Below are 57,671 nucleotides of genomic sequence, written 5' to 3' on the forward strand. Positions count from 1 at the left end.
TTCTCCATAGCACCATCTACTGAGCTTTCCATCCTGAAAAAATCATTCTCATCAATGATTCTGGATCCTTTTTCTCTCATGGTATCCATGTAGAGATATTCTAGCGTTCGGTGAAGTACATTGCCAAAGTGGCGTGCGTTCAGATCATCACTCATTTCATCACCTGAAAAGAGTCTCAGTACATACCTAAAATAAAATTTCAATCGACAGTCCAGATATATATTTAAGGCCGAAGCAGATAGCCTGCGTTGATCCATTTCGGGGACTGTATCTGTATAAATCGATAGCTTTTCTAAAACCTCCTGACTTGTCTCTATGGTAATAGGCCTGATTTCAGAAACCTGAATTGAGTTGCTGAGCTTCTTCCGCTTTACTGATAATCCGCTTTCTAATTCTATCTGCCTGATGAAACGGCTTACTTCACCGCTGAGTCCAAAGTCCGCAAACATGTTGTAGTAGAATGATAGCTTCTCTGAATTCTGAAATAGCCGATAAAATAGATAAGCATAAATAGAATCCTGAGTTTCAAAAGTTGGCAATTCAAAAGCCTTGCGAATTCGATAAGGAATGAATGATCCCGCGCGCTGAGATGCTGGAAAGATGTCTTCATTCATATTAAGCATTAATACATGCTTGAAGTCCAAATTTCTTGTCTCCAAAACCCCCATCACCTGTAGCCCTTCTACCGGCTCTCCCGTAAAAGGAATCTTAACAGAACGAGTGGCTTTTCTGTACAGGCTCTTGAAGGTCTTAATATCAATGATGGCCGTTTGCTTATCCAGGATTTCACCCAGTCGTGAGAGTAGCTGCTGAAAGTGATACAGATACTCTCGCTCCAGTCCAAAACGCTCGACTACCTGATCGCCAAGGACCGTGATGATTTCCTGCAAGTATTTAGCTAAGCTTCCTTGCTCCCCTACTTGCTTAAAGACTGTGTTTAGAACAGTAGATTGAATGCTTTGAATCTCCTGCTGAAATACTCGAATTTGATTTTTCTTCTTAATCTCACTGATAAGTTTATCCAGTGGATTTTTATCCTCTTTGTATAAATATGGATGACTTAAAATGTCTATTACTGGCTTATGATAAAATGAGAGTCCATTTTCTGGTGAGAGATTTGCATGCTCCTGTAGCTCTATTGCTGCCTCTAGTAACCCAAAAAGAGGTGTATCCTTTAGTGGATATCCCATGGTTACATTAAGCTTGTCTACTTTTTCCGGAATTGCATTCAGAATGGGAAAAAGCATGTAATCCTGTGGGAGTACGATCACAATTTCTTCATTCTTCACACCTGCTTTGATGAGCCGGTCAATCTCCTCTCCGATTAGCTTGGCTTGTCCTACTTCGAGCGAAACCCCAGTCACTTCCACTCCTTTTTCTTGAATGATCTTTTGAGGTAATGGAGTTGGAAAACTTACTCCTAAAATTGGATCTTTAGCATACTTCCGAAGAAAACCTCCAGCTTCTTGATTGGTATCATCTATGTAATAGGCATCAATATCCCAAAGAACTTCAGCATTATAACTAGAAACAAAATGCTTAATAAGCAGCTCCTCTGCTGGCGTTAGTGCGTTGAAACCTGCAAATATCAACGGTTTGCTTTCATCACGCTTTATACGTTCCAGATTATCTACCAATTCTCGATAGACATGTGAAGTGTATCCGATCCCCTGCTCTTTAATACGTTCTTTAAAAGTGGTGTATACGGGCATAAGAATCTTCCACGTCTCTACGAACTGTTCTTGAGTTTTAGTGGCTGTTGGTAAAAATTCCTGCCAGAATTTCTTAATGATCTTTTCCTGCTCCTCGTCAAGAAAGTAGAAATCTTCAGCTAACTGACGATCGTCTTTGACGTAGGTAAACAATTGTTTTGGATTTACCAGGTAGTGATCAACTTCTTCAAAGTCCCGAAGCAGCATCTCCCCCCAGAAGTAAAAAGATTCAAATCCTTCGGCTTGTCCATGATGTGATTTGAACGCTTCATACAACTCAAATATCAGCGTAAGTGGATCTGTTTTCTTCGTGGGTGAGAATGTAAAAAGAAAGTCTTCTAAACTAATCGTTGCAGGCGACCATACAGGCTTATTCAATTTCTGAGATAGCTGCTTTTTCAGAAATAGGCCAGCTCTACGGTTTGGAAAAACTACGGTGCAATCTCCTAACCGATCGGGATGATGAGTGAGTAAATGATCTGCTACTGTGGAGAGGAATGTGCTCATACTTCAACTACCTTGCTACTATTTAAATACAGTAAATATCCTTCTGTCCTATAACCCATTTCCATTAACAATCGAGCATATTCTTTGATCTGCAGATTATCTGCAGATTTAGGTCGTCCGCTTTTGAAATCGATAACTGTAGCTGTATCGCCATTAATGACTACCCGATCCATGCGTTTTACATCGCCATCTTTAGGCAGTACAACCACCTCTGTTTTGACCACTCCTTTTCCATTAAACCAAGACTTGACTTTCTCGTCTTCCCACAAATTGTTAATCAAGTTTTCGTATCGCTTACGATCTTCTTTAGTAATCTGCATTGCTCTCTCGTATCGGTCCAGTATATTTTTAGTATCATCTAAGTGAATGATCTCTGAGAGAATCTGATGCAGAAGAATTCCCTCATTTCTACTTTTCTCAACTTCATCGTCGAAGTAGGCTTTTCCGGTTTTTCGTACTTTTAGTTTAGAGCTCCATTTATTGGACGTATAGTTATTGAGCTTAACCATTTCATCGTCAGATTCGCGATGCTTTATGGGTACATTTCCATTAGTATAAGTCTTGGTTTCGTTGTTCCAACCCTCTATTGCTTGATTTTCGAAGAAACTCCAGAGCAGTTTACTCGCTGTACTATGCATCTTTTCCTTCTTGCTTGGTGGAGGATCACAATGTACATAGAGTGCAGTTTCTGCACGAGTAAAAGCCACATAGAGCACATTCAGACTTTCCAGGTGCCACTTCGCAAATTCCTTTTGATAGCTATCTACAAATCTTGTATTTTCCAATTCAGATTTATAATCTACAGGTAAGTTTTCGCCATCTTGGTAAGGTGATTTATACCAGACTGGTTTGGAACGACTATTCATATCGAAGTTGCAAAACGGAACAAATACAATTGGGTATTGTAGACCTTTTGATTTATGTGAAGTGATCACTTCAACAGCATCCAGTGCACCGGTAAGCTGCACCGAACGTTTTTTCCCGTTGTCTTCCCACCACTCCATAAATAGTCTCAAATCGGAACGATTATTTTTAGTGAATTCAAGTACTGCATCCTGAAATGCTTGTAGATAAACAAAATCAGATTCCAAGCTATTCAACTCAAACGTTCGAATCAAAACCTCTACCAACTCCAGAATAGGTAGATGAAGTAAATGTTGCTTGAATTTGGTGAAACTACCTGGCAATCCAGAGTCAGCAAGCTTGGCGAAATCAGCATGATTAGAAAAATCTCTCTGCTTCACTGTCTTCTGATACCGGTAGGTCAGGTCTGCTTTGATACTTATGTCATTTGGATTAATTAGATGATTAAATGCTGATAGTGCTAACTGAACGATTGCTGAATTTTCCAAAAGCATTCCTTCTGCTGATATTACTTCAATTTGGGTGTCATGCGTTCTACGATAATCAAGTACATGACTCACAATATCTGTGGCTTCCTTGTTGGTTCGAACCAAAATAGCCATATCATTCAATCGATGCCCTTGCGCCAATAGTGTTTCCATCGTTTCGATGGTTCGTTCCATGGAGCGCAACTTCCATTCATTCTTTTCCGATTCAAGAAATTCAAGATGCACCAATCCATCAATATCTTTGTTTTTACCTGACACTTCCTGCTCCACGCTTTCATAAGTTTTAAGAATCATTCTTCCCTCGTCAGCTGTAATTGATTCTCCCATTTCGGTCACCATGAGTTCTGGCAGCTTCGAAAAAAGCTGGTTATTGAAATTCACAATATTTCTCGCACTTCGATAGTTGGTGCTCTTTGTTGGATCCACAGATGTTTGCGGAATATCTTTTTCAACTGTATCCAACAGCAAGGTAGGGTCGCCTCCTCTCCATCCATATATCGATTGTTTGGCATCTCCTACGATGCTATTTTGATGTCCATTTGCCAGACTCTCTTCCAAAAGCGGTTTAAAATTATTCCATTGAAACTGTGATGTATCTTGAAATTCATCAATCAAAAAGTGAGAATACCATGTTCCCACCTTTTCATATATAAAAGGGGAGCCTGTATCATCTATAATTTGGGAAAGGAAATCCGGAAGATCTGATATCATAATTACCTCTTCTTCCCTTTTGTAATCCTGAAGCTTCTGCGCGAGATCGGTCATCAAACCCAGTGTATATAGATGCTTCAGAACAGCGTTGGCTGTATAGTAGTCTTGTTTATGCTTATCAATGTAATCAATTGACTCATTCATCAGTGGAATGAGTGAAGTCTCTGAAACCTGCATGATTTGATCTCTGAGCTTACTTGACTTGGATGTCCAGGCTCCTGCATCCAATCTTGCAGCTTCAACCCGTTTGGTCATCAGGCTATCGTATTCTTTTCTTCCAAGTTTTGGAAAAAAACCACCCGGCCCGGAAGCTTTGTAGTTTAGATCATCTAATGACAATCCTGCAACCTGCATTACATTGTCAAACTTTTCAGCTATATCACGGAGATGATCTTCAAATGCTCTTTTTGTTTTTATGAGTTCTAACTTCAGGTTTTTGATCTTCCCCTTTACCTGCTCATCAGTAAATTGTCCTTGAGGCAGTTTTTTAAACTCTTCTTGGAAAAGTTGCTTAGCCAACTTGCTTACCTGTCCCTTGGTCTCATAGCCTTCTCCACCGGATAGACCTTCCATTGAAAATTCTACTAACCAATCACGCAGTTGTTTATTGTTTTCAACACCCTCATAAACATTCGATGTAATAAAATCTGCTACCTTATCTACGTCCAGCTCTATGCCGAAGCTTCCCTGCAAACCAATTTCTCTTGAGAATGATCTAATAACACGGTGAAAAAAGGTGTCAATGGTAGTGATATTAAAATAACCATAGTGATGAAGCAAATGAGTAAGTGCATCGTTAGCTGCTTGAATAATTTGATCTTTAGACCTGTCAAGATCTTTTTCAAAAACATGGATTAGTTCGTGATTCCCTCTGGAAATATCAATCAAGAATTCGAGTACTCGCTCCTTCATTTCTTCCGCTGCTCGATTGGTGAAAGTTACCGCAAGAATCTTCTGATAATAGTCTTTTGAGCGGAGCGCAAGCTTTAAATATTCTTTTGCCAAGGTGTAGGTTTTGCCTGAACCTGCCGATGAGCGATAGATGATAAGAGACATGCTACGAAAATAGCCTTCAAGTCAATTTTCCGTGGGATATTCTAGAAATACTTATCCACATAAAATCAATTTGTTGGCCACCTCGATTCGTTAGGATAGTTTTTTTATCCCAACTTTATTATAATGTTTACGTTTAGCAGTTTTATATTAAATTTACATTTAGAAATTTAACTCTAAGTAAATGAAAGAATATCAGTTAGGTGAATTTGAAGAAATCGTTTTATTGACGGTTGCCATCTTGCATGACGATGCCTATGGTGTTTCTATAAAGGAGGATATTGAAACTCGGCTCAAGCGAACAGTAAGCGTAAGTGCACTCCAGACGGCCTTAAGAAGGATGGAAAAAAAGGGTTATTTAAAATCCGAATTTGGAGAAGCCACAGCTATTCGTGGCGGGAAGAGAAAACGTTACTTTAAGGTAACAAAGACTGGAAAAGCGGCACTCGATTATTCTAAGGAAACCAGAATGAAGCTTTGGTCAGCAATTCCTGATGTATCATTTGAATACTCAAAAGCATGGATAAGCAACGGCCTACTCCCCCTTCCTGGTCTACCAAATTCCTAGCATGGTTTCTCAAAGAGGACTACTATGAGGACGTGCAAGGAGATTTAGAGGAAGAATTTCAACTTAAGGCAAATGGCTCCAGTATCATTCGTGCAAAACGATGGTACGCATGGCAGATTATTCGGCTTTTTAAGCCAAGCATGATTAAAGAATTAGAAGCTCAAAACTCAATTGAAAAGGAAACGACTATGTTTAAAAATTACTTTAAAATCGGACTAAGAAACCTCTGGAAATACAAATCCAGTACGGTCATTAATGTAATAGGCTTATCTACAGGTATAGCCGCTTTTGTGCTTATTGCACTTTTTGTTCAAGATGAAATCAGTTATGATCGCCATCATGAACATGCAAGAGATATTTATCGCGTAACTGTAAAAAATTACACCACAGATGGTGATGTAAGTAGGCAATGGGCTTTTGCGTCGGCTGGGCATGCCTCAAGATTGAAGGAGGACTACTCGGAGATTACTCATGCGACGAGATTCTATGCCTGGGCATTTCCTGATCTCAATTACGGAGATCAGGAGTTTCTTAGTGAACAAGTAGTTTTTTGTGATCCGGATGCTTTAGAAATTTTCAGCTTTGAATTTATCGAAGGAAGTGCTGAAACTGCCTTCCCTGATATCTATTCATTAGTTCTAACCAGATCGAAAGCAGTGAAAATCTTCGGGACAGATTGGCAGGAAAAAGGGATTATTGGGGAAACTGTAACACTATCCAGAGATGGAAATGAAGCACCATTTAAAATCACAGGTGTCATGGAAGACATGCCTGATCAGCAGCATTTTCATTTTGACTACCTAGCTCCTATCCGGTTTGTAGAAATGATTATGGGCGAAGATGTCATCAAAAATGTTGGAGGTAATTACAATTGGCTGACTTACATCAGAACAAGTTCTGGTGCAGACATTCCTAACCTTACCAAGGATGCAAATGATGAGTTCTGGGACAAATACATTGGTCAATTTCAATCCGGTGCTGATGCAAGAGATTTTTACGACTTTGAATTTCAACCATTACTGGACATTCATCTTACTTCTAATCTTGAGGGCGAATATGAGACGAATGGCTCTATTGATCAGGTTTACATTTTCAGTGTAGTTGGTCTTCTTCTTCTTCTTGTAGCCTGTGTCAATTACATGAATATAGCCACTTCTCATTACTCAAGAAGGATGAAAGAAGTGGGTGTTAGAAAAGTAATTGGAGCGTTCAAATCTTCCCTTGTCAAACAATTCTTATCCGAGTCACTCCTAGTAGTAGTTATTTCAGTTCCACTTGCCATAATCTTAATTATTCTAGCCCTCCCATATCTCAATGATTTTGTTGGTAAACAATTGATTTTTAATCCGCTCATTCAAACTGACATCCTTATTGGCCTCATTGTATTAATGATTATGGTGAGTAGCATGGCTGGGCTTTATCCAGCGTTGTTTCTTTCAAAAATCAATCTCGTTCAGGCACTTAAAGGAGAACAGTCTATGAATTCCAGCAAGTGGAATTTTCGTTCTTTTTTAGTGACATTTCAGTATATAGTAACGATTGGACTCATTTTCGCCATAGGCGTAATTGAAAGTCAAATGAGTTTCATTAGAAATTCAGATCCTGGTTTTGATCGAGAGCGGATGGTCAGCTTGTCCTTACCGCGTGGCGATTATAGTAATGAGACCTTTAGAAGTGAGCTACTTAAACATCCGAATATTGAGAAAGCTGCCTTTTCTTCCAGAATTCCAACGGGGAGGCTAGCCGATAATTGGGGTTCAAGATTTTTTAAAGGAGATTCTGCTATTGCAACAAACTTCAGGTTGCCAGTGGTTACCGTAGACAAGCACTTCCTGGACACCTACGGCATAGATGTGTTGGCTGGAGAAAATTTCAGAGATGGTATGGAAACCAATCTGCAACAGGATACTGTAGTGGCGGGCTACTATATCATTAATAAAGCAGCTGCTCAGGCACTGGGTTTCAAGGATCCAAATGAGATAGTAGGTAAGAAGCTTGGGTATGGTCCATCTACCGGACGGATCGTTGGTGTTATGGAAGATTTCCACTTTGAATCTCTATACAGCCCCATTGTTCCTACGCTATTCTTAACGCGAGATCGCTACCGAAGAATAAGCCTTAAGCTGAGACCAGAGAACATCAGAGAGTCGTTAGATCACATCGAAAGCGTTTATGCTCAATTTGATCCAGACACTGACGCAAACTACAGATTTGTAGACGATCTCTTCAATGAACAATATCAACAAGAGGAAAGATTAGGAAGTATGATCAAAGTATTTGCAGCCATTGCCATTCTAATCGGCTGTCTCGGACTTATCGGAATGGTTGGCTTTATCATCGAAACTAAGCTCAAAGAAATAGGAGTCAGAAAAGTATTAGGTGCTTCGTCAGGAAGTATTTGGATGATTATAAGCAACAGATTTCTCATATTGATAGGTATTGCATTTGTCTTAGGCCTACCGCTTGCCTATTGGTTTATGAATGACTGGCTTGAAAATTTTGTTTATCGAACATCAGTTTCTGTTGTTTTGATATTCATGCCTGCGATTGTTGCAGCGATTCTCACCTTGCTCGCCATCGCATATCAGACACTAAAAGCAACGAAGGTCAATCCTGTTGAATGTTTGAAGGATGAATGATTAGAATCATTAGCTTAGGAAAAGCCATTAGCTATTTGCTGATGGCTTTTTTTATTTGTTTCATTCGCAATAACTTCAAACCATGATTGACAAAGTAGTAGCAAACGCGGATGAAGCAATCCGCGGAATTCAAGATAACATGACACTTATGCTTGGTGGATTTGGGCTGTGCGGAATTCCCGAAAACTCCATTGCAGCTTTAGTGAGGGCCAACATAAAAGGCCTGACATGTATTTCCAACAATGCCGGAGTTGATGATTTCGGGCTTGGCTTATTACTTCAGAAAAAACAGATAAAGAAAATGATTTCGTCCTATGTTGGAGAAAATGCCGAGTTCGAGAGGCAAATGCTTAGTGGTGAATTGGAAGTTGACCTAATTCCACAAGGATCTCTTGCGGAACGTTGCAGAGCGGGAGGTGCAGGCATTCCAGCTTTCTTTACTCCAGCAGGCTATGGCACAGAAGTGGCCGAAGGTAAAGAGATGAGAGCGTTTAACGGGAAACCTCATATCCTTGAGTTCGCGCTCACAGCAGATTTTGCGATTGTTAAAGCATGGAAGGGCGATCGTGCAGGCAACCTTGTATTTAAAGGAACGGCAAGAAACTTCAATCCGCCAATGGCTATGGCTGGTCAAATCACCATCGCCGAGGTGGAAGAACTAGTAGAGCCAGGGGAATTAGATCCCAATTTCATTCACACTCCGGGAATTTTTGTGCAGCGGATATTCCAGGGTGAGAAATACGAAAAGCGAATTGAACAGAGAACCATCAAATCATCAAATTAAAATGTTAGATAAAAACGGAATAGCTAAACGAATAGCTCAAGAACTTCGGGATAGATGGTACGTGAACCTTGGAATAGGCATTCCTACATTAGTTGCCAACTATATTCCGGAAGGAATAAGTGTGGAATTTCAATCAGAAAACGGATTACTTGGAATGGGGCCTTTTCCTAGTGAAGATGAAGTAGATGCAGATTTGATTAATGCAGGTAAACAAACAGTAACCACTTTGCCAGGAGCTTCCATCTTCGATTCCTCCACTTCCTTTGCAATGATCAGAGGACAACATGTGCAACTTACAGTACTTGGCGCAATGGAGGTTGCAGACAATGGAGATATTGCCAACTGGAAAATCCCCGGGAAAATGGTAAAAGGCATGGGAGGAGCAATGGATCTGGTCGCTTCCGCTGAGAATATTATAGTTGCAATGATGCACACAAACCGTGCAGGTGAATCTAAACTTCTTTCAGAATGCACACTTCCAATAACAGGTGTGCAATGTGTGAAAAAGGTCGTGACCAATCTGGCAGTTTTAGATATCACCTCTCAAGGATTCAAGCTGCTCGAACGAGCACCGGGTATCTCCGTAGATGAAATAAAAAATGCTACAGCAGGAAGATTGGTAGTGGATGGAGATGTACCAGAAATGAAAATTTAAATTTCACGGAGTTTCATTGACTTAATTTTGTGCACATGAACGTCGGCACATACCATACACTAGAAGTTGATAGACTCACCACTCCTGGTGCTTTCCTTACTGATGGAGAAACGGATGTTTTGCTTCCTACGAAATATATCCCAAGGGGAACCAAAGAGGGCGATCAGCTTAAAGTATTTGTCTATCGAGATTCAGAAGATCGTATCATTTGTACAACACAGACTCCATATGCGCTAGTCAATGAATTTGCCTACCTCAAGGTTAAGGATGCCAGCAATGTAGGTGCTTTTCTAGATTGGGGCATCGATAAAGATTTGCTTGTTCCATTTCGTGAACAAAATAACAAACTAAGGAAGGGACAATGGTGTTTGGTGTATCTCTTTCTTGACGAAAAAACCGATCGATTAGCAGCTACTGCCAAAGTCGTAAAATACTTTAAAAGAGACATTACTGTAGAGGAAGGCCAAGAAGTGGATTTGTTAATAGCCAATACTACAGATCTTGGTGTGAATGTAGTTATTAATAATAGCCACAGAGGATTGATCTATGAAAGTGAACTCTTTCATGACGTGCTTGAAGGAGATCGCATCAAAGGATATATTAAAGCACTGCGCGAAGATGGAAAAATTGATGTGAGTCTGAGGAAAGAGGGACTTGAAAATTTAGAGATAGGTGCTCAGCAAATAATAGACGAGCTAAACAAAAACGATGGTCATCTCCCACTCCATGACAAAAGTGATCCGGATGATATTCAGTCCATGTTGCAAATGAGCAAAAAGAACTTTAAACGCTCTGTTGGGATTCTGTACAAAAAGAAGCTTATCAAGTTGGTAGACGGAGGGATTCAATTGACTGAGAAATGAAAAAACCTACCCAATGACAGGTTTTTTCATTTCTCAATATCGTCAACGGATTTTCAATCTTCAGTCTCGTCTTCATCTAACCCTTGCTCATCCATCAGACCATCATAGATTACTTTATATCTGGCCTTTACATCCACGTCTGATTTTAAAACTTTTTTTAGTTCTTTGTACAGACCTTTACCAATTGTCTCTTTTATTTCAGCTTTTAGAACTGAAATAAAAGAAGACATAATTGAATCATGTTGCATTTTGATCCTATTATATGCGTCGAGTTCAATTAATGTAACTGCTATTTCTTGTAATTTTACTGAATCATCTTCTGCTTGTTTTATTTCTCTATATCTTATAGCATCTAATATTTCATTGTCACGAATCCATCCATTATAAATCTCGGTCATTTTCCCTTTTTCTATTCCTGCCCACACCATCACAGTTGCATATTTGGTAAGATCTTCATCAGTAAACGTGGTTTCTTCTTGCGCCATTGCCATTCCAAAACCAGCGATGAAACACACAATTAATAGTACTTTTTTCATCTTTATTTTAGGGTTATTATTCATTATAAATCGCAAGTATATATCATTGATTTTTACAAAGTCGGCACCCCAAAACATCATTTCGGAATCCATAAAAAAAGCCGACTAAAATGTCGGCTTGTTGGAATATGTAAATTTTAATTCTTGAAACTGATTAAATCAACTCAGCTATAAGTTTTAAGCTACTTGCATAAGTACTCTTGCCCAATCAGCTTGATTCTTTATTTGAAGCTTTATTCTAATATTTTTTCGATAGCCATCATATGTGTGAATACTCATGGCCATTTTATCAGCTATTTCACTCCTTGAGTATCCCGCCCTTAGCCATCTTATCAGTTGAATTTCGCGATTTGTCAATTCATCTTCGATGTTTCTTTGATTAAGATTCATAGGTTTTAGCTTTGGTGTTACCCCTAATTAAAGCCCCCTAATTCAGTATATTGAAGTTTTTGTCGTGAATGACATAATGTCCAACGTGAAATGCAGATTATTTTGCTAGTCGCTCTTCCAAATTAGACTTATAGGTTCTTGAAAGCTTTAACTCTTCACCATCTTTAAGTAGTAAGTAACTTCCATATATGGTACGTACATATTCTAAATTGACGATCGTTGATCGATGAATTTGCACAAACCGTGCAGGTAAGATTTCTAGGATTGCACTAAGGTTGTTTCTATCAACTTCAGGTCTATTCTTATCACTTAAATAAAACTCCAGGTAATGATCATCTGACTGAATGTATCGAATCTTATGTGGGTCGACTACCGCCTTACTTTTTAAAACCACATAGGGTGATTCATCTTCTAGAGACTCTTGTTTAAGTTTATGTACCAGATTTTTTAATTGAACATTTATAATAGTCAGCCTATTCCTTTCCTTAATAATATCCACTAAGATCGTCAACATAGCATAGGAAAGTACCCCGACCTCTATGAAGAAGCCAGCAAATAACGGATCTCCCGGAACCAGAGATCTCTCTATTATCCCATACTCCATTAAAATTTGGCTAAAGACGCCAAGGAAGAATACCGAATACCCAATCAAGAATATACGAGAACTAAAAGCATTGATTCTCATATAATTTTCAGCACTCATATAGGCAAATACGATTATAGAAATTACAATCACATACCTCATTGAGATAAGAACTGGTGCAGCAGAAACCATGAAGGCAGGAAAAATCAACCATACAATAGAGCTAATTACAAACAGAACCAGCAGAAAATTCATAATTTGATTGAAACGAGGCATGGTTTGCTTTGTATCGAAATAGCGTTGGATGTACATGATCAAAAAGATCATAGCTAGTTGTGTCGTGAAAGGAAAGAAGTGGGTGTTTAATTCAGGATCTTCTGAGGTGATAAACTGATAACCATAACCAAGTTTAGCAAAACACCTCAGACCAAATGTGAGGACATAAAGTGAATACCAAATAAAAATGGTCATCCTGAGTTTCAGACCCACTATAATGGATAGTAATACTACTAGCACGAGAAACCCAAAACAGAAGCCATAAAAAATGGTCTCCTGATTGTACATTTTCCAAAAGGAGCTATTTGTGTAGAGCGTTAGTGGGAAACGTGCTGCAGATTTCCGCTTGTCTACATTGAGAAGCAAGATTATACTATCGCCTCTCTCTAATTTCACTGGAAATACAAAGTTTCTGTATTGTACTGGGCGCGTATTAAATTCAAATCTATCACCAGTTTCATAGAGTAAGTAGGCAGAATTTCTTTTTACATCATATAATTGGAGATAGTCTAGCTGAGGATAATCAACTTCAAGATAAAATTCACTTTGTTGAGAGTCATTGAAAATTGGTATTTGAATCCAGTACGCCAAATTGGAAATTCCAGGATTGGTATTCTCAGCAAGCAACTCCAGCTTGCTTTTTTTAATTCCGTTCCAAGCTGATTGTCCATCTAGCGTATCTTTTGTGCTATAAACCTGGACGTGTTTGTTCAAGCGATAGATACTATTATCCTTATCCAGTTTTAATTGAGCACTGCACTGGATGATTAGTAAAAAATAAAAAGCTAGTTGACACAAAAATCTTAACACAGCAACTTCTTCATACGATGATCTAATATAGTAAATGATGTTCTCTAATTTGCTTTCTATTTTAAATCCACTCCGACTGAACTTATCATCTCACATCCATAAAAAAAGCCGACTAAATTGTCGGCTTTTTGAAATATGTAAATTTTAATTCTTGAGCTTATCAAAAAGGTATGAGAAGCCATCGCGAATTCCAGTATAGGCAGTTTCTGTTTCGGTCTTCACTTCATCCACTTTTTTTGAAGTTTCTTCTTTCACGTCATTCCATTTGCTCTCGCTTGTTTCTTTGATCTTTTCATAATGTTTCATCAAAGATTCTTTCTTTTGCCTAAGTAATTCGATTTTTTCATTGAACGTATCCTTTGCAGACTGCTCTACCTCTTCTTTCCTGTGTTTAAGAAAACTTATTTTTTCTTCCAGCTTATCCGCAAAAGCCTTGATACTTTCTTCATACTTATTCTTGTCATTAATATTCACGTTTTCTAAGATTTCTATTTCTTTCATGTTTCAAAATTTATCGTTTGACCATTTATTTAAGAAGCAGATTTTCCGGTTGAGGTCATCTGCATATTCATATCAGAGAGCTTTTCGCCTCCTTTTATTCCAAAGTCCAATGTTCTAATTGGGTATGGGATAGTAATATTATTCTCATCAAAAGTCTTTTTTATAGTCATAATCGCCTGACTTCTCGCTTCAAGAAAACCTGGCTGATCCGGGTATTCAATCCAGAAGTGTAGTACGAAGTTGATTGAGCTATCGCCAAACCCAGTGTAGAATAAATTAATGTCTCTACCCTCCAATAGAAATGGCTGTGATTTGATAGCATCAAGAGCTAGTTCTTTGGCTTTCTCCAGGTCGTCTCCATATGACACACCAACTTCCAGGTCAATTCTTCGCTCGTTGGTCTTTGTATAGTTTGTTAATGGATTTTGAAAAATTTCTTTATTAGGTATGATTATATGTAATCCCTGAAATGTCCGGATGATAGTTACTCGTAAGTTGATTTCTTGAATTACTCCCATGTAGCCCTGCGATTCTATTATGTCTCCGACTTCTATTGGCTTTCTGATTGCGATAAGTACACCGGATATGAAGTTGGCAGAGATATCCTGAAAAGCAAAACCAAGTGCCAAACCAATAATACCTGCTCCTGCCAATAGCGACGATACGGTTTTTTCCAGATGCAATACATCCAAAGCTACCATGAGGCCGAGTATCATTACCATAATATAAATCAGAGTGGTAAAGAGGTTTTGAACAGCCGGCTTGTCATAAAATCGTTGAAAAATCTTTCGTGCGATTAATTTTGCTGCCTTTGCTAAGAAGAAAAATAAGAGAATCACAAGAACTGCAACCGCAAAATTTGGCAGCATAGCGGTAAGGGACTCTAGCCATCCTTGTAGTTTATCCTTTAAAATGTTGAGTGCTTTTGGTATTCCGAAATCCATAATTCTTTAAGGGTTGTTTGATACTCCTTTAATATGGAAAAACCATTCCGCGCCAGAATTGTTAGATTTAAACTACTGACTATCAACTTTTTGTGATTTTCGAAAAAGATTAAAAATGTATTTTAATTCTTCATTTGAGAAATTAATTATCGAATTGAGAACTACCAACAGGTATTATACCTTCATTCAGAATTGCTTTGAAAAGCTAATGCTAGCGGAATACCTATCTCGATTAACTCCTTCTACGTATTCCTCATTTTGAGTTCCAGCAGATATCAGTATGACGTAACCATTCGTAATAAAGTGGCTGTATGAAAGCAGAAGTGTAGTGGAATTGATACGACTTATTTCAGCAAAATTATTGATCTGAAGCGGAGTAGCTCCTTGAGCTAAATTGACCTGAACATAGTGATATCTATTATTGAAAGTTCTTCTCACAAGCAAAGATCCTGTTGTGGAATGTGTGGCTTCAACAGTGGTTAAGTAGCCTTTGAAATTCGCATAGAATTTCTTGTAGTACCACCCAACTGCTGCGGTAGTAATTCGTATGGCTTCATCCTGGTCTCGGAAGTTCAATAACTTTGCACCAACTGAAAGCTCTATCTTTTTAGCTTCCAGTATAATCTCTCCACCAAATCTAAACTTCGGAAGGATCGCAGACGAGCTACCTCCAGCCTCAAAGAAGCCACTGATTTTATTGGACAACCTTGGGTAGAATTCTGCATTAAAACTGGTTCCTGTTTGATTGAACATATTCGCATAGGTGGTGGATATATTGAATGAGTTTTTCGAAACATATTGGTATTCAACTCTACCAGTGGTCCAAGGATCGAAGCTACTGGAAAACTGAGATCTTGAAATAGTCAATCCAATTTGCTGATGATGCACCATCTTCAGTTCTTCTCCAAGGGAAATTAAGGTAGGCGACTTATCTGCTGTGGACTCATAAATTTCTATGGCTTCCTTATATTTCTTTAGATTTTTGAGTGCAATAACCTTTTTCGTCTTGAAATCCAGATCATCCGGAAAAAATGAGAGTGATGCACTCGATGCGGCTAAAAGCTGTTCCCACTTTTCCTGCCACAAATACAGGTTATTATTCAGTTGATGAACTTCATAATTATCTGGATAGATTTCTAGTTGATTTACCAATAGAGTTTCCGTTTCTGGATATTCGCCCATCCACAAATACATTCTTGTTCTATATATTTCCAGATCAGCATCCTGGGGATACATTTCAAGTCCATTAGAAATTACTTGTAGTGCCACATCATAATTCTTCTCAGAACTCAACGTCTTAATTTCTGTCAGAAATTCTTCAATTGTTTGAGCTGAAGCATTCAACCCAAGTGATAAAATAAAGGGGATTAGTAGGTTTTTCATTGGGTATTTGGTTTTGCTATTTTCACTTTCTTAAATCCACTTCTCGTCATTTCACCCCAACTTTTCACTCCTTTCATAATGTCCAAGTTTCCTTTTACAGATGACCAAACGACTTTCGGATGGTAAACAAATGGTTCTAATAGTGCTGCAAAAAGGAGTTTTAGCTGATCTTTCACTTGCCCATATTTGTAGAAGGAGATTTCTTCTGCATATAGTGTAAAGGATGATATGAAAATTGAAAAACAGTAGAACATAACGAGGAGTGTAAGAAAATAAGTCCATGAAACAGAGCCTGTTAGAAGTAGAAAAACGAAATAAACCAGTCCGCTGAATTCAAGTAATGGTGCCATCCATTCGAAAAAAAACCAGAATGGATATCCGAACAGCCCGGTTATTTTGTATTTAGTATTTAAGAATAAATAGGTGTGCTTTTTCAATACTTCGTAGGTTCCCCTCGCCCATCGATTTCTTTGTTTGGCTAAAATCTCATTGGTCGATGGCGCCTCAGTCCAGCAAAGTGGATCAGGAATCATGGTCACTTTAAATTTTCTCTTTGCTCTGGTCATCATACTTCTCATTCTGACCACCAGTTCCATATCCTCTCCCACAGTATCAGTACTGTATCCGCCTGCCATAAGAATCAGCTTTCTATCGAACATGCCAAATGCACCCGATATCAGCAGTAGCCCATTTAGCCTGGCCCAAGCCATTCTGCTAAGCAGAAACGCTCTGAGATATTCAAGCACCTGAAACCGAGCAAGGCTATTTGTAGGTAAGTTCACTTTTAGCAGCTTACCATGTTCCACCTCACATGAATTGGCTATTCTCACAACTCCTCCAGATGCAATTACAGAAGAATCTTCCATGAAAGGCTTAACCATACGCTGCAATGCATCATTCTCGAGGATACAATCTACGTCGATGCAAGCGACAAGTCTGCTCGATGAAACATTAATACCTGCATTTAGAGCATCTGCTTTGCCTCCATTGATCTTGTTAACGATGGTTAGTTTTTTAAATGACCGATTTAATGATTTATAAACTGATACGATCTCTTTGGTATTCACTTTGGCATTGACATGAAATGGAACTTCGACCAGGTCAAAAGCTTCAATTACATTTCTTAAGGTATCGTCTTTGCTTCCATCATTTACTACGATCACATCGTAGTTGTTGTATTCCAAAGAAATCATTGATCTAATGTTTTCAACTATTGTCAAGCCTTCATTGTAAGCCGGTGCTATTAGCGATACAGAAGGAGCCATTGGCGAGCCAATCAAGTCATTGACTCTATAAAGCTTCCTACGCTTCATGTATTTTCTAATTGCTAGGAATGACACGCTGCTTAAAAACAAATAGCATATGGTCATTGAAACCGAAAAGCCGAGTATGAAAAAATCAACAATTTGGGTCAATATGGTCCAGGCATTCATGATATTAATTCGTTTTGGTGGTGTGAAATCATGCTTTGCAATTCTGCTGAGACGAATTCAAATTCGAGTCCGAGCTCCGTCGCTGCTGCGGCGGAAGCCATTCTTACTTCTACACTTTCATGCTCGAAGAATTTTTCAATTATTGGCCGACATCTTTCATCATCAATGTGCGCTAGATATCTAAGGCAGGCAATAATTGTGTTTGAATTTCTTGTATTTAAAATAAGTTTCTTAACTAATGGAAGGGCCTGAAAAGCTTCAAGTTCCGTTAGAGCGTTTATAACCACACTGCGTCGATTGCTGGTTTTCAAAAGCTCTATTAGGTCTGGAATAAGCTCAAAATAATTGAATCTGACAGTCATCTCCACACAAAATTCTACAACAGATTTTTGCTCATGATAATAATGCTTGGAGAAATCAGGAAGTTGATCTTTTTGTTTATTTCTCAATCTATTATAGATCGACATCTGTTCCCACTCGCTTAGTTCTTCTTTCAAGTGATCCAAAAAGCTCAAAGGATTTGGTGCCAATGTAGTAAGACCTAGCCTGGCTGCCATTCTTAAATCTGGGCTTCTTGAGTTAAGGAACTTGTAAAATTCAAAGAATGTGTCTCTTTGTCCCATTCGCTCAAGCTCGTGAATACCTTGAGCCACAACATTCCATTTATAGCTTTTAAGCTTTCGAAGACTGTGATTTTTAAGATCTAAATCTTTATAAACTTTAAGCATGGTTTTGCTTGCCTCTCCACTCAAATTTGCTTTTTGTTTGATGATCTCATCTAAAACCCACTGCGTTACTTTTCGTGATCTTCTTTTGATCTGCGCGAGCATTCGAAAACTTCGATTGTAATCCAATTCTGATCCTTCTTTTGTAACAGACTGAATGGCGATGTATGCAAGATTCTCTTTGATGTACGGCCAATATCTTTTCCTTAAGCGTTCATCCCTTTTCCTTCCAATCTTGCTGACAACAATCATCGAAAGCAAGAGAAATATTAATCCCAGCAATATGGCACATATGCCTATCACGAAGGATAATTTAGAATTCTGACTTTCGAAGAATTGCTGGATCAGAGACATCATGCTGCGTGAAGAAGTCTTTTTACCCGCATTGAAAGTTCACCCGGGCTAAAAGGTTTTGTTAGAAAATCAGTAACACCTAAATCGAAGGCTTCCAAAACCGTGGATTCTAATCCTTCGGCCGAAAGTATGATGAAAGAAGTGTTCTTTTTCTGAAATTCCCGAACATGCTCTAGCAATTGCATTCCTGAAATAAAAGGCATATGAATATCAGAAATGATAAGGCTAAAGTCATTTTGCTCAATAGCTTCTTTAGCATCTTTGCCATTGTTTACATTAATGATATCGCCCAGTCGATCTTTACCTAATTTGAATTTGATCATGCTGCTTAGCACTTCATCATCTTCGCATATTAAAATTTTCTTTTCCATGATTGTTGTGTTTTAGTGTTCAGCGTACATCGGCGTAGCCGCGCGCTTAATTATATTTTTAAGTAGTATAATGGTTTCGTTAACAGATTTAAGAAGAGAAGTCAAGCTTGGTTCGTACATTCCTCCCGACCTTAGATTTGTAAGAATTTTCAATATTTCTTCTTGTCCTAAGATCTCCAGAGTCGGTTTTACCATGTGCGCCAACTCGCTTAATTCATTTTTATTCCCACGCAAAAGAGTTTGGGGAAGTTGAGATTTTAGTGTCAACAGATTATCCAAAATATTCTGCGCAAACTCCAAAAGAAAGTCAGCATCTCCTTCAGTATAAGAATTCAGATTTGCTGCCACCATTTTTTCTTTAGCAGAAATGTTAGGGATCATATTTTCTTTTCTCAGCTCATTCATTTTCTTAAGGTTCATCCTATTTACTTATCAAGCGTTTGATTCGATTCTCAAATTCATCTCGAATACATTGGTAAAACTAGACGTGGCGTTATTCAGATTTTTACGTAAAAAACGTATTATGAAAAATGCGTAAATCCCCCTCCAATCCGACTAATGGCACTTTTAGTTTTGGATTATGAAAAATTTTAAAAATTATGAAAACTAAAAACACTATGAGCAAGGCATTGGCCTTTCTTGCAATCCTTGTAATGATCTCGTCCTGTAACACGGATGACATAGAAGCTTCACGAGACATTGAGATAAACAATGATCAGGAGGCATTAAGTACACGTATGATTGAAAAAAATCAGGCAGTCAACATTATTACCAGTTCAGCTGGAAAAAAATCAAAGGATCTCGAACTAACCTTAAAGGCAGAGTTAATTCCACCTTCAGTTAATGGTTCATTGCTTCAGGCAACTTCCGTAAGTTTAAGTGGAAACAGCTTCCTGGTAAGCTATAATATGGCTGGGGAAACATACCATGGTGGTATTGATCTGATCGATGGGAAGTTGAAGCTTAAATCTGAGATCCAGTTTAATGATGCGGATATCAATGATGTGACAATCATTGGATCAGATGCATACTTTGCTGGCGGAACGTCAAGTCTTGAGAGTCCTGCATTTGTTGAAAAAATATCCATTCAAAAAGGAGTTTTCACTTTGGACAATAATACACGGGTAAACATTGGTAGCTATACTGCTACAAGTATTACCAACGCAGGCTCAAGTATTTATGTAACGTCAGGAAACGATAAGGCCCTTGGTGGAGGTGTTTATCAATTCACAGAAGACTTAACGCAGCAAAACTATCGAGGTATCGAAGATGCCCGCTGGGTAGCGGAAGCAGATGGTGTTGTGTATTGCCTCAGCGGCAATCCCGCCAGTGTTAATTCCTTTGATTCCAATCTAAATGCAAAATTTGATTTCGAGCACTTGGCTCCTTCAAATGCAGAATCTAAAATGACAATGGATGTAGATGATGAACTCATATTTATTGCTGGAGGCAAAGAAGGGCTCCTCGTTTATGATTTGGATGGAAATTTTCTATCTCAATACACTTTTGAGGATAATTCGATAACCAATGCAGTCACTTCAGATGACGGAATCGTCTTTATCAGCAATGGTGAAGGAGGCGTACACGTCGCTTCGTACGAGGATGGAGAAATTTCTATGTTAGGAAAGCTCGAACTTGAAAGCAATGAATCAGTGAATCATATTCTTCTCAGAGGAAACAAATTATATGTCGCCTCTGGATTGGGAGGAATTAAATTAATCGAAGTAAAAAAATAAACTCAAAGTAAATTCCTCAAAGCAAGCTCAGTAACTGAGCTTGCTTTTTTTATGTCTTAATATCAGTTGATAGGGATGATTTAAGTAATTCACTTAAATACACAAATCAGTAAATCACCCTCAAAATACAGGTAATAGTTTTTCAACTTTATACTGTCAATAACAAAAATAAAATGAGAAAGAAACGATTCTATACTGTCCTCAGAATACTTGTACTTCTAGATAAATATTTATCTGCTAAATCAGCCAAGAAAATAAAAATCAACGATAGAATATTGGGAATCTAAATAAGGACAAAATTTAAAAAAATCATAGGTAGGTTACAGGTTTAAAGAGCTGCTCGAAAGGGTGGCTCTTTATGATTATTTGCACTACTTCATATAAAAAGTAATGGCCTGTGTCAGAGATTTATCCAACATATTATAGGTAGAAAATGAGATGCTCTATTGATAAACTACAATATCCATGTGTCTATCTAAATTCTAGCAGTTATATCAATCTTAATAGAAACGCTAGTGATTTGATTTTTATCTTTATATATCAAACTGAATTGGCTTGAAAAACCCACCAATACCATCAAATGAAAAAGAGCGGTTGATAGCTTTGGATGAGTATCAAATATTGGATACTCTTCCAGAACAATCTTATGATGATATTACCAAAATAGCATCCCAAATTTGTGATACTCCTATTGCACTTATAAGTCTAATTGATCAAGATCGGCAGTGGTTTAAGTCTCACCATGGATTAGGTGTAACAGAAACACCAAGACAATTAGCCTATTGCGCACATGCAATTAACGAGCCCGATGAGATATTAGAAGTTCCAGACGCCTTTAAAGACGATCGATTTCATGATAATCCATTGGCTACTGGTGATCCCCACGTTCGATTTTATGCGGGAGCTCCTCTAACAGATGATCAAGGGTTTACGCTAGGTACACTTTGTGTAATAGATCATGAGGAGAGAAATTTATCTACAGGACAAAAGGATGCATTATGGGCTCTTTCGAGACAGGTTGTAGCATTACTTCAGCTCAGAAAGGAAAATATAAAGCGAACCCAGATAAGTAGAGAATTCACTTCAATGATGGAAAATCTTGGAGATGGTGTGTTTGAATTAGATGAGAACGGTAAATGTACATATGCCAATAGTAGAATGCTGGAAATGCTTGGCAAAAAGCTAGAAGAGGTAATCAACACTTCCATATGGGATATGATATATTCGGAAGATGTTGGAGAAATGAAATCCTATTATGGTAAGCAATTCAAAAACAAAACTAAAAAGTGTAGGTATGAGTATCGGCTGAAACCGCAAAAAGGTGAGCCAATCTGGATTTCTCAAAACACAACAATGGAATATGAAGAAGGTAGAATGGTACGCCTTAGAAGTATTTCCAGAGATATTACAGCAACTAAAAAATTAGCGGAAGAGCTTAAAGAAAAAGAATCACTCTATAAACTGGTATCTGAAAACTCTACAGATTTAATCGCCTTGCACGAACCCGATGGTCGATATAAATACATCTCGCCTTCTGTTGAGGATCTTCTGGGCTACCAAATGGATGAGTTACTTGGTAAAAGTCCTTATGAATATATACATCCCGATGATGTATCCAGACTGCAAAGGGGTCCACACGATGAAACTCTTGACGGCAATAGCATAGAACAAATTGAATATCGTATAAAAAAAAGTGATGGTTCATACTTATGGATGGAATCGTATACCAAGCCCATTTTAAACGAGAAAGGAGAAGTGTTGACATTTCAGACTTCATCCCGAGACATTTCGGATAAAAAAGCAGAACAGCTGATTCTGAGTAAACATCTTGACGGTTTGACATTGTTGAACGAACTCGCCGGACTCCCATCTACAAATGATATCATTTTAGACATTGCACTGCAAAAGGTAGCTGAACATCTTGAACTTAACGTTGGAATCTTAAGTCAAATAGCTGATGATTCCTTGACTATCAAAAATCTCTATAATCCAGATTCACTTGAAATTGATACTCAAAAAAAATACAATCTATCTAATTCTTGTTGCGATGAGGTTTACTCAAAATCAGAAGTTTATTTAGTTTCTGCAAAAACAAACAATGGAGTAATTAATCATCCTTGCTTACCGGAAAAAACCAAAGTCTACGCAGGCGCCTTGATCATTAAAAATGGTAAAAAATATGGGACTATTGATTTTTTATCAACTAAGTCGGCCCAAAACTTCACTTATTACGACAAGGAGTTTTTACAGTTGTTTGCCAATTGGATTGGTTCAATATTAGAAGCGCAAGAAGAAAAGGAACTTTTAAAAAGTGCGAGAAAGAATGCAGAAACAGCCTCTGAGGCAAAAGATAGCTTTCTTTCAATGATGTCCCATGAAATTCGCACACCGCTCAATGGGATTATAGGCACGACACATCTATTGCTTTCAAAATCCCCAAATGAGTCCCAAATTCCATATTTGAAGATGATGGAGCAAAGCAGTAATAATCTAATGTCAATATTGAATGACATCCTTGATTTTGGTAAGATTGAAGAGGGTAAAATCAAGATGGATAAGATTTCATTTAATCTCCATGAACTTGCTTCTAGTATCCACAATAATTATAAAATTCAAGGAGATGAAAAAGGAATAAATGTATCCTTAGCCTATGACGACTCTCTTTCTGAATTCTATTTAGGAGATACAGTTCGCATCAGTCAAATATTGCATAACCTTCTCAGTAATGCCGTGAAGTTTACGCATGAAGGTCAAGTAATCTTAACACTCCATAAAGAGAATTCCCATGATAATTTTGATGAAATATTGTTTAGCATCGAGGATTCAGGCGTAGGAATTCCAGAAGAGAAGCAACATGAGATTTTTGACGTATTTACTCAAGCTGACAAAGCTACGACAAGAGAATTCGGAGGCTCCGGCCTAGGTCTAACCATCACCAAGCGCCTGCTGGAACTAATGAATAGCTCCATTCATCTTGACAGCACCGTAGATGCAGGATCCACATTCTCCTTTAAATTAATAATGTCGAGATCTTCTGAAAAATTAGGAGAACATGGAATGAGCGGAAATGCTGTTGGCTTTCAAAAGCTAGAAGCATCTATACTATTAGTTGATGATAATTTATTCAACAGGGCCATCGCTAAAGATTTCTTAGAATCCTGGGGATGTGCAGTATTGGAAGCCGGAGACGGTTCGGAAGCTTTAAATGTTCTAGAAAAAAACACTATTGATCTTGTGTTGTTAGATCTTCAAATGCCTGTAATGGATGGGTATGAAACAATTAAAGTAATTAGATCACATAAATTAAAGACTATAAAACAACTTCCAGTCGTAGCATTAACAGCCGCTGCAATGGGCGATATAGAAAGCAAAGTTTATCAATCAGGAATGGATGGATTCATTACTAAGCCTTTTCATCCTACAGACTTTTATCAAAAGCTTTCCATACACTTAAATCCGTCAATGAAAATAGAAGCTAAGAAGGGTATAGAATTACGAATTCTCGATAAATTGCAACAAACGCTAGGAGCTGATGAAAAACGGATCGATAAATACTTAGATGTTTTTCATCAAACACTGAAAGAAGAATACGGAGTATTGAGTTTATCTATTGAGGAAGAGAACTTACTAACTATTAAATCTTATGCTCATAAAAACAAGTCGAGTCTTTTGCTAGGAGGCCTTGAAGAATTAGGAAACGATGCTGAAGAGCTGGAAGAAATGATTAATCTCAACATGCCTAAATCCAGAATACTGGAAAAAGCGTTGAATCATCAAAAGGAGATTGGAAAAGTACTAGAGGAATTAAAGATCAATGAGTAATCAATTGAAAACAATCGTGGTAGATGATGACAAGTTTCAACTTGAAATCATCTCGACCTTCGTCAAAAACACACAATTTCTATCATTGGAAGGAGCGTTTAATGATCCTATGGTAGGACTGGATGCTATAATTGGCGCCGATCCAGATCTGCTTCTATTGGATGTAGAAATGCCAAAGTTGTCTGGATTTGACCTAATAAAATCGTTAAAGCACGTGCCTCAAACAATAATCATTACTGGAAAGAAGGATTATGCGGTAGAAGCCTTTGAACTTGATGTTTTAGACTATTTGGTGAAGCCTATAGACGATTATGTAAGATTTCTTAAAGCCGTGACCAAAGCAAAAGAAAACCATACGAGTACAGATGGTAAGGTTGGTGAATCTATTTACGTGCGAGATGAATCACTTCTGGTCAATATCAAAACGAAAGACATCCTCTATTTTGAGGCGTTTGGTGACTATGTGAAAATTGGAACTCAAGAAAAAATTTATGTTATTCATTCTACACTCTCCAAGATTGAGTCACGGCTGAATGACGAGTTTATTCGAGTTCATCGTTCGTTCATCGTTCGTCTGGACAAAATCAAAAACATAGATCAAGGGAATCTTCAGATAGGAGAAAAGATTCTTCCAATCAGCCAATCTATGCGCCCGAAACTGATGAGTAAAATCAGTACTTTTTGACGCTTCTCTTTAAACAGTCGATTTCCACTAACCAACTAGCATAATGCTTAGATCAACGATTTTAGCTTAATAATCATGCTTTCAATACATACTTTAGACTTAAGAAAGTCTGAATAATTGAAAAATCTAAAATGCATCGTTTTCGACAAGGATAAGTTCACCAAAGAACTTATGATCAGCTTTATAGCTAAGACGGACGGAGTTATCACTATTAAAGCCAGGGATCTTAAGAAGGCTGATGTCATTTTTGTAGATGCGGACCTTTTCGATGGAAACTACATGACAGGACTTCCTGCAAACACAAAGATTGTAATCGTTTCTTCTAGCCAAGATTACATCCATTCATTATTTAAGAAGGAAATAACTGATTATTTCAAAAAATCAGAGCTGAGTCTTCGCCGATTCGAAGAGGCTATTAAAAAGATAAGAATTAGCAGGAAGGAATTGAAAGATTAAAAATAGTCCCTTGTCCCACCTGGCTTTCTACGTTTATATTTATTGAATTCTGGCTTGCAAATTCTTGCACCATAACCAATCCAAGGCCAGAGCCTTTTTCTCCCATCGTCCCTATCTTGATCTTCCTATTTCCTATTTGAAATAGTTGGTCCAATTGATTTTGGGACATACCTACACCCTGGTCTTTAATGCTTACAACTACTTTTTCAGATTCAACAACTTCTGAAGAAATTTGAATTTCGGATCCTTCTTTACTGAATTTCAAAGCATTAGAAACAATGTTTCTAATGATAAACGAAATCATGTTGTAATCCGCATATACTGATATAGTTGCATCAATGTTGCTAATGATCGATATATTTTTTTGATTAGCACTTACCTGAAGTAGCTTGATTATTTCCTCATTTAGCTCTTTGAGTTTTACCACTTCAGGTTTTACTTCTAGCTTATTTGTATTGATCATGGACCACTTAAGCAATCGCTCCAACAAACCAGAAGCATTCACTACTACCGGCTCAAGACTAAGCATCATTTTCTTACTATCCGCTTTCGATAGTGTTTGATTCTGCATAAGTTCTATGATGGATTGAATGGACGATAAAGGTGCTTTTAGGTCATGTCCGATGATCGAGAAAATTTTATCCTTTGTATTATTTGATTCTTCAAGCTCTTTATTCTTTTTGTTCAATAAGCTATGCTGATAATTAAGAGATTGTAACGTCATATCAAGGCTTGTATTCAACTTGCGATACTTATTTATTCTGTAAAAAGCATTTAAGCCAAAGAGGAATAGCATAATGAACCAACCATAAGTCAGCAAGTCTAAGTTAGTAGCGTAGGTAGCATTCTTTTTATACGCAGTGCCTATTTTAAATGGAAGGCCATATAATTCAATATCTGAATACAAAAAATCTGACTCATTCGTCGCATAATTTTTTACGAAGGAGCTATCTACTCTTGGATGATAGACTTTGGTAGAATCATGAACCATTTCCCGGTCGAAATAAATTTCATCACCGACCTGAAAACTAAAAATGAACTCGTTTGAAATGTCCTGTTTATAAATCGACTCGATTAAAGATTCGGATCTTAAAATTGCAGCTATATAGCCGATAGCTTCATTATCACGTATGACACTAAAGTTTAGCGGTAAGCCCACCCAACCCTCGACAAGGTTGATTGGTGGAAATAGGTGAAATTCTTCATCTTTCATCAATTCGTCCAATCTTTCAATTTCCAATTCATCCCTTAAGTCTCTGACGGATAAACTAACCAGATCACTCGGATCTATTCGATTCCGATCAAAAGAATAAATGAACCGATGATTTTTGTTTAAGTAGGATATCACCAGTGAATCTCTACTATCAAGATCTCTTAAATGATACTGTGCAAAATCAAATAATTCTTGTTGACTGGGAAAATCATCAGCACTTTTCAGATAGGATCTGATACCAGACATGTATGCCAAAAAGACGTTTAGTGATTCTGAAAACTCAAATACAGCTAACTGATTAACCTCTTTTAGTTTTACTCGATTTTTTTCTTTTTCATTTTCTTCGATTCGACCGACTATAAATAGCATTAGGCCACTACCAAAAACGGCGAGGAATGAAAAAATCACAAAGTTTAAAACTATTCTATTCTTAGGCACCGGTAATGATAATTACTTTAGAAATATCTAGGAGTTACAATTTTGCTCTTGCTAAAGACAAAGCGATAGTTGAGCATTATTTCATGAGAGCCTGAATTAACTTTTCGAAGATTAGAAGTGGTGATGTCATATGCATATCCCAATCTAAACTGCTCATTCAATTGTAACTCTAGTAAAAGATCAATAGAATCAAAACTTCGATATGATACTCCAAACCATAATTTTTCATCCAAAAGAATATTCGCATTAAAGTCAAACTCCAAAGGAGCTCCAGACACCGCTTTCACTAGGATGCTTGGTTTCAACTTCACCAGTGGAGACAAATCAAATACTGCACCTGACGTAAAATAATAATGTTGTATTTGCTCTGTTTCTATATCGGTTGGTAAAGAGTTTGCTTCATTTTCAGATCCATTTCTTAAAATATAAGGAACTGAAGCTCCAGCATAAAACCTATCTGTACGGTAGTATAATCCCGCGCCGAAATTTGGCTTAAAACTTCCTTCTGTACCTGTGAGGTTAGCATCTGACAAACCTAACTCGTCATATGAAACCTGTGTGTCACTAAATCCTCCTTGAAGTCCAAATGATAGTATACCTCTATTCATCTGTATTCGATAAGCATAACTCAAGAAGAAATTATTTTGGGTAGTAACGCCAATATTATCTCTTACAAAGAACGCTCCCAATCCAATATTCTTCCCTGGAACTGGCGAGTGGATGGAAAGTGTTTGAGTGTTTGGAGCTCCTTCTACACCAACCCATTGAATACGGGACAGTGCAGTTACACTAATTGATTCATGGCTACCGGCGTATGCTGGATTAAGCACCAAACCATTGAACATGTACTGCGTGAACATTACCTGCTGCTGTGCTTGCGCAAATGATAACAAACAGACTATGAAGGTCACAAAACAATAAACTCGAGTCATTCCTATTTATGGTTTAATTCCAGCTTAATATTAGCTATTCAACTAAGCGCTTTTAAGTAATATTCGGTGACTCAAGAGAATCGCACGGTGGATGATGGAATATGCCGTTTAATGATTATCCCTCATTTTAAAACAAAAAAAGCCGGAATTTCTTCCGGCTCTTACTCCACTAGCTGGTCTACAACCAATCATCGTCTAATCACAACAAATCCACTAATTGGTTTTCTTCCATTCCCAAGGTCTATGAGATAAAAGTATGTTCCATCAGGGACTACATTCCTGCCTGGTACGAGACCAAAATTGGCATTACCTCTCCATACTTTATCTTCATTATTATATCCTCGTACTTCAAAGAGTTTGTTTCCCCATCTATTAAATATTTGTACCGTATTGTTTGGATAGTTTTCTATGTCCTGGATATAGAAGAAATCGTTTTCACCATTTCCTTCCGGGGTGAATCCCTTTCTAGGTGTAACATCTACTGTACATGCATCCGAATCCTGGAAGTTTGGCACTCCATCTTCATCACAATCATCATTATATGGATTGCCGTCTCCATCTGTATCTTCATCCTGATCATCCAAGCCATCCCCATCGGTATCGCATGGATCAGGATCCTGAAAATTTGGTGTACCATCTTCGTCACAATCGTCATTATATGGATTGCCATCACCATCTGTATCTTCATCGTCATCATCTATTCCATCCCCATCTGTATCACATGGGTCCGTATCTTGAAAGTTTGGAATACCATCGGCGTCACAATCATCATTTGTTGGGTCGCCATCTCCGTCAGTATCTTCATCGCTATCATCAATTCCATCACCATCCGTATCGCATGTATCTGGATCCAGAAAGTTTGGAATACCATCGGCATCACAATCATCATTGTATGGATCGCCATCTCCATCTGTATCTTCGTCATTATCCAGGATTCCATCTCCGTCTGTATCACATGAATCAGGGTCCAGGAAGTTTGGTATAGTGTCGCCATCACAATCATCGTTATATGGATCGCCATCGCCATCTGTATCTTCGTCGTTATCTAAGATTCCATCTCCGTCCGTATCACACGGATCAGGGTCCAGGAAGTTTGGTATAGTATCTCCATCACAATCATCGTTGTATGGATCGCCATCGACATCCGTATCTTCGTCATTATCTAAGATTCCATCTCCGTCCGTATCACATGGATCAGGGTCCAGGAAATTTGGTATAGTATCTCCATCACAATCATCGTTGTATGGATCGCCATCGCCATCCGTATCTTCGTCATTATCTAGAATTCCATCCCCATCTGTATCGCAAGAGTCAGTATCCAAATAATTTGGTTCGGTATCGCCATCACAATCATCATTCGTTGGGTCGCCATCGCCATCTGTATCTTCGTCTTCTGTAAGGATTCCATCACCATCATCATCTTCATCCAAATAATCCGGATCTCCATCACCATCTGAATCATCATTTGTAGGATCTCCATCACCATCAACATCTTCTTCTTCCGTATTCAATCCATCTCCATCATCGTCTTCATCTAAATAATCTGGAGTTCCATCTCCATCTGTATCATCATTTGTTGAGTCTCCATCTGCGTCAAGATCTTCATCTGCGGTACCTATACCATCTCCATCGTCATCGTCATCTAAATAGTCTGGAGTTCCATCGCCATCTGTATCATCATTGGATGGATCTCCATCACCATCAACATCTTCATCCGTTGTATCTACACCATCTCCATCATCGTCCCCATCTAAATAGTCTGGAGTTCCATCACCATCAGAATCATCATTTGTTGGATCCCCATCTCCGTCAACATCTTCGACTGAATCAGGCACTCCATCACCGTCTGCATCACCTGAAAGAATAATCAACTCTAACGTACTTGTATCTGATGAACTATTCCCTGCTGCATCTGTGCTTGTGATAATAACTTCATTCGTTCCATTTACATTAGGCGCAAATACACCTGAGCTTGGTGTTACAGTCTCTGTATTTATGGACCAATTTCCACTGGCGTCTGCGACTATCAGGTATGTGGCCCCACCCACAACTACCTCAACCAAACTTCCTGCTTCTGCTGTTCCTGTAATAACAGGTGTGGTATCAACTGTGGTTTGACTTACCACTGTAGGGTTAGCCGGAGCAATTACATCAATTACTAATTCCAGGGTTGTTGTATCTGTTGTGCTATTACCTGCTGCATCTTCACTTGTTACTGACACTTCATTCGTTCCATTCACGTCAGGACTAAAAGATCCACTTACTGGTGTTTCTGTTTCGGTGTTAATGAGCCAATTACCACTACCATCTGCGACGACCACATATGTTGCACCTCCTACTACTACAGTTACAGTACTACCTGGTTCTGCAGTTCCTTTAAGCATTGGAGTTGGATCATTGGTCACTTGACTTACAACAGTAGGTACCTTTGGATCGGCGGTGTCTATGATTAATTCTCCCGAAGAGTTATCAGTGTTGGTACATGAGCCATCACTGACTGTAACAGTTACCTCGTTTATACCATTGACATTTGGACTAAATGAGCCTGCATCTGGTAAGCTTGTATCAATCGCCCATTGGCCAGCCGCAGTAGCTACAGTATTATATGTAGCGCCTGCTATCTCAACTACTACAGTATTTGAAGCATCTGCAGTGCCGGTTACTGATGGAGATGTATTATTAGTTGTGAGGAAATCTACAGTTGGTAAAGCTGGGGGAGCATTTACTGTGACCGTAATGGCATAATCAGTTGAGCATTCGGTTGATGAATTTAAAACAGTAAATATTGCATTGTATCCTCCAGAAGCTGCGCTCGTAGGCACCGTGATATTTATTGGACTTGCACCTAAAGCTGCATTTAAAATATCGGTAAAGCCTTGTGCTTCTGCGGCGCCATCAAAATCGATCTTGTACCTATTGGGAGAATTTGTTGGCGCTGAATATGTCAAAACAGCATTAGTGTCCCCGAAACATACTTCAGGATTTGCTCCTAAAGTTACTGTCGGTGAAGGTGGGGCATTTAATGTTACGCTGAGATCGTTTGATGTACATCCATCGATGGTTGCATTAATAGCTGTATGCGCTTCCGCGGAAAGATCAGTTAGGGTAAGGTTACCAAAACCATCCGATGTTATAGTCTTTGAAATAATTCCGGAAGTAAAGTACTTGACAGTATATTCTGTTGACGCGATCAATCCCGTTAATTGAATTCTACCATCTGTACCACCACAAGTTGTAGGATCAGCCAGAGCTCCCAAAGCAATTACTGGTGAGGTTGGATCAGTTAGGGTTGCTGATAAATTATTTGACACACAGCCACTATTAGTTACATTCATTACTGTGTATGCACCTGCAGATAAACCAGTAATGATGTATTCTCCATCAGCATCAGAGGTAATAGAAGCTGTAGATGCTCCAACACCGTCAAGATCATAATTGAGGTCGTAAATAGTATTAGCAGCCAATCCTCTTATTTGCATGCTGCCTTCTGTTCCAGAACAAGTGCTTGGATCCACGAGAGTTCCTAACAGAATATCTGGAGGATTCAGAACTAATGAAGGGATAATATTAGATTGACAACCTGAGCTTACTACTACTACACTTATATTGGAATAACTACCTGCATCTAAACCCGTAATTACATACGTTCCGCTTGTAGAATTAACTCCATTGATATTCGTCGTTGTAGCATCTTTTGTATAGCTAACATTGTATGAGTCTGCGTCATTTAATCCATTCAAATCAATACTTCCATTCGTAGCGGCACATGTTGATGGATCAGTACCAACTGTTGAACTTATAGTGGGTGGAGTGGGGTCTGCTAAGGCAACAGGACCATCAATCAAATTAGAAATACAGCTATTTTTTGATACCTGAAAATCAGTATAGTTTCCATCGGATAAACCTGACATCACTAACGTTCCATCGGACTCAGACGCGATGGAATTGACAGTAACAAGAGTACCACCAAGCTTATAGGTTAGGTCATATACCAAGCTATTTTCAAACCCATTTAAAACGATCTCACCATCCGCTCCGGCACAGGTTGTAGGATTACTAAATGATTGTATTGCAATTGTAGCTGTAACTGGTTCATTTAATGTAAATGGACCAATAAGCTCGTTGGATGTGCAATTAAAAGCTGTCACGCTTACATCACCTACATCTCCTTCACCCAAACCGCTTATTTCCAAAGCACCCGATCCATCAGACATGATAGTTGTTGAAATGGCGGACCCTTCAAATGAATAATCAACGGTGTATGTAGTTGATGCATCCAATCCAGAAATTTCAATGCTTCCATCACTCCCTGAACACGAGGTTGGATCATTTACTTGAACAAACGCTATAGTAACTGGAGTAGGCTCAGTAATAGTCACATCTGGATTTTCAGTAGAAGTACAGCCATTTACTGAGATGCTTAAATCTGTATAAGTACCCTCCCCTACACCAATAGTTGCGGTACCGCTTGTTATACTCACATTACTAAAAGAACCTGACAAATGATTAATTGAGTATGATCCATTTGCTACATTGGTGAAACCAAGTGAAATGGATCCATCTCCCCCACACGTAGTAGGATTAGATGAACTGGTAATAGAAATGGTTGGTATGAGTGGATCAGTCAGAGTCACATCTACATTGCCTGTTGATGTACAACCCAATATTGTAATACTGATATCATTATAAGTACCTGCTTCTACATTTAATGTAGCCGAATTACTTGTCACCGATACATTATTTATACTTTGACTTACTGCACTTCCATCTAAATAAGTGATCGTATATATATCATTTGGAACATTTGTAAAGCTAAGATTGATTTTGCCATCCATGCCACCACAGGCGGTTGGATCTGATGAACTTATCAGACTGATGTTAGGAATAGAAATAATAGATATTGTGCCTGAAGTAGACGATTCATTGCTTGCGCTATCAGATACCCGAGCAGTTACTACATAATCGCTTCCGCCATCAAATGAACCCAAAGTGCCGCTAGATGGTGTATCTGATGAGGTATCTATTGACCAATTACCTGAAGCAGTTGGAATCACTGTATAATTTGCTCCATTCACTTCTACCATCAAGGTTTCATCGGAATTGAGTGCAGCGCCTGTTCCGCTTGTTCCTGTAATGACCGGATCAACGCCATTACACACATTTTGACTGGTAACTGTAGGGGTTGCTGGGGCACTTGTATCTATCCTGATTTCATTGGTTGTTCCGTCTGTGATACTGTTCCCCGCAGCGTCTTCTACTGTAACTATAATGTCGTATGAAATACCATCGACAAATGTTCCCAATGTCCCACTTGATGGTGTTGCAGTTTCTAGATCAATTGTCCAGTTTCCTGATGCATCAGGAACTACAGTGTAAATAGCCCCGTTGATTTCGACTGTCATTGTTTCACCAGCTGGTAGTGCTGCTCCTATCCCTGTTGAACCAGTTATAACCGGGCTTGTATCATTGGTTATTTTACTGTCAACAACTGGTACAGTGGGTGCTGAGGTATCAACCGTTAACTCATCTGTGGTAGCATCTATCGCTATGTTCCCTGCTTCATCTTTTACTTCTGTAATTATCTGGTATGTTCCATCTGTAAATGTCCCAAGTGTTCCACTGCTCGGGGCTTCAGTTTCAAGATCTATGCTCCAATTGCCCGACGCATCAGGGATTACACTATATGTAGCACCATTTATGGTTACAGTCATTGTTTCTCCTGCATTCAGAGCAGTACCGGTTCCCGTACCTCCAGAAATTACAGGACTTGAATCGTTTGTTATTTGACTATCAGTTGTCGGATTGGCCGGAGGTACATCATCATAAGTGACTAAGGCTTGTAACGCCACGGTGTTATTATTTCCCGCTAAATCTTGCGCGGAATTTGCCGGTACATCTATTGTAACATCGCCAGTTCCATCTGGTGTAATAGACACTGTGAAAGTATTGCCATCTATCGCGATCAGATTGGATACTGAGCCATTGCCAACATTGATGTCTGTGATATCAAAACCTACAACATCTTCATCAAATTCTATTGTAACCGTAAAAGGATCAGTAGAATTGACAATGGATGGTTCTCCTTGTATATCTAGTGATGGTGCAATAACATCACCGCTTGTAATAGTAATGGTAAAACTTATCGGAGCAGACGAACATCCAGTTGCGCTATTTACCACCGTAATTGTTCCATTATAACCACCAACTGCAGCGCCCCCGGGTACTGTCAATGCAATGGGAGATGTCGTTAATGAAACGGCCGGGGTGATATCTGCAAATCCTTGGCCTTCAGCAGCTACATCATAGTCAATAGTATATTGATCTGGACTGTTCGTTGTAGCAGTGTATGGAAGACTTGCAGAAGTGGTACCTTGAAATACCGAAGGGTTAGTTCCCAAAGTAATTGTCGGCGAACTTGAATTGACTAAATTGATCGGCCCAGCAATGGTATTTGATTGACAAGATGAACCATCAGTAATGCTAATATTAGCATAGGTTCCTACATCCAATCCCGTAACAGCAATTCCTGAAGCTGTTGCAGAAATAGTTTGAGAAGGCTGTGAAATGCCATTTAGCGTAAAATCAACACTGTACGTTCCTGTTGATACGCCTGTCAAAACAATTTCTCCATTAGGAGAGCTGCAACTAGTAGGTTGTGTATGTGTTCCTTCAGCAATAATGGCGCCTCCGGGATCACTTAGCGTAACCGGTCCTTCAAAAGTTGAAGAAGTACACCCTAGAATAGTAACTTCAAAATCTGCATATGAGCCAGCATCCATTCCTGTGATAATATACTCCCCACTTGCATCAGAAGTAAAGGCCCCATGATTTACAATATCTCCATCATCTAAATAGTCCAATGCGGTATATGATGTAGAAGTAGCTAAACCACTTATTGTTATGGTTCCATCTACACCAGCACATGTGGTTGGATTTATGGATGAAACTGAGCTTATTTTAGCATCTACTACTGTGACAGTAAATGCCTGAGGTTCGCTTGTACAAACAACAGAGTTAGAATTTCTTACGGTAAAAGCTGCATTATATGTGCCAGCAGGTGCATCCACTGGTACCGAAATAGCTATTGGGCTACCAACCGTGCTGTTGTCAATTATATCCACAAAGCCGCTACCTGCAGCTTCAGCAACTCCATCAAAATCAATACTATAGTCTATAGCTGGACCATTTGTTGTTACAGAATATGAAAGATTAACCGTCGACGCTCCTTTACATACCTGTAAGTTGTTTGCGGATAATGAAACCACCGCCAGTGGCTTTACATCTACTACTATGGCTGGAGTAAAAATAGTCTCACAAGTAATACCGATTTTTTGCGCTTTCACTGCTACACTGGTAACTGATGCACTTAAAGCAAACGTTGTTAAGTTAAGGGCAGTCCCATCTCCAAGCATAGCTGGTCCAACTCCATTTCCATCCTGATCAACCAACTCATATACGATAAGACTTTCTGTATTTGAAATAGTGAAATCGATAGTTTCATTTTCACAAATGGTAGTTGCGGATGAAGCTGAAAATGTTTGTGAGGCTGGTAGCTTACAATCGATAATAACGGCATTGGATGGATCGCTTTCACAAAATCCAGTTGTTTGATTTGTTATGGTCACAGTGGCCACTCCTCCGGCAAAAAGTTTGTCGAATGGCGTATTAAGCCCGGTGATTGTCCATGTAGTTGTTGATGCTCCAATACCAACATTATATGTTGCTCCATCAATTGCAATTCCGTCGAGGTATAGTTGAATTACAAAAGCATCGGTAGCGCTAACTAATGTGGTTCCACTTATCGAGGCATCTCCTTCAGAAATTGGCCCATTCAGTGTCAATTGATTTGTCGGATCAGGGGTTTTAGTATTAACGGTATTTGGTGAAGATTTATCACTTTCCAACTCACCTGTATTTGTCGCTGTGGCTCTGATCGCAGAACCTGTATTGATGCTTAATCCTGTGACGGTCCATCTTCCATTGGAAGGAACAATGGCAGTCTGAGCTTCAGCACTTACATTGGCATCTAAGAAAATTTTTATTGTGGCACCTATTTCAGAAGATATTCCATTAACCGTGGTAACCTGAGTAGCTGCAGCTGTGCAAAATTCATCGGTAATGATTGGCACCGCTGACTGACTTTGCACTAAAACAGCTGTAGATTCTGATGGACATCCACCGGGATCTGTGGAGAAAACTGTAATAGCTTGACCATCTGAAAGACCGGTAATTCCGGAAATAGTCCAACCAGTACCAGATGCAGTAGTAGTATACAGTGTACTTATTCCATCGATAAACAAAGCAATATCAGCTCCTGAACCTGAACTACCACTTATTGAGGTTGTTGTTTCAAGAATTGGGGTTGTTGAGATTGCTGGAATAGTCGAACCAGCAACTCCTACACATTCAATGTTCGAAGGATTAGACTCGCACTCTGATGAGCTTATTGCTGTAACGTAGTATGCATCATTTGTTATACAATTACCAGTCCCACAGTTCACATCAAATGTTGCATTGCCAATTCCATCTGTTGTTATAACAATAGGATTTTCTCCTACATCCCATTTTGTTCCCCCAGGAGCACCTCCCGTCGATGTGTATAGTTCAATAGTATAGGAAGTATTTGGAAATCCAGCATATGTGCCTTGCACCCCTTTATTAGTAGATCCAGTGATAATCGGTGCATTCGCACAGGTCGCGCCTACAACGGAAACATTACAATTATCATATGATGCTGACTTTTCTTGAGAGCCATTTGATGTTGCTGTAGCTGCACTTACACTGGCAGTTGCTTTAAAAACTTCATTAGCAGCTGCAGCCGTCAATCCTGTGATTATCCATGAGCCGGAGCTAACTGTGGTAGTCCCTACAGAAACGAGCGCTGAAACACCATCTGGCGCTCTAAATAGTTCTATTGTTGCACCGTTTTCTTCTAAAGAAGTACCAGAGACTGATGTTGTTCCAACGGCTATTGGTGCTGTAACTGCAGGGCAAGACGCTCTTGGGGGAATTGTAGTTCCACTCCCAATGTCGTCTAAAGAAGTTGGTGGAAATACATCAATTAAATCCTCCCATAACCCATCAGTAATCCCAATATTATCATCAATACCTCCTAAATCAGAAATACCATTATTGCCAATAGCAGATTTAGGATTGATTACTGTCTGACCTACCATACGCAATGCTGTGGAGGTTGTGATGCTAGGAAACGCTGAGGTTATATCTGCGAATGGAATATAAAAATCATAGAAATAATCATCATCTCCACAAATTTCAGAGTGTGCGATGGATTTCTGTGCAAAATCATCGTAAGGTCGATCCACCGTTGCATCTCCAATTTCCGTACCAGCAATTGTTCCATCAATATCATATAATCCAACTCCAAAATTGGTTCGCAAAACCACTTCAATTTCAAAACCAGGGTTGCCAATGGTGTAGTTTGGATCAGCATTATCTCCTGAAGCTCCAAATTTTTGGTCCGTATCAATCAAAATAGAATATGCCTTAGAATTCTCAGCCGTACCGCCCAAACGAAAGCGAAACATAAGGTTATCGCTTGCATCCAAATAAGTATAAATAGTGTGATTATCATCAGATTTTACCAGGTCTGTAAATCCACATGAAGGTCCAGGTCCCAGGTCGCTGTCTGGCTCAGCAGTACCTACACTTGGAAGTGGTGTATATGGAATTTCACTTTCAGATTCATCTTCCGAAATAAATCCATTCGTTGTAGTAGAAGTATATCCGTCTAAATTGGGATCAAGTATCGCTTTACCAGCTCCTGCTGGCTTATATATTAAGCCTTTGGTTTGTGAGAAGGTGGCTAATGCACAAAATATGAAAAATAATATTAAGAGATATTTATTCATTTTAATCAATCTAACTGAATCATAAAAGTCATAAATGTCAGACCGGTATATTCCTAATATTCGGTGAGATAAAGAAATGTAGGGGTGGATGATATTTCTTTCCCGTTTGGGGAAATCGTTGGTTGACAAAAAAAAAGCCACTTCTTGATAAAAAGTGGCTCACTGTTGTCTTTAAAAAGAATCACATACTCTTTTTGATAAATGAAATCTCCGTTCTTCTATTGAACTGATGCTCGGTTTCGGAGCACTCGACATCATCTTCACAATTGTTTGTCAAGGCGCTTTCACCAAGATTGATTTTTTGAATTCGTCCAGCATTTACACCCATTTCTATCAAGTAGTTGGATACTGCATTGGATCTTCTGCCTGATAGGGAGCTATTATAAGTATCACTTGCTCTCGAATCTGTATGAGAAGAAAGAATAATCGTCACATCAACATGCTCAATCATGAAGTTAGCGGCTCGATTTAGCATCTCCTTTGATTTTTCTCTAAGGTTTGATTGATCAAGATCAAAGTAAACCCTATCAAATTTTAAAGTATCTCCGTTTCCAAACTCATCTACGTAATTACTCGTCTCGTCATGAGGTTTGATTCGTGTATCCACAATAAGTGTGGCATCAATTAGGTTTAATGAATCTTTGAGACTTGTTTCGTTAGTCAGGAAAATTCTTTCCAGTGCGATGGTATCTCCCTCTGTCAATTTTACGTCAATTGATTCTACCAAATCGTATTTATGCTTTCCCGCATAGACATTCCATGATGAATTAAGCGGAGCTCTCAGCATATATTCTCCGCTATCGTTTGAGCGCGTATAGAGGTATTCCCCTTGATCGTTTTTAAAGAATACATCTGACTTGTCCAATCCTTTATTTAGCTCTAGATCGAATACCTCCCCGATCAACACTACATACAATGGTTCTTGGACTTGAAAAGAATAGATATCATCGCCCATAGACTTCACTCTATTTGAGGTGAAGTACCCTTGTCCATCTTTTAGAATTAATCCAAAATCATCTTTGCTACTATTAAAAGGAGCACCTACATTTCTTACTTTACCGAGTACTTCACTACCGGAGAAATTAATAGAATAAATGTCGAGTCCGCCAAGACCTTCATGTCCATCTGAAGTAAAAAACAATTGGCCTTTATCCAGAAAAGGGAATCCGTCTCTTCCTTTTGTATTGATTCTACTGCCTAGGTTTTGAGGTTCACTCCAGGTATCACCATTTCTAAAGGATATGTATAAATCGGATTGTCCAAAACCACCCGGCATATCGGAAGCAAAAATGAGTACGTTTCCATCAGTAGAAATAGCCGGAGATCCGTTGGAATATCTATCATCATTATAGGCGAACGGTTGCTCATCATCCCATGTCTTCAACGCTTGATTCCAGCTTGCGAAAAACAGTTTCAAATTAGTTACTCCTTTCTCGTCTTTATTTAATTTCTTGCCTTCGTAGTTGTTTCTGGTGAAAACAACTGATTGGTAGTTATTATAAAAAACTAGTGGACCTTCATGAAATGGCGTATTTAGTCCTTCCGAAAAATATGATGCCTCTGAAGGTGATTTTGCTATGTATATATCCAAAAACCTAGATTGATCCCAGTTAAACTCTTTCTGAACCCAATTATTTTTTGGCCTGGAAGAAACAAATACAATCCCCTCCTTGTAGAATGCCGGACTGAAATCTAAGCCCGGGGAATTGAAACCAACTGTCTCAATTTTTGCATTAAATAAGGTATTATTGAATTGTTCTAAATCTGCGATCGCTTTGAGTTTTTTTGCAGCTCTGGGATCATCAGGCCTAGCTTTTTGATACTCTTCAAACCAATATCTAGCTTCTTCATATTTGCTATTGATCATTAGAGCTTCACCTAAAAAGAAGTAATTAGCTGGCTTCTTTGAGGATAAATCAATTGCTTTTTTGAACCAAACTTCACTACTATCTGCATCATTTAAGTTCTTGTATGATAAAGCAATCTGGTCGGTTACATAGCCTCTATCCGTGTCATCTTGCAAGAGCACTGCCTTGTATAGTTCAGCGGCTTTGGAATAGCTAAACTCTTCAAAGTATTTATCTGCTTTTTTTACTGGATCAAGGGTGATCCCTTGGGACATTAAGCTATTTCCCCAAAGCAATACTATCGCTGTTATTATTTGTTTCATTCTGAAGTCACTGTTTCTAACTTTTCTCTACCTCTGGCCTCCCTGCTTTTTAAGTAAGTCGCTAGTTTTAATTCCACCGGTAGTAGTATGAGAGCTAACATTAAATTGATACCTACCTGGAAAATAGGAGTCTCTCCTGCAATTTGCTCAATGAACGGTTCAACCTCCGTGTGGATATATTCGAAAAGCATGAAGAGGCTGACATAAACCATCAATCGTAGCAAGAAAAGATTTTGAATCCGTTTGGATAGCATAAAGGTGATGAACATAATCCCCAGTATAAAGGAGATTTGCAGCAGGTAAAACCACCATTTCTCCCAATAAGGATGGTCTATTTCAAAAGTAATTTCATGATAATCGTCTCCCCATAAACCTGGATGATCTGATTCTCTCACCTTAAATGTGTAAGTCCCTGGATCAAGATTTGTGAATGTGGCTACATTAGATGTAGTTACCGGTGACCATATTTTATCGTATCCTTTGAGTTGGTACTGATAATGAATGGCGTTCGGGTTTTTCAGATTTATGGCTATAAAATCAAATGTGATGTGATTGTCGCTGTGATGAAAGTCAAGATCATTAGGTAGTGTATTGTCGAGTTTTTCCAATGAGCTATACGCTAACAGATCAACTTCCTGGAAGAATAATCGAATGTTCTGTATATGAGTTTCTCGCTCTTTTATTACATGTTGGATATGTGGGAGAATAACTTTAGTAACGCCGTAGGGATTTCCAAACCAGATATTTCCCTGGGCATCTTTTGATACTGAATTTATTACTGCTTCCGTCTCACCTAACTCACTTGGATGATCAAATTGTCTGACAAGACCATACTCCGGTTGTATCAAGCTTAGCCCCATCCGGTGACCTACCCAAATCTGATTGGCATTGTCTACTTCTACCGCATTACAAAAATTGGAAACCAAGCCATTGGATTCATCAAAACGCTCAAATTCTTCTCCATTGAAGCTATATAGGCCTTCACCAGAGGTGGCTATCCAAATTTTTCCCGAATCATCCTGAGAAATACTGTTGATGTCTCTTGCAGGAAATATTTCATCTTTAGTCAAAAACTGTATTTCGCCATCACTTCGCAGAATTGCCAACCCCACGGCCTGAGCTCCAAACCACACATTGCCTGCTTTATCCGGAAGTATGGAAAATACCTCGTTGTGGTAAAATCCGTTTCTGGTATTGAAATGTCGTTTTAAAGTACCATCGTATTCAATGTTGTAGACCCCATTTCCAGCAATAGAAACCCATAGATCATTATTAGCTCCTTCAGTTATATACCGAACCATGTGACTGGCACCTGGATCTACTGGATTTAAATAAATACGTTGAGTGCTGCCATCATTTAGGTTATATTTAATCAAACCTTTATTTGAAGTACCTAGCCAAACTACATCTTCTTGGACGAGCAGTTGATTAACTGAAAACATAGAAGTATTTTGAATAATCTCAAAATTCAAGCTATCCTTTCCTGGCTTATTAAAAGCCCTAACCAGCCCTTTATCACTGGCCAGGTAATAAAGATCTCTACTCACCTGATGTATATCATTGATGCCTGCTATTCCAACAGACTTACTAAGCTCATAGTGATGAAAAAAAGCTCGATTTAACTGTATAAGGCCACTTCCAAATGTTCCAACCCATACCTCATTTTCACGATCAACATATAAACTATTAATCTGGTTACTCGGAAATCCATGCGCTATATCAAAACTTGTGATTTTGTGAGGGTGATTGTCTTTTAGTTCTATCTCTATCAAGCCGGATTGTGCAGTACCTATCCATAACGTCTTTAACTCATCTCGTGCAATAGATGTGACCCGTAAATGTTCCAGATTTCTCACGGCTACTAGTTTTTCATCGTCCGAATGATCAACGAAATACAGTCCGTCTTCAGACCCTACCCAAAGCACATTGTCGTCATGAGGATCTTCATAAAGAGCAGTTATTTGCTTTCCAAAAGACCCTTCAACAAAGCCACTTATGGATAATTCTCCATTGGGCTCAATTTTCATTTTTACAAGACCTTCACTGGTGGCTATATATAAATAATTCTCATGTCGGATGAGGTCTGTAGTAATTAACTCACTGAGAAAATCAACTGGTATTACTTCTGCTTTATCTTCAAAAATTCGAGCCAAACCACTGTTCTGAGAGAGCACCCAAATGACTCCTTCAGAATCTCGATAAAATTTGTTGATTTTACTGGCAAGAGTATCTGCTCCAATCACCTTTCTATATCTGCCATGCTCTACAATACTAACTCCACCTTCATAGTAGCCAAGATATAAGTGGCCATCTGCTGAAACTGTAGATGCAGTAACCAGATTACCCATCGTGCTATCGCTTTCATTAAGGTTGATCATGGTTTTTCCATCGAAACGGTATAAGCCATCGTCAGTACCTATCCATAGATATCCATCATCATCTTGAACAATACTGTAAATAAATATCCCATCAAAATCATGATCAATTCCATATTGTTTAATACTAAAATCTCTAACTCCTGCTAAAGCAAGAATAGATGCAAAAAGAAGGATGATCGTCAATCTTATCTTAACCATAGTCAGTTCTTTTTCTTCGTCTTGTATTTCACATTTACCTTATACTTATACTTAGGAGGTCCTCCAATGGGCGATGAAAAAAATGCGACTGCTTCACCGTATTGATTGGTGACGTAGCAAACCATGTCATTTCTTGATGTTCTCCGCTTTACGATCTGGAGATCCATGGATGTGTTCTTTTCTTCTTCTTCGATCATGTGTTTGCTGATACCCCAATCGTTGTTTAATGAAACATCAGCTAAGTGGCGATTCTTTGCCACTGTGTAGATCAGTACTTTTCCTTCGTTATCAAAATCAAAATTGTGCTGTGTAATACTTACTATATCCTTATCAATGAATGGATACAGATGAGCAACTGTATTGAAAGCTTCCGGTAGCCTAAATGAATATTCATAAGTAAATGCGTTGGCTCCTTCCACTTCCCTATTGAGATCAGGCTGAGTGCTCAGAAAGTACTTGTATAAGTTCCCATCGTTTCCTTGAATTCCTTCCGCTACTACCTTGAACACGTGTCCTCCCATTTCCTCAGCTTTCTCCCCTTCCATTGGGTTGAACGGGCCAAATGTGTACCATTTATTATCGTATTTTTCTTCCTTAGAAAACGTCCTACTAGCCATCAGTCGTCCACTTTTATACTCGCCAACCGGATCTGGTTTTCGACTATCCGGATTGCTATGAGTTCCTTTTCCTCCATAAATAGAGAACTTGGTTAAAGTATTCCATTCACCATTTCTCTCATCAATATTGCTTCCGGTGCTAGCATCAAAAACGCGTATATATACCGGCTTTGTAAATGAAGTTGGGATCACAAAAAAGAAAACCTGACTGTGATCATCATCTCCCCAGGCAGGGTTACTTTGGGGACCGAAAGTTACCAGATAGTCTATCTGCTCAAAGCTGCTGGGAACCATCTGAGCTTCCATTCTCGCTGCGGTAAATATCATGCAGAAAAAGAGTAAGAATACAATTAAAAATCTTGCCTTCATATCAGTTTACTTTTATGGTTTGGATCGTTGATAAATTGATAATTTCTTCTCCAAACATCACATGAGCCAAAAGTCTTATTGTATATAAACCAGCTGAATCATAGGTGTGGTATGCCTCCTTCCCAATCTGGTATTCACCATCACCATAATCCCAGAAGTATTCTACATGCTCTGGTTTGGAATCATAAGTAAGAAAAGATTCGCAGGAGATTGCTAAACCGGATTGTTCAGTTGCAAAAGAAATGAGATAGTCCTCTGTAATAGTAACTTCAAAGTTCCATTCATCTTGAAAAATGGAAACCACAGAAGGGTCAATGATAGATAGTTTTACATTATAACTACCAAGACTATCAAAACAGTGCTCTACCACCTGACCGCTGCCTTCTTCACCATCTCCAAACTGCCATTTGTAAATAAGGTCAGCTCTATCTTCATCAATAGATTCCTTAGCATCCAAGGTGATGCAATTCTTTAACAGATACAGAGAATCATAATCAAGATTTTGTCCGATTATAGAATGACCAACTCCTAAAAGCAATAAAGTTGAAATACTAATTAAGCGACTCATATCTAGGTTTATTCAAGTTCAAATAAACCTGAATACCAACTGTAGAATCAGAATAATTCGGTGAGTGAATAAAAAAGGGGGTTAGTTGATAGTTTTTAAACCGGGAAGTAAATGGTCGCTCAATTGAGTGAAGTAAAAGAACAATAGTGAACAACTACATACCGACTTAAATTAATGTCTTCAATTACCGCTCTCAAAAAGCCTATAGCTCCACCATTTTCATATCAATTTTAGTCTCATTTTCTATCATGTTGGTCCAAGCAAAAAATAATACGCCATTCACCATCTCCATCTGAGGAAATCCACTTCCTCTTGAAGCACTTGTAGCCGATACTATTTTTGTGTCACCCATCTTTCCGTCCTTGAAAACTTGAATGTATTTAATATATGGTGTTTCATCATCCAGATCGAGCCAACTAACAATGGCAGAATCTTCATCTTTCATTACGACATCTACCCGTCCTACAGAACCGGTATCATCAATAATGATTGGTTCCTGAAAAGATTTGTCAGAATCACCTAGAAAAGCAACTTTTACTTGAGCAATTCCATCCGCGGCTGTAAACCACGCGACTGCTGCCGTATTGTCGAAAGTTGCTATCCGTGGCCCGTTTACAGGACAGCCGTTAATTTTCCAACCATCCGTGTTAATACTGGATGGTGCTGTCCACTCATTCTCCATCATCCTTACAAAAGACATATCTCTTACCTCTTCCTCAGATCTATCCCGGTATACGATAACAGGTCCATTTGAGGTCATTGCTCCACCTGTTTGGCAGCAATCACAAACTCTTGAGTCAAGCTCAGCCTCATTTGATAAGATCCCATTCATGCCTAATGTAGCTGTACGGATGGTCATTGCTCCACCTCCACCATGTCCATCGTGTGTGTCATGATCTCCACCTCCGGTATTGCGACCATCAAGCCATGTGAGTAAGAAAGAACCATCATTATTAGGGAGCAGGGTCGCAAAACCATGTTCAGTTGGCGTATGATCATCATGCGGTACAATTGGATCAGACCATTGCCTTCCTTCTGGCTTAAAGACGACATTCACATCATAGGAATAGGTTCCTGCAGAGCTCTTTGCTAAGTAGTGAGCAACCATATTTCCCTGATTGTCAACAGCCATCATTGGGTAATCCGCCCAATTAACGAACCAGTCTTTGCCGGATGCAATTACTTCAGAAACTTGCCAGGCACCTTCCTTAAGCACTGAATATTTTAAGTCAATCCAACCTGAATCTCTTTTTTCTACCCATGACATGTACAAAAAATTATCTCCACCTTTGGTTAGATATGGCAATGAAGTGTTACTCCCAGATGGAGCTTCCAAGCTTTTTAGATTTGAGGTTCCTTCAGCTTTTTCATTAGCCGGTTGGCATGAAATAACAAGGAGTGCTACAATAATGTATAAGGTTAGTGATTTCATTCTAAGTAGGTTTTAAGTTGTTCAATTTGTTCAGGGCTGTCCCATTTGCGAGTGCCTACCAGCGTTTCTAGTAGCTGGCCATCCTTACCAATGATGAATGTGGTAGGTAGCGAATACACCCCCAATGATTCCATTGAGTTTTGAATTTGTATAAACTTAAGATCAAAGCCACGTCTTTGAGTAAATTTTTGAATCTTTTCAGAGCCTTCATCAGATGCCAGTAATAGCACAAAATCATCTGTCAATTCGTTTTGCATCTTCATCAAGTCCGGCATTTCTTTGATACAAGGACTGCACCATGTTGCCCATAGATTTAGAATAATAATTTTGTCCTGGAACTGATCAGACTCCATTGATTTACCATCTAAGTTTGCCAGGTCTATTTTGCTAAGAAAGGTTTCTTCTTGCTCATTTTTACCTGTATTGCAGGCAAAGAGCGTTGCAGCTATGACGAATGTTTGCAGTATCGTTTTTATGCTGATCATTTATCTTAATCTTAAACTATTTCCTATCACTGAAACGGAGCTGAGGCTCATAGCAAGTGCTGCAAGCATCGGACTTAATAAAAGGCCGAATACTGGAAAAAGTATGCCTGCAGCTATCGGCACACCTAACATGTTATATACAAATGCAAAAAAAAGATTCTGTTTGATATTTTGCATTACATCAGTACTTAGCTGTCGCGCGCGTACAATTCCGTCAAGCTCGCCCTTCACAAGAGTTAGACTTGCACTTTCAATGGCTACATCAGTACCTGTCCCCATAGCTATCCCAACATTAGCTTGAGCCAGTGCAGGTGCGTCATTAATTCCATCACCAGCCATTGCTACGATCTTTCCAGCCCCTTGAAGTGATTTAACTTTCTCGTATTTGTTTTCAGGCAAAAGATCAGCTTCATATCCATCTAGGTCTAGTTTATCGGCTACTGCTTTGGCAGTGTTTTTATTGTCACCCGTGAGCATAATCACTTCCAAGCCTTGCTCTTGCAAGTGTTTGATTGCAGAAGCTGACGATGCTTTGATTGGATCAGCTACACTGACGAATCCAACTATCTCCTTCTCGCTCACCACAAACATGACGGTCTCACCCGCTAGTTGTCTCTTTTCAACGTCTTCTTGAAATTCAGTTTTCAGAACCAGATCAAGTTCCGCCAGGAGCTTTTTATTACCAATAGCCACTTCTGTTTCATCTACTTTTCCAGTTATCCCCTTTCCTGTGATAGAATTGAAATCATCCACTTTCTGAGGTTTCAACCCTTTATTTTGTGCCCCTTCAATTATGGCGTAAGCAAGTGGATGTTCACTGTTTGACTCCAGAGAGGCGGCCATCTGTAGAATAGCTTCTGCAGTATGTTTTTTACTTATTGATTGAACATCTTGTAGAGATGGTTTTCCCTGAGTGATAGTACCTGTTTTGTCGACAACCAGCGTAGTTACTTTATGCATATCTTCAATAGCTCTGGCGTCCTTTACCAAAATACCCTGCTTTGCACCTTTGCCTGTTCCTACCATAATAGACATGGGCGTGGCCAGGCCAAGGGCACATGGACAGGCTATAATGAGTACCGTAACTGCACTTGTAAACGCATAAACAAGCTTGGGGTCTGGACCCCATACAGCCCAGACCGTAAAAGAAATAAGTGCAATCGTCACAACGATAGGGACGAAATAACCAGAAACCTTATCAGCGAGATTTTGAATGGGTGCTTTGGTACGGCTGGCTTTATTCACCATTTCTATGATCTGTGAAAGGAGCGTATCGCTCCCTACTTTGAGTGCCTTCATCTGGAAAGAACTGGTTCCATTGATTGTACCACCAATGACATTGTCACCTTGGGATTTCTCAACTGGGACCGGCTCACCTGTTATCATAGATTCATCGATGCTGCTTTTCCCTTCTGTAATCTCACCATCTACTGGGATCTTCTCCCCAGGTCTAATTTTGATAAGATCATTCAGTCTTACATGCTCCAGTGGAATGGTCATTTCTACACCTTCCCGGATTACTGTTGCCTCTGGTGGTACCAGATTGAGCAATTCTTTAATAGCAGAGTTCGTTTGACTTCTTGCTTTAGCTTCAAGTAATTGCCCCAAGAGTATCAATGTAAGGATAACAACGGCCGCTTCGAAATAAAGGTGAACAGCACCTTCACCAGACTTGAACTGAGCGGGGAAAATATCGGGGAAAAGCAAAGCAATGATGCTAAAAATGTACGCAGAACCCGCTCCCAAAGTGATTAAAGTCCACATATTAGGAGAACGATTGATAATGGATTTGTAGCCCCGAACAAAGAAATTCCAACAGGAGTAAAAGATGACTGGTGTACTCAGCACAAACTGCACCCACCCCCATGTTTGTTCTGGTGCTATTCCCGAAAGTGATACACCAATCATATCACTCATGGCAATGAAGAAAACAGGGAGTGAAAATGCTACAGAGATCCAGAACTTGGTAAGCATTTTCTTGTATGCTTGCTGTTCTTCAGATCCTTCATCTCCTGTAGCTTCCTTGGGCTCTAAATCCATTCCACATTTTGGGCAAGAACCGGGATGATCCTGCTCAATTTCAGGATGCATTGGACAGGTGTAGACTGTTTTGGAAGTTTCTTCTTTTTCCAAATCCATCCCACACTTAGGACAATCTCCTGACTTGTCGTATTTCTTATCACCCTCGCAGAGCATTGGGCAATAATATTTACCAGATCCGCCAATACTGTTTTTCTTTGATTTGGAAGATGCGTGATGATCGTGAGATCCCGGAAGATGAATGTCATAGCGATCTCCATCCTTTTTCATAGCTTCTTTCAGCGTTTCTATAGAAACATGAGAATCCATTTCAACAATTGCTTCATTATTCGCTAAATCCACAGAAACATCAGAAATACCCACAACTTTTTTGAGCGTTTTCTCTACATGACTCTTGCAACCATTGCAGGTCATTCCGGAAATTTGATACGTGTGCTTCATCTCATTTTACATTTAATGAAACAAAGTTCTGAGGAGCAAAACTGAATCAATTTCATAATCATGGATTTGATTTACACAATTTTGTCAAGCGGTTTTCGATCCCTATTGACCATCGATTTGTACTCAGACATACTGAGCCCTGTTTCCTGTTTGAACTGGCCAGACAAATGATTAATGCTTGAATAATCGAGCATAGCTGCAATCTGAGAAAAGGAATGGGAGTCGTTTTGAATCAGCTCTTTGACCTTCTCTAGTTTCAATCGTAGGAAATATTTCTCAATAGTGAAGTGTTCCCTTTGGGAGAAAACTTTGCTCAGTGAAGAATAGTCCTTTCCCAATTCATCTGAAATCATGGTTGACAGTTTGTGCTTTCGCTGAATCGGCAGCTTGTCAATAATGGATATAAGAAACACTTTTATCCGTTCAACAAGGATTTCTTCTTTGCTTTCTATCAACTCAAAACCATGAGCTTCAATTGTATTCGCGATAGTTTCAAGATCAACTGATTTTGAATCAATCTCAAGCACGCCTAACTCAATGGAATGCACCTCCACACCTAATGCTATTAGCTCGTCATTAATCACTTTCTTGCAGCGATCACAAACCATGTTTTTGATGTGGAGGATACTCATGATTACAATTCCTCAGTTACTTTACCACATTTCAGCATTTTATCACCGAAATATGGATTTCTAATTTGATCCGACATACTTAACCAGCTTGCTCCTGTGTTATCAAAAGCCATTGGACAGTATTGAACAAACACTCCATCATTTGAATCATTTGCTTTCAGTGCTTCAATCAGCCCATCTGTAACCGTTTTAAACGCTGTACGCTGAGTCTCAATATCATCGCTTGAAGCAATTGTTTTTACTGCTTTAATTACAACCGCATTCCAATTCTCTGCTGTTGCAGATTCACCTAATTTAACCGCTGCATCTTTCGCTGCTGATGCGTCAGTTTGAACTAAGGCGTCCTTGACTGACATGTAGTCCGAAATGGCATTTGCTGAAGCTGAAACTTCTACCTTAGCAGGTGTCTTTGTTGTTTCTTCCTTTTTTGTGGAACCGCAGCTAGCGATAAGGGCAGCAAGCCCTAGTGAAAATAGTACATTTTTCATTTTTCTATTGTTTATAAGGTTAAATATCATTTAAGTTCTTCTTCTACATTTCCGCACGTTAGCATTGCATCTCCAAAGTAAGGATTGAGTACTTCATCTGAATCACTCAACCAAAAAGCACCTTTGTTGTCAAAAGCCATTGGACAGTATTGACGATAGCCTTCTACTCGAACATCGTATTTTTTTAATGTATGAAACAGTTGGTCACTCAATGGTGAGAGCATCATTCGAGCTTTTTCCAGTTCTGTTTCATTTCTGATGCCGTCAGCAGCTTTCTGTAACACATCTAAATCCTTCATCCATTCCATGTGGGCTTCATTCTTCACCAACTTCATATCCACTTCATTGATTGCTAATTGAAGGCGTTCTGCTTCTTTCTTAGCTGTATTCACATCGCTTCGAATGAGGGCGTCTTTTACTGGAAGGTAGGCTGAAAAGACAGCTTGTATTTGCTCTTTAAATGCAGGATCACTCGTAAACGTTTGTTCGGATTCATTCACCTTCAACTCGCTCATTTGATGATTGCTTTGTGAGGTTGCCTTATTCATTCCTCCATGATTATGACCAGTCATAACTGCTCCCCCATCAGGTGACATCATACTTGGCTTACCTGCAAGCTGAGCGGCGGCATCAATGCTGAATGTTCCATTAACAGCAATTTCCTCTCCTGCTTCAAGCCCTTTTTCAATGATGTAAGCATTGCCTAGTGTCGGGCCAAGAGTCACTTCTCTCATTTTGAAATGTAAGCCTTGGTCAGTGGGTTGTTTAACATAAACTACGGAGCGTTTTCCTGTCCACATGACAGCTGATTTAGGTACGGTTATTTGATTTTTAGTATTAGCTAACTCTGCTTTGACCTCACCAGATGCAAACATTTCCGGCTTTAGGTTTCTGTCGGCGTTATTGACAACTACTCTGGCTTTTGTCACACGAGTTTTAGAGTCGATCACAGGATCGATGTAATCAATCTTGCCTTTAAAAATTTGTCCCGGAAGTGAGCTGATGGTGAATTGAATGGAATCCCCTTTATTGATCCAAGAAAGGTCGTTTTCATACACATCGAACTGCGCCCACACGCGTGATAGATTGGCAATCTCATAAAGGATTTGGCCTCTATTTACATAGTCTCCAAGGTTGACTTTCTTACTAGTCACATAGCCAGACTGATCTGCCAAAACAGTAAACTGATCTTTCGCTTTACCTGTGGATATAATCCTATCAATTTGCTTCTCTGATAGTTTCCAGTTTTTCAGCTTTTCTCTGGCTGCTCGATATAAATTTGGCTGGCTTTCCCTGATTTTATACGTCTCAAGCAATTCCTCTTGAGCCGTAACCAATTGCGGTGAATATAGACTTGCAATCACACTTCCTTTACTTACATACTCACCTGTGAAATTCACAGAAAGCTTTTCAATTCTTCCCGGAAAATGTGTGGTCTGGTTAAAGATTAATCGCTCGTCTTCCTGCACTTTACCATTCAATCGAATAGTTTTCCTGGCCGATTCGCTTCCCACTGCTGCGGTAACTACATTAGCTAGTTGCATGGCTGTAGGTGACATGGTTATGGTCATCGGATCACTTCCTTCCCCATTGTCATCTTCCAATGGAATGAGATCCATTCCACAAATTGGGCAACTTCCAGGCTCACCTTGACGAATTTGAGGATGCATAGAACAAGTCCAAACGGTTTCTCCATTGATGACTTCAGTATGGGAATGCTCAGGTTCTGAGCTTTCTCCAAAAAAGGCCCATCCAATTAGTAAACCACCTGCGAGGGTCACTGCAATCACAATAATTAGTGTTCCTATGGATATTTTCATTTTAATACTTTTTAGCTGTCAAATAATTTAGCTGAGCCACTGCTAAATGATGATTCATAAGAGCTGTGGCCTTCATTTTTTTATACTTCAAGAGTTGTTGTTGTGTGCGCAATACCTCTTCGAATGCTCCTCCTGAGTTTCTATAAGCAGAAAGTAAAAGGTTAAGCACCTGCTGTGTCTCAGCGATTTGCTTATCGTATAGTTGCAAAAGGTCCTGGTATTTTTCACGATCAAAATCAGCCATTTCATATCTGGATATGAGTTGATTGATTCGTTCTTTTTTTTGAAGCGAATAACTTTCCTGCATTAACAGTGCTTCCTTCTTTGCTGACTTATACTTGGCTCTGAAAATCGGGATGCCTACAGTGACCATTGGCATTAAAGCATTTTGACCATTATCCGGCACTGCCATATCCGTTCGCTTTCCGACAATCACGTAATCAAGGCCAACACCTAGCTTAGGTAATCCCTGCTTTTCAGCTAGCACTTTCTGTTTCCTACTGGCTTCCAGTCGAATATCTAATTCGTCCAGCAAGGGATTATTGGTTAATAAAGAATCTCCATTTATTGCCAAATTAGAAGCCATTAGGGAATCCGTAACAACAACTTCTGCTTTCTCCTCTCGGTCCAAAAGCTTGTTGAATAAGGTAACTAATGGTTGCTTTTTCTTTCTCAAAATTTCTAAATTGGTCAGAGCATCCTTCAGCATAATATCTACCCTGAGCGCATCAATCAATGTCCCTTCATCATTTTCAAACTTTGTGGTAGCAATGGTCTTATAAGACTTCAGGATTTCAGCATTATTGCTTTCCAGTTCAATCCATTTGTTCAATTCATAAAGTGGGTAATATGCCGCAGCGACCTGATAATAGAGCTTATTCTTAGCATCCAAAAAGGTCTGATATTGTGCCTCGGCATTCAGTGCAGCTACATCACCACTTGCCTTTAACGTCCCAAACCAAGGGAACATTTGAGTTAGTGAAAATCTTGCTCGTTGCGGACCTACCCGTGTTTCAACTGGAGATATGAAGTATCCGAATGAAAAGGTAGGATCTGGTAAGCTGTTTGCTTGGGGTATTCGCTCTAACGCAGCTTCAAAAGTTATATAATTGGCCTGTAATCCTGGATTATTTTCTGCAGCAATCTGAAAGTAATCTTCCAACGTTTGAGCATTTCCTGAAAATACTAAACTCAATGTCAATACTATGATTAGATACTTTTTCATTGCTTTTTAAGTTTTCGTTCTTCACGCATAGAGTACAATACTGGTACCACGAAGTATGTGATAGCAGCAACGGTCATTCCTCCAAAAGCAGGGATTGCCATAGGAATCATGATATCAGACCCTCTTCCCGTTGAGGTAAGAATAGGCAGCAACGCAATAATTGTGGTAGCAGAAGTCATCACGGCTGGTCTAACTCTTCGTAATCCCGCTTCCACTACGGCTTCACGTATTTCAGAAATTGATTTGGTCCTGTTGCGATCAAAACTTTGATCTAGATAGGTACCCATCAAGACCCCATCGTCTGTGGCTATTCCAAATAATGCGATAAAGCCTACCCAAACTGCCACGCTCAGGTTAATCGTTTTGATTTGAAAGAGGTCTCTAAAGTCAATTCCTAGTAAGGTGAAATTAAAAAACCAGTCCTGTCCATAGAGCCAAATCATGATGAAACCACCACTAAAGGCCATCGCAATTCCAGTAAATACCATCAGGGTGGTAGTCGTTGATTTGAATTGGAAATAGAGAATCAAGAAAACAATCGCCAGCACCAACGGAACAATAATACCTAATCGTTTCTCGGCTCGAACTTGGTTTTCATAGCTTCCAGAGAACTTATAGCTGATTCCAGAAGGAACGTTGAGTTCACCATTTTCTACTTGCTTCTTGATGATGCGCTGAGCAGCATTCACCACGTCCACTTCAGCATATCCATCCCGCTTATCAAAGAGGACATACCCGACTAAAAACGTCTCCTCACTTTTGATGGCTTGTGGCCCTCTTACATATTCTATTTCTACCAACTGATCCAGAGGGATTTGCACTCCAGTTGGGGTCGAAATCAATACCTTGGCTAGTGATTCAGGATCATCCCTGAGTTCCCGTGGATACCTCACCCTTACAGGAAATCTTTCGCGTCCTTCAACAGTAGTAGTTACCTTCATTCCACCAATGGCAGTTTCAATGGTTTGCTGAACATCCTCAATACTGAGTCCATATCGAGCGATTTGCTCTCTATTGATGTTCAGATGCATGTAAGGTTTTCCAACAATTCGATCGGCAAAGACAGCTTCTGTTTTCACAGAAGGAACTTGTTTGAGTATTTCTTCAAGTTGTAATCCAAAGTCCTGAATCGTCTGCAAATTAGGACCATATACTTTGATTCCCATTGGGGCACGCATGCCTGTTTGCAGCATCACTAATCGGGTTTCAATGGGCTGTAATTTTGGAGCAGAAGTCACGCCTGGAATCTTCGTTACCTTGATTATTTCATTCCAGATGTCATCTGGAGACTGAATTTCTTGTCGCCAGTTTCTGAAGTATTTACCATTGTCATCTTCAATAAGTTGGCTCTGTTTGATTCCTTTATGCAAGGCCTCCTCCTTACTTAAGAATGAGCCATTTTTCAATTCAAATCGACCGTCATTATCTACTTTGAATCGAACACGACGACCGCTTTGGTTCACCTTATATTCCGGCTTGTAATTAATCACGTTCTCGTACATGGATATGGGAGCAGGATCAAGAGCAGATTCGACCCTTCCTAGTTTTCCAACCGTTAGATCCACCTCAGGAATATTAGTTAACAACATGTCCAGTTGTCCGACCACTTTTCGATTGTACTCGATACCCGAATGTGGCATAGATGTAGGCATAAGCAAGAAGCTTCCCTCATCCAATGATGGCATAAATTCTTCTCCAACTCCAGGAAAAGAATGAGCCAATTTTGACCATACGTTGGTGGATTGAATCTCCACTCCAATGGTATCAAAACCTTTGGCAATGAACCCAAAAACCGAGTTAAATCCTAGCCAGACATTAGCTGCCAACAGGATGAGCAAAGTCGGTGTGAGCATAAACTTAACCTTATTGGCCAGGCACCATTCCAAAATAGCCTTGTAATAATGTTGTAGCAAAGTGAATGCCCCAAGGATAACACCTACCAGCAGCGTTACAAAAAGCACGTTCGCAAATACACTATTGCTAGCGCCAAGTGGCAACCAATATTTCCCTAGCAACCAAACCACCCCAATTACAGCGAGGATTAATTCAGCTTTATCAATTAACCCAGTATACCATTTTTGAGGATGTTGCTTCTTTTTATACCAAGTTTTGAAGAAAACAAGTGTACCAAAAAGAACCAACATAATTCCTCCCCAAATTTGTCCGAATATCAAGCCGACAATCCCAACAAGGATCAATCCGAGATTTATTATTTGCTGAACACTCTCATTCTTGATTCTTGCTCCAAAGAACCAGTAAGCCAGTGTTGGTAAAATGAGGAGTGATACAATTAGCGCAGCAACCAAGGCAAAGGTTTTCGTAAAGGCCAATGGCCCGAACAGCTTGCCTTCAGCCGCCTGCATTGTGAATACAGGAATAAAGCTGACAATGGTGGTTGAGACTGCTGTGAGTATCGCGGTGGCAACTTCCGCAGAACCATTGTAAATAGTCATGGCTAACTTCTGTTCTGCAGGAGCTTCATCCAGATGTTTGATGATGTTTTCAGAAAGGATTATTCCCAGATCTACCATCGTACCAATGGCAATCGCTATTCCGGAGAGGGCAACAATATTGGCATCCACGCCAAAATAACGCATGGCGATGAATACCATGAGCACCGAAATAGGTAAAATACTTGAAATCAGAAAGGAGGCTCTGAGATTGTAGACCATGATAATCACCACCAGAATTGAAATTAGGATTTCGAGGGAGAGCGCTTCTTCCAATGTTCCCAATGTTTCATAGATCAATTGTGATCTATCGTAGAATGGTACGATTGTTAGCTGGCTCTCTGTCCCATCCGCAAAAGTTTTCTTCGGAAGGCCAGATGCAATCTCCTTGATTTTTTCCTTGACGTTGTTGATTACCTCTAGTGGATTGGCACCATATCTGGCTACCACAACTCCACCTACTACTTCCGCTCCGTCCTTGTCCAATAACCCTCTTCTTGTGGCAGGGCCGAGCGACACTACTCCGATATCCTTGACTCGGATTGGTATATTGTCCTGGACTGCAACAACGGCTTTTTCCAAATCCTCGACTGACTTGATGTAGCCCAATCCTCTTACCAGGTATTCTGCCTGATTTATTTCTATTGTTTTGGCTCCAACATCTTTATTGGATTGTTTCACGGCTGTCATCACACGGTTAAGTGGAATATTGTAAGCTAAAAGCGCATCAGGATTTACATCGATCTGATATTCCTGAACAAAACCACCGATAGAAGCTACTTCTGACACTCCTTCGGTAGCATTCAATCCATACTTCACATAGAAATCCTGAACAGTCCGAATTTCGTGAAGATCCCACCCTCCGGTAGGATTTCCATTTTCGTCTCTGCCTTCAATGGTGTACCAATACACCTGCCCTAGAGCTGTGGCATCAGGCCCAAGCGTTGGTTGCACCTGATCAGGCAGCAATCCTGAAGGAATTGAATTCAACTTCTCCAAAATTCGAGATCGACTCCAGTAAAACTCTATGTCCTCATTGAAGATGATGTAAATGCTGGAGAACCCGAATATGGATGAACTCCGAATGGACTTCACTCCGGGAATACCTAAGAGATAGGTGGTCAACGGATATGAGATTTGATCTTCGATATCCTGTGGTGATCGTCCCTGCCATTTTGTAAAGACAATCTGTTGGTTCTCACCAATATCCGGAATTGCATCAACAGGCACAGGATCAGATGGCAATGAGCCAACACTCCATCCAAAAGGAGCTGTCATAATTCCCCAGGCGATGAAGCCAATGAGGATAAGTACAGTTACTAGCCTGTTTTCTAAGAAGTATTTTATGATTCTATTGAGCATAATATGTTTTGAAATGAAACTGAAACATCAGTCCAAAATGGGCTTTGATTTCCCCTTCCTGACAATATTTTGTCAGGGACATATTATGCGTATTATATGATGAAGACCTGGTGAAGGATCGGTATGTCCTTCGTCACCAGAGGTGGGTCGTATTCCGTGTATTGAGGATTTTGCTGATCAACGGAAATGATATCAAGGTATAAGACAGCAAAAGCTGCTACAAACTCAAAATTGAAAGCTGTTTGTTCAAAACTAGGCTTAAACTCATCCTCCACTTCAATACTGAGGTATTCGTTATCACAGCACGGCACTTTATCCAGATAGGTTTTCCCTTCCGACTTGCCCTCACATTCTTTATCCATATCCGCCATGCCACAGTCAAGATGCTCGTGTCCGATCATTAATTTGGCTTCTACTGCCAGACCTCCACAGAAATGAGTTCCCACAGCAAAACCCAAATGGCTAGTCAGCATCAAAAGTGCGAGCGATATGGATATAACCTTTTTCAACTTAACAAATATACGAAAAGTGAAAAGGAAGGATTTACAGAATTATGGTAAAGAGTTACATCATTGTAATTCTTTGACTAAGTCAGCTGCCCTTTTTAAGGCATCGTCATTAAATCAAAAAAGCCCCATACATGTCGTATGAGGCTTATATTTGTAGTCCGTAGGGGAATCGAACCCCTGTTACCA

General features: G+C 39.3%; 37 protein-coding genes and 1 tRNA gene (2 of these 38 running past the window's edge). 9 read left to right on the forward strand and 29 right to left on the reverse strand.

The window, feature by feature from the left end; genetic code table 11:
• Positions 1–2,219: the 5' portion of a PD-(D/E)XK nuclease family protein gene (locus ABJG98_RS06185; protein WP_348278617.1), read on the reverse strand. It extends 652 nt beyond the left edge of the window; only the first 2,219 of its 2,871 coding nucleotides appear in the window; it begins with the start codon at positions 2,217–2,219; the stop codon falls past the left edge of the window.
• The gene (locus tag ABJG98_RS06190; RefSeq protein ID WP_348278618.1) at positions 2,216–5,338 is read right to left on the reverse strand and encodes a UvrD-helicase domain-containing protein; all 3,123 of its coding nucleotides are present in this window, start codon (positions 5,336–5,338) and stop codon (positions 2,216–2,218) included. Before ABJG98_RS06190 ends, ABJG98_RS06185 begins: the two co-directional genes overlap by 4 nt.
• A 181-nt stretch (positions 5,339–5,519) precedes the next feature.
• On the opposite strand from ABJG98_RS06190, the gene ABJG98_RS06195 reads away from it, so the two are divergent.
• The 5 genes from ABJG98_RS06195 (at position 5,520) to ABJG98_RS06215 (ending at position 10,844) form a co-directional block, all read left to right on the forward strand.
• A complete protein-coding gene (locus tag ABJG98_RS06195) occupies positions 5,520–5,903 on the forward strand; it encodes a helix-turn-helix transcriptional regulator (RefSeq protein ID WP_348278619.1) in 384 nt (127 codons plus the stop codon).
• A complete protein-coding gene (locus ABJG98_RS06200) occupies positions 5,855–8,542 on the forward strand; it encodes an FtsX-like permease family protein (protein ID WP_348278620.1) in 2,688 nt (895 codons plus the stop codon). Before ABJG98_RS06195 ends, ABJG98_RS06200 begins: the two co-directional genes overlap by 49 nt.
• A gap of 82 nt (positions 8,543–8,624) precedes the next feature.
• Positions 8,625–9,326 carry a CoA transferase subunit A gene (locus tag ABJG98_RS06205; RefSeq protein ID WP_348278621.1) on the forward strand — a complete coding sequence of 234 codons (702 nt, stop codon included), beginning with the start codon at positions 8,625–8,627 and terminating at the stop codon, positions 9,324–9,326.
• A 1-nt stretch (position 9,327) separates the two neighbouring features.
• Positions 9,328–9,981, forward strand: coding sequence for a 3-oxoacid CoA-transferase subunit B (locus ABJG98_RS06210; protein WP_348278622.1), 654 nt, complete (start codon positions 9,328–9,330; stop codon positions 9,979–9,981).
• 35 nt (positions 9,982–10,016) lie between these two features.
• Positions 10,017–10,844, forward strand: coding sequence for a S1-like domain-containing RNA-binding protein (locus tag ABJG98_RS06215; protein WP_348278623.1), 828 nt, complete (start codon positions 10,017–10,019; stop codon positions 10,842–10,844).
• A gap of 53 nt (positions 10,845–10,897) precedes the next feature.
• Here the strand turns inward: ABJG98_RS06215 and ABJG98_RS06220 are convergent, their stop codons facing one another.
• From ABJG98_RS06220 to ABJG98_RS06265, 10 genes are all read right to left on the reverse strand, one after another.
• Positions 10,898–11,380, reverse strand: a complete 483-nt coding sequence (locus ABJG98_RS06220) for a hypothetical protein (RefSeq protein WP_348278624.1) — start codon at positions 11,378–11,380, stop codon at positions 10,898–10,900.
• Between the two features lie 177 nt (positions 11,381–11,557).
• Entirely contained in the window at positions 11,558–11,770 is a 213-nt protein-coding gene (locus ABJG98_RS06225) for a helix-turn-helix transcriptional regulator (protein ID WP_348278625.1), read from the reverse strand.
• Between the two features lie 97 nt (positions 11,771–11,867).
• Positions 11,868–13,343, reverse strand: a complete 1,476-nt coding sequence (locus tag ABJG98_RS06230) for a 7TM diverse intracellular signaling domain-containing protein (RefSeq protein WP_348278626.1) — start codon at positions 13,341–13,343, stop codon at positions 11,868–11,870.
• A 240-nt stretch (positions 13,344–13,583) separates the two neighbouring features.
• Positions 13,584–13,940: a hypothetical protein gene (locus tag ABJG98_RS06235; RefSeq protein WP_348278627.1), complete on the reverse strand. Its 357-nt coding sequence runs from the start codon at positions 13,938–13,940 to the stop codon at positions 13,584–13,586.
• A gap of 29 nt (positions 13,941–13,969) precedes the next feature.
• A complete protein-coding gene (locus tag ABJG98_RS06240; protein WP_348278628.1) occupies positions 13,970–14,884 on the reverse strand; it encodes a mechanosensitive ion channel domain-containing protein in 915 nt (304 codons plus the stop codon).
• 186 nt (positions 14,885–15,070) lie between these two features.
• Positions 15,071–16,267, reverse strand: coding sequence for a YaiO family outer membrane beta-barrel protein (locus tag ABJG98_RS06245; protein WP_348278629.1), 1,197 nt, complete (start codon positions 16,265–16,267; stop codon positions 15,071–15,073).
• Positions 16,264–17,580 (reverse strand): glycosyltransferase family 2 protein, encoded by a 1,317-nt coding sequence (locus ABJG98_RS06250; protein WP_348278630.1) that lies wholly within the window; start codon positions 17,578–17,580, stop codon positions 16,264–16,266. Before ABJG98_RS06250 ends, ABJG98_RS06245 begins: the two co-directional genes overlap by 4 nt.
• Positions 17,581–17,696: 116 nt before the next feature.
• Positions 17,697–18,779, reverse strand: a complete 1,083-nt coding sequence (locus ABJG98_RS06255) for a HEAT repeat domain-containing protein (RefSeq protein ID WP_348278631.1) — start codon at positions 18,777–18,779, stop codon at positions 17,697–17,699.
• On the reverse strand, positions 18,779–19,150 hold the full coding sequence (locus tag ABJG98_RS06260; protein WP_348278632.1) for a response regulator transcription factor: 372 nt from the start codon (positions 19,148–19,150) through the stop codon (positions 18,779–18,781). The genes ABJG98_RS06255 and ABJG98_RS06260 overlap by 1 nt, the downstream gene beginning before the upstream one ends.
• Before the next feature lie 12 nt (positions 19,151–19,162).
• The gene (locus ABJG98_RS06265) at positions 19,163–19,570 is read right to left on the reverse strand and encodes a hypothetical protein (RefSeq protein WP_348278633.1); all 408 of its coding nucleotides are present in this window, start codon (positions 19,568–19,570) and stop codon (positions 19,163–19,165) included.
• Positions 19,571–19,749: 179 nt separating this feature from the next.
• On the opposite strand from ABJG98_RS06265, the gene ABJG98_RS06270 reads away from it, so the two are divergent.
• From ABJG98_RS06270 to ABJG98_RS06285, 4 genes are all read left to right on the forward strand, one after another.
• Complete coding sequence (locus ABJG98_RS06270) at positions 19,750–20,886, forward strand: hypothetical protein (protein WP_348278634.1); 1,137 nt, start codon at positions 19,750–19,752, stop codon at positions 20,884–20,886.
• Between the two features lie 555 nt (positions 20,887–21,441).
• Positions 21,442–24,708: a PAS domain S-box protein gene (locus tag ABJG98_RS06275; RefSeq protein WP_348278635.1), complete on the forward strand. Its 3,267-nt coding sequence runs from the start codon at positions 21,442–21,444 to the stop codon at positions 24,706–24,708.
• Entirely contained in the window at positions 24,701–25,393 is a 693-nt protein-coding gene (locus ABJG98_RS06280) for a LytTR family DNA-binding domain-containing protein (RefSeq protein WP_348278636.1), read from the forward strand. Before ABJG98_RS06275 ends, ABJG98_RS06280 begins: the two co-directional genes overlap by 8 nt.
• Positions 25,394–25,510: 117 nt before the next feature.
• A complete protein-coding gene (locus ABJG98_RS06285; protein ID WP_348278637.1) occupies positions 25,511–25,849 on the forward strand; it encodes a hypothetical protein in 339 nt (112 codons plus the stop codon).
• Here ABJG98_RS06285 and ABJG98_RS06290 read toward each other — a convergent pair.
• The 17 genes from ABJG98_RS06290 to ABJG98_RS06370 all read right to left on the reverse strand — a co-directional run.
• A complete protein-coding gene (locus tag ABJG98_RS06290; protein WP_348278638.1) occupies positions 25,824–27,431 on the reverse strand; it encodes a HAMP domain-containing sensor histidine kinase in 1,608 nt (535 codons plus the stop codon). The genes ABJG98_RS06285 and ABJG98_RS06290 overlap by 26 nt on opposite strands.
• An 86-nt stretch (positions 27,432–27,517) precedes the next feature.
• Positions 27,518–28,432 (reverse strand): type IX secretion system membrane protein PorP/SprF, encoded by a 915-nt coding sequence (locus tag ABJG98_RS06295; RefSeq protein ID WP_348278639.1) that lies wholly within the window; start codon positions 28,430–28,432, stop codon positions 27,518–27,520.
• A 188-nt stretch (positions 28,433–28,620) separates the two neighbouring features.
• Positions 28,621–38,301, reverse strand: coding sequence for a gliding motility-associated C-terminal domain-containing protein (locus ABJG98_RS06300; RefSeq protein WP_348278640.1), 9,681 nt, complete (start codon positions 38,299–38,301; stop codon positions 28,621–28,623).
• A gap of 181 nt (positions 38,302–38,482) precedes the next feature.
• Positions 38,483–40,471 (reverse strand): OmpA family protein, encoded by a 1,989-nt coding sequence (locus ABJG98_RS06305; protein ID WP_348278641.1) that lies wholly within the window; start codon positions 40,469–40,471, stop codon positions 38,483–38,485.
• Entirely contained in the window at positions 40,468–43,047 is a 2,580-nt protein-coding gene (locus ABJG98_RS06310) for a two-component regulator propeller domain-containing protein (RefSeq protein ID WP_348278642.1), read from the reverse strand. The genes ABJG98_RS06305 and ABJG98_RS06310 overlap by 4 nt, the downstream gene beginning before the upstream one ends.
• Positions 43,048–43,049: 2 nt before the next feature.
• Positions 43,050–44,033: a hypothetical protein gene (locus ABJG98_RS06315; RefSeq protein WP_348278643.1), complete on the reverse strand. Its 984-nt coding sequence runs from the start codon at positions 44,031–44,033 to the stop codon at positions 43,050–43,052.
• Position 44,034: 1 nt separating this feature from the next.
• Positions 44,035–44,601 (reverse strand): PKD domain-containing protein, encoded by a 567-nt coding sequence (locus ABJG98_RS06320; RefSeq protein ID WP_348278644.1) that lies wholly within the window; start codon positions 44,599–44,601, stop codon positions 44,035–44,037.
• Between the two features lie 202 nt (positions 44,602–44,803).
• Positions 44,804–46,033: an exo-alpha-sialidase gene (locus tag ABJG98_RS06325; RefSeq protein WP_348278645.1), complete on the reverse strand. Its 1,230-nt coding sequence runs from the start codon at positions 46,031–46,033 to the stop codon at positions 44,804–44,806.
• Positions 46,030–46,518 carry a TlpA disulfide reductase family protein gene (locus tag ABJG98_RS06330; RefSeq protein WP_348278646.1) on the reverse strand — a complete coding sequence of 163 codons (489 nt, stop codon included), beginning with the start codon at positions 46,516–46,518 and terminating at the stop codon, positions 46,030–46,032. Before ABJG98_RS06330 ends, ABJG98_RS06325 begins: the two co-directional genes overlap by 4 nt.
• Complete coding sequence (locus tag ABJG98_RS06335) at positions 46,519–48,999, reverse strand: heavy metal translocating P-type ATPase (RefSeq protein ID WP_348278647.1); 2,481 nt, start codon at positions 48,997–48,999, stop codon at positions 46,519–46,521.
• A 71-nt stretch (positions 49,000–49,070) separates the two neighbouring features.
• The gene (locus ABJG98_RS06340) at positions 49,071–49,631 is read right to left on the reverse strand and encodes a helix-turn-helix domain-containing protein (protein WP_348278648.1); all 561 of its coding nucleotides are present in this window, start codon (positions 49,629–49,631) and stop codon (positions 49,071–49,073) included.
• A 2-nt stretch (positions 49,632–49,633) separates the two neighbouring features.
• On the reverse strand, positions 49,634–50,119 hold the full coding sequence (locus ABJG98_RS06345; protein ID WP_348278649.1) for a DUF3347 domain-containing protein: 486 nt from the start codon (positions 50,117–50,119) through the stop codon (positions 49,634–49,636).
• A 26-nt stretch (positions 50,120–50,145) separates the two neighbouring features.
• Positions 50,146–51,939, reverse strand: a complete 1,794-nt coding sequence (locus ABJG98_RS06350; protein ID WP_348278650.1) for an efflux RND transporter periplasmic adaptor subunit — start codon at positions 51,937–51,939, stop codon at positions 50,146–50,148.
• 1 nt (position 51,940) lies between these two features.
• On the reverse strand, positions 51,941–53,164 hold the full coding sequence (locus tag ABJG98_RS06355; protein ID WP_348278651.1) for a TolC family protein: 1,224 nt from the start codon (positions 53,162–53,164) through the stop codon (positions 51,941–51,943).
• Entirely contained in the window at positions 53,161–56,976 is a 3,816-nt protein-coding gene (locus tag ABJG98_RS06360; protein ID WP_348278652.1) for an efflux RND transporter permease subunit, read from the reverse strand. The genes ABJG98_RS06355 and ABJG98_RS06360 overlap by 4 nt, the downstream gene beginning before the upstream one ends.
• 92 nt (positions 56,977–57,068) lie before the next feature.
• Positions 57,069–57,485 (reverse strand): hypothetical protein, encoded by a 417-nt coding sequence (locus ABJG98_RS06365; protein ID WP_348278653.1) that lies wholly within the window; start codon positions 57,483–57,485, stop codon positions 57,069–57,071.
• Between the two features lie 154 nt (positions 57,486–57,639).
• A tRNA-Glu gene (locus ABJG98_RS06370) sits at positions 57,640–57,671 on the reverse strand; it runs 40 nt beyond the window's last position.

The organism is Ekhidna sp., assembly GCF_039960695.1.
Classification (GTDB): domain Bacteria; phylum Bacteroidota; class Bacteroidia; order Cytophagales; family Cyclobacteriaceae; genus Ekhidna.

Excerpts from the sequence above, each read along its gene's own strand:
- ABJG98_RS06190 (WP_348278618.1), bottom strand. The coding sequence starts at position 5,338 with ATGTCTCTTATCATCTATCGCTCATCGGCAGGTTCAGGCAAAACCTAC.
- ABJG98_RS06195 (WP_348278619.1), top strand. The coding sequence starts at position 5,520 with ATGAAAGAATATCAGTTAGGTGAATTTGAAGAAATCGTTTTATTGACG.
- ABJG98_RS06200 (WP_348278620.1), top strand. The coding sequence starts at position 5,855 with ATGGATAAGCAACGGCCTACTCCCCCTTCCTGGTCTACCAAATTCCTA.
- ABJG98_RS06205 (WP_348278621.1), top strand. The coding sequence starts at position 8,625 with ATGATTGACAAAGTAGTAGCAAACGCGGATGAAGCAATCCGCGGAATT.
- ABJG98_RS06210 (WP_348278622.1), top strand. The coding sequence starts at position 9,328 with ATGTTAGATAAAAACGGAATAGCTAAACGAATAGCTCAAGAACTTCGG.
- ABJG98_RS06215 (WP_348278623.1), top strand. The coding sequence starts at position 10,017 with ATGAACGTCGGCACATACCATACACTAGAAGTTGATAGACTCACCACT.
- ABJG98_RS06220 (WP_348278624.1), bottom strand. The coding sequence starts at position 11,380 with ATGAAAAAAGTACTATTAATTGTGTGTTTCATCGCTGGTTTTGGAATG.
- ABJG98_RS06225 (WP_348278625.1), bottom strand. The coding sequence starts at position 11,770 with ATGAATCTTAATCAAAGAAACATCGAAGATGAATTGACAAATCGCGAA.
- ABJG98_RS06235 (WP_348278627.1), bottom strand. The coding sequence starts at position 13,940 with ATGAAAGAAATAGAAATCTTAGAAAACGTGAATATTAATGACAAGAAT.
- ABJG98_RS06240 (WP_348278628.1), bottom strand. The coding sequence starts at position 14,884 with ATGGATTTCGGAATACCAAAAGCACTCAACATTTTAAAGGATAAACTA.
- ABJG98_RS06245 (WP_348278629.1), bottom strand. The coding sequence starts at position 16,267 with ATGAAAAACCTACTAATCCCCTTTATTTTATCACTTGGGTTGAATGCT.
- ABJG98_RS06250 (WP_348278630.1), bottom strand. The coding sequence starts at position 17,580 with ATGAAGCGTAGGAAGCTTTATAGAGTCAATGACTTGATTGGCTCGCCA.
- ABJG98_RS06255 (WP_348278631.1), bottom strand. The coding sequence starts at position 18,779 with ATGTCTCTGATCCAGCAATTCTTCGAAAGTCAGAATTCTAAATTATCC.
- ABJG98_RS06260 (WP_348278632.1), bottom strand. The coding sequence starts at position 19,150 with ATGGAAAAGAAAATTTTAATATGCGAAGATGATGAAGTGCTAAGCAGC.
- ABJG98_RS06265 (WP_348278633.1), bottom strand. The coding sequence starts at position 19,570 with ATGAACCTTAAGAAAATGAATGAGCTGAGAAAAGAAAATATGATCCCT.
- ABJG98_RS06270 (WP_348278634.1), top strand. The coding sequence starts at position 19,750 with ATGAAAACTAAAAACACTATGAGCAAGGCATTGGCCTTTCTTGCAATC.
- ABJG98_RS06280 (WP_348278636.1), top strand. The coding sequence starts at position 24,701 with ATGAGTAATCAATTGAAAACAATCGTGGTAGATGATGACAAGTTTCAA.
- ABJG98_RS06290 (WP_348278638.1), bottom strand. The coding sequence starts at position 27,431 with ATGCTATTTATAGTCGGTCGAATCGAAGAAAATGAAAAAGAAAAAAAT.
- ABJG98_RS06295 (WP_348278639.1), bottom strand. The coding sequence starts at position 28,432 with ATGACTCGAGTTTATTGTTTTGTGACCTTCATAGTCTGTTTGTTATCA.
- ABJG98_RS06300 (WP_348278640.1), bottom strand. The coding sequence starts at position 38,301 with ATGAATAAATATCTCTTAATATTATTTTTCATATTTTGTGCATTAGCC.
- ABJG98_RS06305 (WP_348278641.1), bottom strand. The coding sequence starts at position 40,471 with ATGAAACAAATAATAACAGCGATAGTATTGCTTTGGGGAAATAGCTTA.
- ABJG98_RS06310 (WP_348278642.1), bottom strand. The coding sequence starts at position 43,047 with ATGGTTAAGATAAGATTGACGATCATCCTTCTTTTTGCATCTATTCTT.
- ABJG98_RS06315 (WP_348278643.1), bottom strand. The coding sequence starts at position 44,033 with ATGAAGGCAAGATTTTTAATTGTATTCTTACTCTTTTTCTGCATGATA.
- ABJG98_RS06320 (WP_348278644.1), bottom strand. The coding sequence starts at position 44,601 with ATGAGTCGCTTAATTAGTATTTCAACTTTATTGCTTTTAGGAGTTGGT.
- ABJG98_RS06325 (WP_348278645.1), bottom strand. The coding sequence starts at position 46,033 with ATGAAATCACTAACCTTATACATTATTGTAGCACTCCTTGTTATTTCA.
- ABJG98_RS06330 (WP_348278646.1), bottom strand. The coding sequence starts at position 46,518 with ATGATCAGCATAAAAACGATACTGCAAACATTCGTCATAGCTGCAACG.
- ABJG98_RS06335 (WP_348278647.1), bottom strand. The coding sequence starts at position 48,999 with ATGAAGCACACGTATCAAATTTCCGGAATGACCTGCAATGGTTGCAAG.
- ABJG98_RS06340 (WP_348278648.1), bottom strand. The coding sequence starts at position 49,631 with ATGAGTATCCTCCACATCAAAAACATGGTTTGTGATCGCTGCAAGAAA.
- ABJG98_RS06345 (WP_348278649.1), bottom strand. The coding sequence starts at position 50,119 with ATGAAAAATGTACTATTTTCACTAGGGCTTGCTGCCCTTATCGCTAGC.
- ABJG98_RS06350 (WP_348278650.1), bottom strand. The coding sequence starts at position 51,939 with ATGAAAATATCCATAGGAACACTAATTATTGTGATTGCAGTGACCCTC.
- ABJG98_RS06355 (WP_348278651.1), bottom strand. The coding sequence starts at position 53,164 with ATGAAAAAGTATCTAATCATAGTATTGACATTGAGTTTAGTATTTTCA.
- ABJG98_RS06360 (WP_348278652.1), bottom strand. The coding sequence starts at position 56,976 with ATGCTCAATAGAATCATAAAATACTTCTTAGAAAACAGGCTAGTAACT.